This window comes from Gallibacterium genomosp. 2, from assembly GCF_000771895.1.
GTDB lineage: Bacteria > Pseudomonadota > Gammaproteobacteria > Enterobacterales > Pasteurellaceae > Gallibacterium.
Window position 1 is genome coordinate 1 of record NZ_JPXY01000031.1, and the last position, 42,714, is coordinate 42,714.

At 37.8% G+C, this 42,714-nt stretch carries 33 protein-coding genes, 4 tRNA genes and 1 pseudogene; 19 read left to right on the forward strand and 19 right to left on the reverse strand.

Translation table 11 applies throughout. The features are described 5' to 3' along the window. Window positions 1-10: 10 nt before the first annotated feature. From P375_RS06825 to wecA, 4 genes are all read right to left on the reverse strand, one after another. Window positions 11-87 (reverse strand) — tRNA-Pro (locus P375_RS06825). A gap of 11 nt (window positions 88-98) precedes the next feature. After that, window positions 99-174: transfer RNA gene (locus P375_RS06830), tRNA-His, on the reverse strand. A gap of 40 nt (window positions 175-214) precedes the next feature. Further along, window positions 215-291 (reverse strand) — tRNA-Arg (locus P375_RS06835). Between the two features lie 290 nt (window positions 292-581). After that, window positions 582-1,661 carry a UDP-N-acetylglucosamine--undecaprenyl-phosphate N-acetylglucosaminephosphotransferase gene (wecA, locus tag P375_RS06840; RefSeq protein WP_039135719.1) on the reverse strand — a complete coding sequence of 360 codons (1,080 nt, stop codon included), beginning with the start codon at window positions 1,659-1,661 and terminating at the stop codon, window positions 582-584. Between the two features lie 159 nt (window positions 1,662-1,820). Between wecA and hemL the strand changes: the two genes are divergently transcribed. Further along, the gene (hemL, locus tag P375_RS06845; RefSeq protein ID WP_039135720.1) at window positions 1,821-3,107 is read left to right on the forward strand and encodes a glutamate-1-semialdehyde 2,1-aminomutase; all 1,287 of its coding nucleotides are present in this window, start codon (window positions 1,821-1,823) and stop codon (window positions 3,105-3,107) included. A 183-nt stretch (window positions 3,108-3,290) separates the two neighbouring features. Further along, window positions 3,291-4,673 (forward strand): Do family serine endopeptidase, encoded by a 1,383-nt coding sequence (locus P375_RS06850; protein ID WP_197494798.1) that lies wholly within the window; start codon window positions 3,291-3,293, stop codon window positions 4,671-4,673. A gap of 56 nt (window positions 4,674-4,729) precedes the next feature. Here the strand turns inward: P375_RS06850 and cpdB are convergent. After that, window positions 4,730-6,652: pseudogene (gene cpdB / locus P375_RS06855) on the reverse strand (2',3'-cyclic-nucleotide 2'-phosphodiesterase). Window positions 6,653-6,794: 142 nt separating this feature from the next. On the opposite strand from cpdB, the gene P375_RS06860 reads away from it, so the two are divergent. The 3 genes from P375_RS06860 (at window position 6,795) to P375_RS06870 (ending at window position 8,761) form a co-directional block, all read left to right on the forward strand. Further along, window positions 6,795-7,616 (forward strand): Cof-type HAD-IIB family hydrolase, encoded by an 822-nt coding sequence (locus P375_RS06860; protein WP_039135722.1) that lies wholly within the window; start codon window positions 6,795-6,797, stop codon window positions 7,614-7,616. Window position 7,617: 1 nt separating this feature from the next. Then, a complete protein-coding gene (locus P375_RS06865) occupies window positions 7,618-8,310 on the forward strand; it encodes a Sir2 family NAD-dependent protein deacetylase (protein WP_039135723.1) in 693 nt (230 codons plus the stop codon). Window positions 8,311-8,575: 265 nt separating this feature from the next. Then, the gene (locus tag P375_RS06870) at window positions 8,576-8,761 is read left to right on the forward strand and encodes a hypothetical protein (RefSeq protein WP_039135724.1); all 186 of its coding nucleotides are present in this window, start codon (window positions 8,576-8,578) and stop codon (window positions 8,759-8,761) included. Window positions 8,762-8,842: 81 nt separating this feature from the next. Here P375_RS06870 and P375_RS06875 read toward each other — a convergent pair whose 3' ends face one another. Then, window positions 8,843-11,113, reverse strand: a complete 2,271-nt coding sequence (locus P375_RS06875) for an NADP-dependent malic enzyme (protein ID WP_039135725.1) — start codon at window positions 11,111-11,113, stop codon at window positions 8,843-8,845. A gap of 463 nt (window positions 11,114-11,576) precedes the next feature. On the opposite strand from P375_RS06875, the gene rsuA reads away from it, so the two are divergent. The 3 genes from rsuA to treR are packed head-to-tail and all read left to right on the forward strand — an operon-like array spanning window position 11,577 to window position 14,453. Continuing rightward, window positions 11,577-12,281 carry a 16S rRNA pseudouridine(516) synthase RsuA gene (gene rsuA / locus P375_RS06880; protein ID WP_039135726.1) on the forward strand — a complete coding sequence of 235 codons (705 nt, stop codon included), beginning with the start codon at window positions 11,577-11,579 and terminating at the stop codon, window positions 12,279-12,281. A 28-nt stretch (window positions 12,282-12,309) separates the two neighbouring features. Beyond that, window positions 12,310-13,506 (forward strand): Bcr/CflA family multidrug efflux MFS transporter, encoded by a 1,197-nt coding sequence (locus P375_RS06885; RefSeq protein WP_039135727.1) that lies wholly within the window; start codon window positions 12,310-12,312, stop codon window positions 13,504-13,506. Beyond that, window positions 13,503-14,453 carry a trehalose operon repressor TreR gene (treR, locus tag P375_RS06890; RefSeq protein ID WP_039135728.1) on the forward strand — a complete coding sequence of 317 codons (951 nt, stop codon included), beginning with the start codon at window positions 13,503-13,505 and terminating at the stop codon, window positions 14,451-14,453. Before P375_RS06885 ends, treR begins: the two co-directional genes overlap by 4 nt. Before the next feature lie 328 nt (window positions 14,454-14,781). Here treR and P375_RS06895 read toward each other — a convergent pair whose 3' ends face one another. After that, a complete protein-coding gene (locus tag P375_RS06895; RefSeq protein ID WP_039135729.1) occupies window positions 14,782-15,795 on the reverse strand; it encodes a YeiH family protein in 1,014 nt (337 codons plus the stop codon). Between the two features lie 171 nt (window positions 15,796-15,966). Between P375_RS06895 and uvrB the strand changes: the two genes are divergently transcribed. Then, entirely contained in the window at window positions 15,967-18,006 is a 2,040-nt protein-coding gene (uvrB, locus tag P375_RS06900) for an excinuclease ABC subunit UvrB (protein WP_156962335.1), read from the forward strand. A 56-nt stretch (window positions 18,007-18,062) separates the two neighbouring features. On the opposite strand, the gene dnaJ is transcribed toward uvrB, so the two are convergent. Together dnaJ and dnaK are read right to left on the reverse strand one after the other, a co-directional pair. Beyond that, window positions 18,063-19,184, reverse strand: coding sequence for a molecular chaperone DnaJ (dnaJ, locus tag P375_RS06905; protein ID WP_039135731.1), 1,122 nt, complete (start codon window positions 19,182-19,184; stop codon window positions 18,063-18,065). A gap of 126 nt (window positions 19,185-19,310) precedes the next feature. Beyond that, window positions 19,311-21,230 carry a molecular chaperone DnaK gene (gene dnaK, locus P375_RS06910; protein WP_039081447.1) on the reverse strand — a complete coding sequence of 640 codons (1,920 nt, stop codon included), beginning with the start codon at window positions 21,228-21,230 and terminating at the stop codon, window positions 19,311-19,313. A 312-nt stretch (window positions 21,231-21,542) separates the two neighbouring features. On the opposite strand from dnaK, the gene P375_RS06915 reads away from it, so the two are divergent. Beyond that, window positions 21,543-22,856 carry a serine dehydratase subunit alpha family protein gene (locus P375_RS06915; RefSeq protein ID WP_039135732.1) on the forward strand — a complete coding sequence of 438 codons (1,314 nt, stop codon included), beginning with the start codon at window positions 21,543-21,545 and terminating at the stop codon, window positions 22,854-22,856. 24 nt (window positions 22,857-22,880) lie between these two features. After that, window positions 22,881-24,290, forward strand: coding sequence for a YdgA family protein (locus tag P375_RS06920; protein WP_039135733.1), 1,410 nt, complete (start codon window positions 22,881-22,883; stop codon window positions 24,288-24,290). 56 nt (window positions 24,291-24,346) lie between these two features. Here P375_RS06920 and P375_RS06925 read toward each other — a convergent pair whose 3' ends face one another. Genes P375_RS06925 through speD form a run of 4 tightly spaced genes read right to left on the reverse strand, consistent with a single transcriptional unit; the run spans window position 24,347 to window position 28,418 of the window. After that, the gene (locus tag P375_RS06925; protein ID WP_039135734.1) at window positions 24,347-25,573 is read right to left on the reverse strand and encodes an MFS transporter; all 1,227 of its coding nucleotides are present in this window, start codon (window positions 25,571-25,573) and stop codon (window positions 24,347-24,349) included. Next, window positions 25,573-26,637, reverse strand: a complete 1,065-nt coding sequence (locus tag P375_RS12180) for a cytochrome P450 (protein WP_209434490.1) — start codon at window positions 26,635-26,637, stop codon at window positions 25,573-25,575. Before P375_RS12180 ends, P375_RS06925 begins: the two co-directional genes overlap by 1 nt. Continuing rightward, window positions 26,630-28,021, reverse strand: a complete 1,392-nt coding sequence (locus tag P375_RS06935; protein WP_039135735.1) for a coproporphyrinogen-III oxidase family protein — start codon at window positions 28,019-28,021, stop codon at window positions 26,630-26,632. Before P375_RS06935 ends, P375_RS12180 begins: the two co-directional genes overlap by 8 nt. Before the next feature lie 16 nt (window positions 28,022-28,037). Next, window positions 28,038-28,418, reverse strand: coding sequence for an adenosylmethionine decarboxylase (gene speD, locus P375_RS06940; protein ID WP_039135736.1), 381 nt, complete (start codon window positions 28,416-28,418; stop codon window positions 28,038-28,040). 496 nt (window positions 28,419-28,914) lie between these two features. Here speD and P375_RS06945 point away from each other — a divergent pair, with 496 nt between their 5' ends. Further along, on the forward strand, window positions 28,915-29,361 hold the full coding sequence (locus tag P375_RS06945; protein WP_039081450.1) for an RrF2 family transcriptional regulator: 447 nt from the start codon (window positions 28,915-28,917) through the stop codon (window positions 29,359-29,361). A gap of 24 nt (window positions 29,362-29,385) precedes the next feature. Here P375_RS06945 and treC read toward each other — a convergent pair whose 3' ends face one another. After that, window positions 29,386-31,050 (reverse strand): alpha,alpha-phosphotrehalase, encoded by a 1,665-nt coding sequence (gene treC, locus P375_RS06950; RefSeq protein WP_039135737.1) that lies wholly within the window; start codon window positions 31,048-31,050, stop codon window positions 29,386-29,388. A 10-nt stretch (window positions 31,051-31,060) separates the two neighbouring features. After that, entirely contained in the window at window positions 31,061-32,461 is a 1,401-nt protein-coding gene (gene treB / locus P375_RS06955) for a PTS trehalose transporter subunit IIBC (protein WP_039135738.1), read from the reverse strand. Window positions 32,462-32,760: 299 nt separating this feature from the next. Here treB and P375_RS06965 point away from each other — a divergent pair. Next, window positions 32,761-32,836: transfer RNA gene (locus P375_RS06965), tRNA-Asn, on the forward strand. Window positions 32,837-32,937: 101 nt separating this feature from the next. Here P375_RS06965 and lpxH read toward each other — a convergent pair. After that, window positions 32,938-33,690 (reverse strand): UDP-2,3-diacylglucosamine diphosphatase, encoded by a 753-nt coding sequence (gene lpxH, locus P375_RS06970; RefSeq protein ID WP_039135740.1) that lies wholly within the window; start codon window positions 33,688-33,690, stop codon window positions 32,938-32,940. A gap of 124 nt (window positions 33,691-33,814) precedes the next feature. Here lpxH and P375_RS06975 point away from each other — a divergent pair, with 124 nt between their 5' ends. Together P375_RS06975 and P375_RS06980 are read left to right on the forward strand one after the other, a co-directional pair. Further along, a complete protein-coding gene (locus P375_RS06975; protein WP_039135741.1) occupies window positions 33,815-34,546 on the forward strand; it encodes a 1-acylglycerol-3-phosphate O-acyltransferase in 732 nt (243 codons plus the stop codon). Between the two features lie 19 nt (window positions 34,547-34,565). Beyond that, complete coding sequence (locus tag P375_RS06980) at window positions 34,566-35,966, forward strand: multicopper oxidase domain-containing protein (protein ID WP_039135742.1); 1,401 nt, start codon at window positions 34,566-34,568, stop codon at window positions 35,964-35,966. Here P375_RS06980 and cueR read toward each other — a convergent pair whose 3' ends face one another. Beyond that, window positions 35,967-36,374, reverse strand: a complete 408-nt coding sequence (gene cueR, locus P375_RS06985; protein ID WP_039135743.1) for a Cu(I)-responsive transcriptional regulator — start codon at window positions 36,372-36,374, stop codon at window positions 35,967-35,969. A gap of 116 nt (window positions 36,375-36,490) precedes the next feature. On the opposite strand from cueR, the gene P375_RS06990 reads away from it, so the two are divergent. Both P375_RS06990 and P375_RS06995 read left to right on the forward strand, forming a co-directional pair. Further along, window positions 36,491-36,874, forward strand: a complete 384-nt coding sequence (locus tag P375_RS06990) for a copper ion binding protein (protein WP_039135744.1) — start codon at window positions 36,491-36,493, stop codon at window positions 36,872-36,874. Beyond that, complete coding sequence (locus P375_RS06995) at window positions 36,841-39,141, forward strand: heavy metal translocating P-type ATPase (RefSeq protein WP_039135745.1); 2,301 nt, start codon at window positions 36,841-36,843, stop codon at window positions 39,139-39,141. The genes P375_RS06990 and P375_RS06995 overlap by 34 nt, the downstream gene beginning before the upstream one ends. A gap of 77 nt (window positions 39,142-39,218) precedes the next feature. Here the strand turns inward: P375_RS06995 and pdxT are convergent, their stop codons facing one another. Both pdxT and pdxS read right to left on the reverse strand, forming a co-directional pair. Continuing rightward, on the reverse strand, window positions 39,219-39,809 hold the full coding sequence (gene pdxT / locus P375_RS07000) for a pyridoxal 5'-phosphate synthase glutaminase subunit PdxT (RefSeq protein WP_039135746.1): 591 nt from the start codon (window positions 39,807-39,809) through the stop codon (window positions 39,219-39,221). 1 nt (window position 39,810) lies between these two features. Continuing rightward, window positions 39,811-40,698: a pyridoxal 5'-phosphate synthase lyase subunit PdxS gene (pdxS, locus tag P375_RS07005; RefSeq protein ID WP_018346654.1), complete on the reverse strand. Its 888-nt coding sequence runs from the start codon at window positions 40,696-40,698 to the stop codon at window positions 39,811-39,813. Window positions 40,699-40,813: 115 nt separating this feature from the next. Here pdxS and P375_RS07010 point away from each other — a divergent pair, with 115 nt between their 5' ends. Then, window positions 40,814-42,238, forward strand: coding sequence for a PLP-dependent aminotransferase family protein (locus tag P375_RS07010; protein ID WP_039135747.1), 1,425 nt, complete (start codon window positions 40,814-40,816; stop codon window positions 42,236-42,238). A gap of 77 nt (window positions 42,239-42,315) precedes the next feature. Further along, window positions 42,316-42,714 (forward strand): metal ABC transporter solute-binding protein, Zn/Mn family (locus P375_RS07015; protein ID WP_039135748.1); only part of this gene is annotated, 399 nt, incomplete at its 3' end.

The window sequence follows — 42,714 nt, forward strand, 5'->3', positions numbered from 1 at the left end:
AACAAAAAAATGGTCGGCGAGATAGGATTTGAACCTACGACCCACTGGTCCCAAACCAGTTGCGCTACCAAACTGCGCTACTCGCCGATTTATATTAATGGGGTGGCTAATGAGACTCGAACTCACGACAACCGGAATCACAATCCGGGGCTCTACCAACTGAGCTATAGCCACCATAGATTTTAGATATTGCGCTTACCTAATCCAACCGAGCTGGCGCGCTCGACAGGATTCGAACCTGAGACCTTTGGCTCCGGAGGCCAACGCTCTATCCAACTGAGCTACGAGCGCTCATCGCGTCGTTGCGGGGCGTATATTAATGACTTTCAGATAGCCTGTCTAGCTTTTTTTTTAATTTTTTTTTGTTTGATGATATTTTACTCTTTATTGATATTTTTTAGTCATTTCCTTAATAATAAATGCTCAGAACATTCTTATTTTTATCATTTTAATGAATTAAATCGAACATAACGGCACAAACAGAAAAGAAAGTTTTCTATTTTTCTAGATGAATAAGGGAAATATTAGATAAGAAAAAGGTGATATTTTCTGTTTTTCATACTCACATCACCTTAGCTCTTCTATTTTTTACTTACTAAACCTTTCGCTTTTCTCCATCTACGCTGTATTCTTCTGATAAAACGTGTAACTCGCCAAGCTCGAGTAATTGAATAGCCGTATAAAAATATTAATACAATAAATCCGAAAAACATTAGCCATTCATTAATATAATAAATTTCCCCTAAAATACCAAATCCTGCACACACTGCCGCCATCAATGTAATAACGGCAAATGCTTGTCGAGAAGTTAAACCCGCTCTTACCATTAAATGGTGTACATGCAAACGATCAGGACGGAAAGGGCTTTTCTTTTTCTTTAATCTTCTGATGACCACACAGATCATATCAATCAGAGGAATTGCAATCAGCCAAAGTGCAGTAATTGGTTTAATTGGATGTCCATGTCCTTGTGTACTCAATAACAAAATCCAAATCATAGTAAAACCGATTAGAGTACTTCCCGAGTCTCCCATAAACACTTTATTTTTGATACCAAACACTGACATATTAAATAAAATATAAGGGATTAAGCATAAAATAAGTGCAAAACACCACGCTGCCAAATCCATCTGTCCATCCAATACCAATAAAATACCAATTGCTGCAAATGAAACACTGGATAAGCCACCAAGCAGACCATCTATGCCATCAATCATATTAAAGGCATTCACAATGGCAATAGTTGCAAACACGGTAATTACAACCCCAGCAGTTCCTAACGTGATCTGAAACGGGCCGATAATTTCTCCAAGGTTATTTAACGACAGATCTCCGATATAGATCATCGACAAAGCTAATATTGCTTGCACAATAGCTCGCAAAAAAGGACTTAAATCAAAACGATCATCAAGTACGCCAACAATTAATAACACAGTGACACAACTCAAATAGAGATAAGGCAAACGCATTTCGTTCCATTCGAGGAGATAGTAGCAAGTGTTACTGATGAATAAGGCTATTCCTCCGATAAGAGGAATTAATCCTTGATGACGTTTTCGATAATTCGGTTTATCCACTAACCCAATTTTCACTGCTAATGGACGCATAATAATTAATGCTAGAAATGAGCTTAAGAACGTTAACACAAAACTCAGCCACATATTTTAAAGACCCCTTAACATACGAGTTGTAATGCTGAATGATGGTTGAAAATGGTTGATGAGAATAGCATAAAGTCACTTTTTAATACATTTGTTTTTTTCATTATCTTTTGATTTCAAGTACAATATTGCTCACATTTAACTACAATGAGAAAAACAATGACATCTTCAGTAACTTTATTTGAAAAAGCACAACAATTTATTCCTGGTGGAGTCAATTCGCCTGTTCGTGCATTCAATGGTGTATCAGGTACACCTGTCTTTATCCAACGCGCTCAAGGCGCTTATCTTTATGATAGTGAAGGTAAACAGTATATTGATTATGTTGGTTCTTGGGGACCAATGGTTTTGGGGCATAATCATCCTTCAATCCTTAATGCAGTCATTGAAACAGCTAAAAACGGTTTAAGTTTCGGTGCGCCAACCGAATTAGAAATTGAATTGGCTGAATTAGTGTGCCGCTTAGTACCCTCACTCGAAATGGTTCGTATGGTAAACTCTGGTACTGAAGCAACAATGTCCGCTATTCGCCTAGCCAGAGGCTACACTAAACGGGATAAAATTATCAAATTTGAAGGATGCTATCACGGACACGCAGATTCTTTATTAGTTAAAGCTGGTTCTGGTGCGTTAACCCTAGGTCAACCAAGCTCGCCGGGTGTACCCTCTGATTTTGCGAAACATACTTTAACTTGCACATATAATGATCTTAGCTCCGTCGAGGAAATGTTTAAACAATATCCAAATGAAATCGCCTGTATTATTGTTGAGCCAGTAGCTGGAAATATGAATTGTGTTCCTCCGAAACCAGGTTTTTTGCAAGGATTACGCCAACTTTGCGATCAATACGGCGCATTATTAATTATTGATGAAGTAATGACAGGATTCCGAGTTTCGCTTGCCGGCGCACAATCTTACTATGATGTAAAACCTGATTTAACAACACTTGGTAAGATCATCGGTGGAGGAATGCCGGTGGGTGCATTCGGTGGTAAAAAAGAAATTATGCAGTATATCGCTCCAACCGGACCTGTTTACCAAGCTGGCACATTATCAGGGAATCCAATCGCGATGGCAGCAGGTATTGCCTGTTTAACAGAATTAGCAAAACCAGAAAATGAGAAATTGCTTGCAGAAAAAACAAAAACATTAGCCGAAGGTTTAAGAACACTCGCCAAAAAACATCAAATTCCTTTCGTTGTCAATTATATTGGTGGAATGTTTGGGCTATTTTTTACTGATCGCGGCAAAGTGGAATGCTATCAAGAAGTAATGAAATGTGATGTGGAACGTTTCAAAAAGTTCTTCCATTCAATGTTGGAACAAGGTGTTTATTTGGCACCATCTGCTTTTGAAGCCGGATTTATGTCGCTTGCACACAGCTCACAAGATATTCAAACAACGCTAGCTGCTGCAGATAAAGCATTCACCGCATTAAAGGCTTAATGCACTTTTCTTCACGGCATAATGGTCAACTATTATGCCGTTTCTTTACCTCTAAACAGTTATTTTATTTATTTTTGATTAATTTTCCGGCTTTTGGGGAACATTTCCTTTTAATGATTGTCTTAATGGCGCGAATAACAATTCGTATAAAGTTATTTTTTAAGGAGATATTTTTAAATGAAAATTAATAAGAAAAAATTCGTTTTAACCAGTATTGCATTAGGATTAAGCATCTTCTGTGCTTCATTGCCAACACAGGCTAATATTCCAACTTCTGTGTTAGAAAATACCTCAACACCAAGTTTAGCTCCGGTATTGGAGCAGGTTCTTCCGGCTGTTGTCACTATTTCGGTGGAAGGAACAGCTGGAAACAGTCCAAGTAATAATCTCTTACCTGAATTGCCACCAGAATTTCAATTTTTCTTTGGAGATCAATTCAAGAATCGCTCACCTCGTCAATTTAAAGGGCTTGGATCAGGTGTGATTATTAATGCCGATAAAGGCTATGTTTTGACTAACAATCACGTTGTTGATGGTGCTGATAAAATTACTGTTACGCTCAGCGACGGTAGAGAATATAAAGCAAAATTACTTGGTAATGACTCTATGTCAGATGTAGCTTTAATTCAATTAGAAAATGCCAAAGATCTCACACAAATAAAAATGGCTGATTCAGATAAAGCAAAAGTCGGCGACTTTGTAATTGCCGTTGGTAATCCTTTCGGTTTAGGTCAAACCGTCACTTCAGGTATTATTTCTGCTTTAGGGCGTGCAGCCGATGATGATACCAACAGCTATCAGAATTACATTCAAACCGATGCGGCTGTCAATCGTGGTAATTCCGGCGGACCATTACTTAACTTAAAAGGTGAACTAGTTGGTATTAATACTGCTATTATCGCCCCAAGTGGTGGTAATGTTGGTATTGCATTTGCGATTCCAAGCAATATGGCAAACAGTTTGGCTCAACAGATTATCGAATTCGGTCAAGTCAAACGCGGTGTTTTAGGCATTAAAGGTGGTGAATTGAATGCAGATCTTGCCAAAGCATTCGATGTTAAAGCACAAAAAGGTGCTTTTATTAGTGAAGTGCTTCCGGATTCTGCTGCTGCAAAAGCTGGATTAAAAGCAGGTGATATTATCACCGGATTAAATGGACAAAATATCAATAGTTTCTCTGAATTACGCGCTAAAATTGCAACGACCGGCGCTGGCAAAGAGATGGAAATTACCTATCTCCGTGATGGTAAATCAAATACTGTCAAAGTGAAATTGCAAGCGGATAACGAATCTTTAGCCAGTGGTAACAGTGTCATTTCTAATTTAGATGGTGCTGACCTAAAGAATTACCACGAGAAAGATCAAAAAGGTGTGGTAATTGCGGAAGTGAAACCTAATTCAAAAGCGGATCAATTAGGATTGAAGAAAGGAGATATTATTATTGGTATAAACCGTCATCAAATTAATAATATTGGAGAATTACGCAAAATTTTAGATGGCAAACCAGCCGCTATTGCTCTCAATATTATTCGTGGCAACAATAATTTCTACCTCTTTATTCGCTAAATTCTCCTTAATCCAAGCTCACCGTTACGGTGAGCTTTTTTATTAAAAATGTCAATTTATGGCTTTAAATCAATCTGATAAAGTGCAAAACCATTTTCATCCTGACCAACATTTTTCATCGGATATTGCGCTTGTTTTTGAATAAATTCCGCTGCTTTTTCTGATGGAGATGTTTCAAATACAATTTCCGCTTTATTATTTGGAATAGATTTTAATCGCCAATTATTGTCTGCTGTTGATTTAACTTCTCCCTGTTCTTTGCTGACACGACGAATATAATCCGCCAAAATTGAACGGTTTTCATCAGAAGATGCGAACGCTGTTTGGCTGCCGTCAGTACCAGGGAATTTATTACCAAACGCACGATAATTATTGGTCGCTAACAAGAATTGCTGTTGCGGATCAATCGGTTTGCCATTAAAAGTAAGATCAGTAATACGATGTGCTTGTGGATTAATCAATTTACAATCGCCATCATAACGAGCCGGTTGGGTTACATCAATTTGATAATTAACACCATCAATTACATCAAAATTATATGTACGGAAACCATCCCAATTTAATAATGGCTGTTTTTCTGCTTTATTCGGATCGATTTGATTAAACTGACCAGCAGAACACTCCAACCATTCACGCACCTGCTCACCATTCACTTTTACGGCTACCAAAGTATTCGGATACAAATAAAGATCCGCCGCATTGCGGAAACTTAACTGTCCTGCTTCCACTTCAGTAAAGTTTGTCGGATCGTTTTTACGTCCACCCACTTTAAACGGTGCTGCAGCAGATAAAACCGGTAATTTTGCTAAATCCGGATCACCCTGTACAAACCGTTTGACATAATCCTGTTGCGCCTGATTAACAATTTGAATTGTCGGATCATCCTGTACTAACGCGAGATAACTGTACATTTTACCATCCGCCTTACCAATCGGTTGGTTCACATAATCACGCGTATTTTTATGATCTGTTGCCAACGCTTTTACAATCGGTTGATACTCTTCAGCCAACGCTTTCTTATTTTTTCCATCATAAATCGGTCTTACTTCCGCTTTTGCTTGTTTCACAACCCATTTACCACTATTGTTACTTAACGTTAAATCAATCACACCAACGTGGCTGCCCCAACGACCCGGCATTACTGCCGGAATGCCATTGATAGTTCCGGTAACAATATCCGCACCCGGAATACCAGCAAATTCTTTACTTGGGAAGACTGCGTGAGAATGACCAAAAGCAATCGCATCAATACTTTCACTTGAGATAAATAATAAACAGAGTTTTCTGCTAACGCTTGATAAGGTTCACTAGAAACACCAGAATGTGCTACTGCAACAATAACATCTGCCCCCTTCTCTTTCATTTCCGGAACAAGAACTTTAGCTGTTTCGGTAATATCCTTGACAATAACTTTACCATCAAGATTCTTTTTATCCCAAGTCATAATTTGCGGCGGTACAAATCCAATATAACCGATTTTAATTTTTTGTTGCTTACCATCCGAATCAGTGAATTGATAATCCTTAATCACATACTGCTTAAAATATGGTTTGCCGGTTTTCGCATCAAATACATTTGCATTAACATAAGGATATTTAGCACCTGATAATGCTTTTTTCAAAAAATCCAAACCATAGTTAAACTCGTGATTTCCAATGTTACCGACATCATATTTCAATAAATTCATTGCTTTAAAAACTGGATGAGTATCACCTTTTTTTTAAGCCTTCTGCCGCAGCATAATCCCCCATCGGACTACCTTGAATAAGATCTCCGTTATCCACCAATACACTATTTTTCACCTGTTGGCGAGCTTTCATCACTAAATCGGCAGCTCTCACCAATCCTAATGCACTGGAAGGCGCATCTTTATAATAATCATAGTCCATCATATTGGCGTGCAAATCTGTGGTTTCAATCACACGTAAATTTAATTCCGCAGCTGTTGCATAAGCACTCATCAATGCGCTGCCAAACATTGCCCAAAAAACGGGTTTCAATGAAAATTTCATCCTTTTCCTCTCTAAAAAAACAAATTAAAAAGCGTGTTGATTTTATGCCAAAGGCAACGCAGAATAAACAAAGTTCAATAATTAAAATGACTTACCACAAGGAAACTGTATGACAAAATATAAATTACTGGCAACAGATATGGATGGCACACTGCTCGATAAACAAAAGAAAATCAGTGAGCGTAACCAACAAGCTATTCAATCCGCAAAAAAAGTGGGCATAAAAATTGTGTTGGCTTCCGGTCGTCCTTTAGAAGGCTTACAACCTTATCTGCAACAACTTAGCTTATTAGATGAAGAAGATTATGTTCTCTGTTTCAATGGAGCTTTAGTGCAACGTAGCGATGGCAAAATTATTACCCGTCAGGAAATGAGCGGAAAAGATTGCAAAATGCTAACCAATTATGCACAAAAATTTGGTGTTTTCTGTCACACCTTTTCTGAATCACGTGGTCTTATCGCACCTCAAGAAAATCAATACAGCCGACATGATGCGGAAATTAATCATATCCCCTTACATATTATTGATTTTTCAAAAATTCCTGATGAAGAACCGGTCATTAAAACGATGTGGGTAGATACACCGGAAAAGTTAGACGCTGCATTAGCCAAACTGCCTGAAAATATTGCCAGACAATATACCATTGTTCGCAGTACGCCATTTTTCTTAGAGTTCCTACCTTTAGCTGCCAATAAAGGAAGTGGCATTGAAAAATTAGCGCAACATCTTGGATTTACTGCCGATGAAATTATTTGTATCGGTGATGCCGGCAATGATTTTCATATGATCGAATATGCAGGTTTAGGGGTAGCAATGGGCAACGCAACCGATGAAATAAAAGCAATTGCCGATTATATTACTGCCGATAATATCAATTCCGGCGTTGCTGAAGTTATTGAAAAATTTATTTTAAATCAAGAAGGTAAATAAAATGAAACCAATTTGTGCCGTATTAAGCGGTGCCGGGATCAGTGCTGAAAGTGGGTTGCCAACTTTCCGAGCTGAAGACGGTTTATGGGCTGGTCACCGCGTAGAAGAGGTTTGTACTCCCGAAGCGCTGGAACGAAACCCACAAAAAGTACTCGACTTTTACAACGAACGCCGCCGCAATGCAGCGGCAGCACAACCCAATGCTGCACATCTCGCCTTGGTGGAATTAGAGCAGAAGTATGATGTCAGAATTATTACGCAAAACGTTGACGATCTGCACGAACGCGCCGGCAGCAAAAATGTGCTTCATCTACACGGTGAATTAAATAAAGCACAAAGTAGTTTTGATCCGGACTACATTGTTCCGTGTTATAAGGATCAGTTAATTACCGACAAAGATCCTAATGGTCACTTAATGCGTCCATTCATCGTCTTTTTTGGCGAAAGTGTCCCAATGTTGGAACCGGCAATAGATATCGTCGCCAATGCAGATATTCTGTTGGTGATCGGCACCTCATTGCAAGTTTATCCCGCCAATGGCTTAGTGCACGAAGCGAAACGAAGTGCAAAGATCTATCTTATCGACCCAAATCCAAACATCGGCTTTCTCCAACGTCCAGTAAATATCATTACCCAAAAAGCAACCGAAGGTGTCGCTCAGGTTGTAAGAGAATTGTTAATGACTAAATTATAATCCATTTTCTGTAAACAAATCCGCTGATTGTCTACAACACTGAATGAGTGAGTCCAATAATAAATCCGGCTGGACTTGCTCATTTTAATAATTGAGATAGTGAGGTGAAAATCAGTACTATTTCAAAAATAGATAGTTATGTTGCAATCAATCTACTGCTGTACAAATGCAAAATTCCAAAATCAATACAGCATTTCATTAAAAATAGAAGTACAAATCTAACTAGTAGCAGGATCAGTTAATGCAAACGCCACTGATACTATAAATGGAACTCAACTACACGCTACTGACATATGTATGGCAGAAAACAGCAATCACATTCAGAATATCCAATAATAAATTTGATAATGTAGATAAAGGTTCTCATCGTTATATCGCAGTTGCAAGAGCAATAGAAATATATCTTAGGAAAAAAGATATAATGGTTGGTGCTGCCTACGGCTTTGAATAGTAATTATTTCTTTAATTAGGGAAAGTTCACAAAAAGCGGAACTCTTTAGAAATTCCACTTTTTGTTATTTAACTGATGCGTTTATTTCTTCTGCGCTTGGACTGCTGCAACTGCCACCATATTGATAATACGGCGTACTGAAGACACCGGAGTAAGGATATGAGCAGATTTCTTCAATCCCATCAACATTGGCCCAACAGTGATTGCAGTAGTAGTAGCACGAAGCAGATTATAACTAATACGTGCTGATTCCATACTTGGCATAATTAACAAGTTGGCTGCACCTTTTAGAGGGCTGTCCGGCATAATATCTTTGCGAAGCTGCTCTGATAAAGCAATATCGCCGTGCATTTCACCATCAATAATAATATCCGGGCGGCGTTGTTGAACCAATTCAAGCACTTTACGCATTTTAATAGCATTCGGGCTACTAGATGAACCGTAATTTGAATTAGATAATAGCGCCACTTGTGGTTCAATACCGAAAGATTTCACTTCTTCCGCCGCCATAATAGTGATTTCTGCCAATTCTTCCGCAGTAGGATTTTCGTTTACAAAAGTATCTGCAATAAACACGTTACCTGTCGGCAATACTAAACTGCTTACCGCTCCAAGGGTATGCACGCCATCCGCCACGCCAAGCACATCACGTAACGTATGAAGATGTTCACGATAAGAGCCAACTAGCCCACAAATCATCGCATCTGCTTCACCAAGTTGCAATAAGGTTGCTGCAATCGCAGTACGGTCAGAAATCAAACGTTGACGAGCCAAGGCAGGTGTAACGCCTTTGCGTTTCATAATGTCATAATAGGTTTGCCAACCTTGTGTATAGCGGTGATCCTGATCATTATTGACAATATCAAAGTCTCTACCGGCAACAATTTTCAAGCCTAAACGCTTAATTCTTTGCTCAATCACCGCCGGTCTACCAATTAGGATTGGATAAGCAATTTCTGAACTACTTATTTCTTGCACAGCATGCAACACTCTAGGCTCTTCACCATCAGCTAAAATAACACGTTTTTTATTGTTTTTAGCCTGAGCAAATACCGGCTTCATAAATAAATTGGTTTTGTAAACAAATTGAGTAAGCTCATCAACATAAGCATCAAAATCAGTAATCGGTTTTTGTGCTACGCCACTATCCATTGCTGCTTTTGCAACAGCCGGAGCTATCTTAACAATCAAACGTGGATCGAATGGTTTTGGGATTAAGTATTCAGGCCCGAATGAGACTTCATTTTCTGCATAAGCAGAAGAAACAACATCACTCTGTTCCGCCAATGCTAAGTCTGCAATTGCTCGAACCGCTGCCAACTTCATCTCTTCATTGATGGTGGTGGCGTGTACATCTAATGCGCCACGGAAAATAAATGGAAAACAGAGAACATTATTCACTTGATTAGGAAAATCAGAACGACCGGTACAGATAATCGCATCTGCACGAGCTGCTTTAGCAACTGGTGGAAGAATTTCCGGAACAGGATTTGCTAAAGCTAAAATCAATGGATTAGGCGCCATAGTTTTCAACATTTCCGGAGTCAATACACCCGCTTTTGAACAGCCTAAGAAAATATCCGCATTTGGCAACGCATCCGCCAATGTGCGCGCACCGTTATCTTCAACTGCATAAGCCTGTTTGGTTTCATCCATATGGTCTCCACGACCTTTATAAACTACACCTTTTGAATCGCAAATTGTAATATTTTTTCTCTCAATGCCTAAAGCAACCATTAAATTTAAACAAGCAATTGCCGATGCTCCAGCACCAGAAGCCACTACTTTTACCTGTTTAATATCTTTATTCACTACACGTAGCCCATTAAGCACAGCAGCTGCACAAATAATAGCTGTACCGTGCTGATCATCGTGGAAGACCGGAATTTTCATTCTTTCGCGTAATTTCTTTTCAATATAGAAACATTCCGGTGCTTTAATATCTTCAAGATTAATACCGCCAAAAGTAGGTTCTAATGCTGCAATAATGTCAATTAATTTATCTGGATCAGTTTCATTAACCTCAATATCAAACACATCAATACCAGCAAATTTTTTGAAGAGTACGCCTTTACCCTCCATTACCGGTTTACCTGCCAACGCTCCGATATTACCTAATCCTAATACTGCAGTTCCGTTGGAAATCACTGCAACTAGGTTACCCCTTGCGGTATATTTATACGCATTTGCCGGATCTTTCTCAATTTCTAAACAAGGCTCAGCAACACCAGGCGAATAAGCTAATGCAAGATCTTGCTGCGTCGCTAATGATTTAGTTGGTGTCACTTCTATTTTTCCCGGAATTGGAAATTGGTGAAAGTCTAATGCCGCTTGGCGTAGTTTTTCGTCCATAATCTATCCTTATTAATATGTTATTTTTCGCAAGAGATTTACCACTTTACTTACTGCGAATGGCAATTTGAAGTTGAGAGGCAATCCACTGTGCTGTCATAATGACAGGCTTTAATAGAACATCAAAGTCTATCGCTATACCTTTATCTATTTTGTTGATTGTTGACCGCCTTTGGAGATTACAGCGGAGATTGGATTATTATTGGTTACCCTAAAAATAGAACTCACTCACTAAAAAATCCATTTGTTATTATAAATCTATTTCTTAAGAATGCTGTGAGCTATGCCACATTTTTAACAAACAGTGTTAAAATACCGCTTTCTTTGTATGTATAAAATGAGCGATTTTGCTTTTGAAATCCATTACAACCTAAATAAGATCACAAAGTCATATTTAAAACAAACTTTTCTAACTCATTTTATTCCTATTAAAGGGGTAATACCAATCAATAAGGTTAATTAAATGAAACAACGTTTAGATAAATTTCTCTCTGAATACACAGGATTATCCCGTTCACAGGCGACAAAAGCATTACGCCAAAATTTAGTTAAAGTAAATCAACAGGTTATTAAAGACGGTGCATTAAAAATTTCACCAGAAGATCAAGTAGAATTTGATGGAACCTTACTAGAGTGGACAATTGGTAATCAATACTTTTTATTGTTTAAACCTGAAGGTTATATTTGCTCTCACGATGATGGTGAATACCCTACTGTTTATCAATTTTTTGATTATCCTCTTTCAACTCGACTACACACTGCCGGACGTCTAGATGTTGATACCACAGGATTAGTACTACTCACAGATGATGGACAGTGGTCTCATCGTATTACATCTCCTAAATATCATTGTGAAAAAACTTATTTGGTAACATTATCAGACCCTATTGAAAACTTTTATGTTGAACAATGTATGCAAGGCATTCTTTTAAAAGGAGAAAAACAACCAACTAAACCGGCACAAATTGAAATAATTGATGATTACAATTTGAATTTAACTATTATTGAAGGTAAATACCACCAAGTAAAACGAATGTTCGCTGCTCTTGGAAATAAAGTAATCAAATTACATCGTTGGAAAATTGGTCAAATCATCTTGGATTCGCACTTAGAAGAAGGTCAATATCGTGCATTGACTGATGCGGAGGTTCAATTTTTCTTAAAATAAAAAACAAGATAAATAAAAGGAGGTTTATGTGAGAAATAAAAAAGTAAAAATTAATTTTGCATTTGTTTTAATTTTGGGGCTATTATCAATGATGCCTCCGCTGGGGATTGATATGTATCTTCCAGCATTTCTTAATATTTCACGCGACTTAAATGTTCCCTCCAGTCAAGTACAATATACATTAACTATGTTTACCTTAGGAATGGGAATTGGACAGTTAATTTGGGGACCGATCGCAGATAGCATCGGACGTAAGCCAGTTATTTTATTTGGTTTAAGTATTACTACCATTGCTGCATTCGGGCTCACACAAATTAATAATATTCATCATTTTATTGGTTTACGCTTAATACAAGGATTTTTTGGTGCTGCACCGGTTGTTGTACTGGGAGCATTACTACGAGATCTATTCAGTAAAAATGATTTTTCCAAAATGATGTCATTAATCACTTTAGTATTAATGATAGCCCCGTTACTTGCGCCAATTCTAGGTGGTTATTTAGTGCAATATTTCCATTGGCACTCCATTTTCTATCTTTTAGTGATTGTAGGCATCATCAGTGGTTTACTGTTTTGGTGGAGAATTCCAGAAACATTGCAAGTAGAAAAACGACAACATTTCTCTTTACGCAATATCCTACGCCAATTCTGGAGTGTATTAAGACACAAAGAAGTACTAGGTTATTTGATCGTTTCCACTTTCTCATTCGGCGGTTTATTTGCCTTTTTAACATCAGGTTCTCTTGTCTATATCGATATTTATGGCGTAAAAGTCGAAAATTTCGGTTATTTCTTTATGCTAAATATTGCAATTATGGCTTGTTTCACTGTTCTTAACGGTAAAATTGTTAGCAAAGTGGGCGCAGAAAAAATGTTACAATTCGGTTTAGCAATGCAAGCTGCTGCCGGTTTGTGGTTATTTATTGTGGCAATTTTTGATCTCGGTTTTTGGTCTATGGCACTTGGTATTGCTTGGTTTATTGGAATGAACTCAACCATTGGAGCTAATGCAGCAGCTTTAATTTTAGAGCATTTCGGGCGTATTGCCGGCACAGCAAATTCTGTACTAGGCACACTCCGTTTCGGAGGTGGTGCAATAATCGGTTCTGTATTGGCTCTAGTTCCTGTAACCAGTGCCACTCCGATGTTGGCAACAATGATCGTATGTATTACTATTGCAGTTCTCGGTTATTGGCTATTAACCTATCGAAACTTACAGAAATGACAAGACTCACTATCAAAGATATTGCACGTTTGAGCGGTGTAGGAAAATCCACCGTTTCACGTGTATTGAATCAAGATCCGAAAGTCAGCGATAAAACTCGAGCTAAAGTGGAAAAGATAATTGCTGAACAAGGATTTTTGCCATCCAATTCCGCACGTGCAATGCGAGGACAAGGCAATAGGATTATTGGCATTATTGTTTCTCGCCTGACATCAAGTGCAGAAAATCAAGCTTTATCCGCAATACTACCTCTGCTTTATGCTGCACATTGTGAGCCTATTATTGTTGAGAGTCGTTTTGATGAAAAATTAGTGCTGGATCATTTAACGCTTTTTCGACAAAAAGCAGTTGACGGCGTTATCTTATTCAGCTTTTCCAGTATTGAACAACTCGATCTAAGCAGCTGGCAACAAAATTTGGTGATTATCGCTCGTAATCATCCGGGAATCACCTCCATTTATTATGATGATCACAGTGCAGTGCAACAATTAATGCAGACATTATTACAAAAAAATCATCAGGCTATCGCTTATATTGGTGTTGACGACAATGACACTACCACTGGTTTTCTGCGTCATCACGCTTATTTATCGTTTTGTCATCAACATCAATTTCCAATTCTTGATTTGCAAGGAGATCTAAGTTTTGAAAGCGGTTATCAACTTGCACAACAAATCGATTTTCACAAATATAGCGCCTTAGTCTGTGCCACTAATAACCTTGCATTAGGTGCAATCAAATATTTACAACAACAACAGCTAACACATATTTATGTTGCCAGTGTCGGCAATAATCCACTCTTGAGCTTTCTATTTCCACAAACTTTAATGATCGATTTAGGTTTTCAACAAGCAGGTGAAAAAGCAGTTTCTCAGCTTCTTTATTTGTTAGATGGCGGTAAAGAGATAAAATCCTTCTGCTTACCCTGTCGTTTACTTGAAAATTAACCTGTTCTTTCAACTTTATCGGAATCATTTTCTATCCACACAACCTGTGGATAACTTTGTGGAATACTTTTAGAAAAAAACGCTTAACCCTTAGTTTATAAGGAGTTTTATTAACTGAAACAAATTTGATTGCAAAATAACATTTATTTATAAATCAATAAGTTAATAAAAATCCAGAAAAGATTATATTTTTTAGAAAAAAAATAAAACAAAAAAAACTTGACAAAAATAAGTCTGTGCAAAACTTATTATTTTTTAGTTATATTCCTGAAAAAAAGCTAAAAAGAATGGAGCGTTTCCGCTCCATTCCTGTTCACTAAAACTTAACTTAATTAAAAATACTTTCACTGACAAGGTTAACTACAAAACCGCCGATACATAACCAGAAAAATATAATTAAACCTAAAATAAGCGGTTTTGCGCCCGCTTTTTTAATCGCATCAATATGTGTTGTTAATCCTAATGCCGACATTGCCATCATCAACAATAAAGTATCCAATTCAACCAACCAATGTGTAATCACTTCGGGAATAATTGGGAATGAATTTAAAACGGCAACTAAAACAAACCAAACCGCAAACCAAGGAATATTAATTTTTCTTGATTCACTTGATACTTGATTACGACTTAATGAAAATGATAATGCTAACAAGAATGGCGCTAACATCATTACACGAATCATTTTGGTAATCACAGCACTATCCGCCACTTGGTTACTGATATTCTGTCCTGCAGCATAAACCTGTGCTACTTCGTGTACGGTCGAACCAATATAAATCCCAAATTGATATTCACTGATATAGTGGCTTAACAACGGATATAACATTGGGTAGGCAAACATTGCCAACGTACCAAAAATCACAACTGTAGCGATAGCTACCGATACTTTATGCGATTGTGCTTTGACCACAGGTTCCGCCGCCATCACCGCAGCAGCCCCACAAATACTGGAGCCAGTCGCACATAAATAAGTGATTTCTTTATCAATTTTTAGCCACTTTCGCCCCAACCAGCAAGTAATAAAGAAAGTAGAAATCAACATAATTGCGTCTGTTACAATGGCATTAATCCCCACTGAACCAATTTGTTGAAATGTGATGCGGAAACCATACAGAATAATACCCGCTCTCAGTAAAATACCTTTAGAAAAATTAACGCCTTCGTGTGATACTTGGGCAATATTAGGGTAAATCGTATTTCCAACAAGCATCCCTATCAAAATGGCAAAAGTTAATGCACTAATACCAATTGAACTACCGATGCCGAAATAATTAAGAGTAAATGCTACTGCGGTCACTGCTCCAGAAAGCAATAAACCAGGAATTAAAGACATAATTTTCATATTATGAATCCAAAAGGAAAATGTAATAAATACACTAAATTAAGAGGGTTATTATTTTAGCAAGCTACTTCCCAAAAGGGATCTACTTTTTTGAAAAAATGTGGTGATTACGTATTAATTCAGCTCAATCGTGATATATGTTAAAATCCGCTCACAACTTTTATTGTTAAATTGATTATGAAAAAGAACAGTAAGCCTTTTATTTTACATTCAGACTTCAAACCTTCCGGCGATCAACCCACAGCCATCGCTAAACTGGTGGAAAATTTAAATGACGGTCTAGCACACCAAACACTGCTTGGTGTAACTGGTTCTGGTAAAACCTTTACTATTGCTAATGTCATTGCACAATTAAATCGTCCAGCAATGATTTTTGCTCCAAATAAAACATTAGCCGCCCAGCTCTATGCTGAAATGAAAGCTTTCTTCCCAGAAAATGCAGTTGAATATTTCGTTTCCTACTATGATTACTATCAACCGGAAGCCTATGTACCTGCAAGCGACACTTTTATTGAAAAAGATGCCTCGATTAATGATCAAATTGAACAAATGCGACTTTCTGCAACAAAATCTTTTTTGGAAAGACGGGATACCATCGTGGTAACCTCTGTTTCTGCTATTTACGGTTTGGGTGATCCAGACTCTTATCTAAAAATGATGTTACATCTACAAACTGGCGCAATTATTGATCAACGAGAAATCCTCTCTCATCTTGCCTCCTTACAATATACCCGCAATGATCACGCCTTTCAGCGCGGTACATTCCGCGTTCACGGTGAAGTGATTGATATATTCCCAGCAGAATCGGATGATGTAGCCTTACGCGTAGAGCTTTTTGATGAAGAGGTCGAACGATTAAGTCTATTCGATCCACTGACCAATCGCTCTTTCGGAGCTGTGCCACGTTATACCGTTTATCCAAAAACACACTATGTTACACCTAGAGAACGCATTTTAGAGGCTATTGAACAAATCAAACAGGAATTGGTTCAACGCAGAGAATATTTCATCAAAGAGAATAAATTGCTTGAAGAACAACGCATTACTCAACGAACACAATTCGATATTGAAATGATGAACGAATTAGGTTACTGCTCCGGAATAGAAAACTACTCACGTTACCTTTCTGGGCGTAAAGAGGGTGAGCCACCACCGACACTGTTCGATTACATTCCGAATGATGGCTTATTAATTATCGATGAATCACACGTTACTGTTCCACAAATCGGTGGTATGTATAGAGGTGATCGCTCAAGAAAAGAAACTTTAGTTGAATACGGTTTTCGTCTGCCTTCAGCATTAGACAACCGCCCATTACGTTTTGAAGAGTTTGAACGCCTCGCCCCACAAACCATCTATGTTTCAGCAACCCCCGGACCTTATGAGCTAGAAAAATCCGGTGATGAAATTATTGATCAGGTTGTTAGACCGACCGGCTTATTAGATCCTGAAATTGAAGTTCGTCCGGTAGGAACTCAAGTTGACGATTTACTTTCTGAAATTCGCTTACGCGTTGAAAAAAATGAACGTGTATTAGTCACTACTTTAACGAAAAAAATGGCGGAAGACTTAACCGATTATCTGGCAGAACACGGCGTATTGGTTCGCTATTTGCATTCAGATATTGATACGGTTGAACGGGTTGAAATTATCCGCGATCTTCGTGCCGGTGAATTTGATGTTTTAGTCGGAATTAACTTGTTACGAGAAGGTTTAGATATGCCGGAAGTTTCTTTGGTTGCGATTTTGGATGCAGATAAAGAAGGCTTTTTACGTTCTGAACGCTCGTTGATTCAGACAATCGGTCGTGCAGCGCGTAACTTAAACGGTAAAGCCATTCTGTATGCCGATCGCATCACGCCATCAATGCAAAAAGCCATTGATGAAACCGAGCGCCGCCGTCAAAAACAGCAGGCTTATAATGAACAACACGGTATCGTGCCGAAAGCACTGAATAAAAAAATCGGTGAAATTTTGGATATTGGTCAAAGTGCCAATCAAAAAGCGAAAAAACAACGTTTACCGAAAGCCGCTGAACCGGCAGCAAGTTATGAAATGCTTGATAATGCTAAAGATCTACAAAAACAGATTAAACACCTTGAACAACAGATGTATAAATTTGCTCAGGATTTAGAATTTGAAAAAGCTGCTCAAACAAGAGATCAACTTCACGCTCTGCGTGATCGTTTTATAACGCTACAAGGCGATTAATTAATAAAAAACCCGTAAGTTTTCCAACCTACGGGTTTCAATTTCTAATAATAAAATTATTTACCTAAATTATCGAAGAAACGTTTTACACCATCTAAAAAGCCTTTTTCCTTGGGGCGATGCTGATTGCGTCCTTCTAAACTCTTCTCAAATTTTTGTAGCAATTCCTTCTGTTCTTTATTTAACTTAACCGGTGTTTCTACAATCACACGACAAATTAAATCACCTTGATAGTGAGAACGTGTCGAAGTGACACCTTTACCACGTAAACGGAATAATTTACCTGTTTGTGTTTCTTCCGGAATTTTTAATTTTACTTTGCCATCTAATGTCGGAACTTCAATTTCACCGCCTAATGCAGCTAAAGTAAAACTGATCGGCACTTCACAATAAAGATTATTACCGTCACGTTGAAAAATATCGTGTTCTTTTACGTGAATTACCACATAAAGATCACCTGCCGGTGCGCCATTCTCACCTGCTGCACCTTCACCGCTTAAGCGAAGCTGACTTCCAGTATCCACTCCTGCCGGCACTTTAACAGAAAGATTTTTATATTTATGCACTCGTCCGTCACCATGACAAGTATCACAAGGTTGTTCAATTATTTTACCTGTACCGTGACAATGAGGGCAGGTCTGTTCCTGCACGAAGAAACCACTTTGACGGCGAATACGACCGGAACCGTGACAATAACTACAGGTTTCCACTTTTGAACCGGCTTTAGCACCAGAACCGTGACAACTATCACAAGTTGCCAAAGTTGCAATTCTAATATCTTTAGTAACACCTTTTACAGCTTCTTCAAGCGTAAGTTCCAAGTCGTAACGTAAATCCTCACCTCTCACGACTCGTTGACGGCTTCTACCACCACCGAACATATCACTGAAAATATCACCAAAAATATCCCCGAAATCCGCACCTCCAAATCCGCCAGCACCAGCACCACCTTGTTCAAAAGCGGCATGTCCATATTGATCATAGGCAGCACGTTTTTCTTTGTCGCCTAATACTTCATAAGCTTCTTGAACTTCTTTAAATTTCGCTTCTGCTTCTTTATCGCCGGGATTACGGTCTGGGTGAAATTTCATTGCCAAGCGTTTATAAGCTTTCTTAATTGCTTTTTCATCATCCGATTTTGAAACGCCTAACACTTCATAATAATCACGCTTTGCCATTCGTTATCCTACTTTTAGTTGATTATTAACCTTTGAATACAGTAAAAGGGCGAGGTGTTTAGCCGTCGCCCATGGGGTAAATTGTAGCAGCTCGAAAAACTCAAGCCACTACATCAGGAGGATAGATTATTTATTATCCTTAACCTCTTCAAACTCAGCATCTACGACATCATCGCCGTTATTTTTCGCACCGCTTTGTGCTTGTTGTTGCTGAGCCTGACCGGCTTGTGCTTGCTGTTGAGCAGCTTGCATTAATTTTTCTGCTGCTTGAATCAAAGCTTGAGTTTTTGCTTCAATTTCTGCTTTATCTTCGCCTTTCGCCGCAGTTTCAAGTTCATTTACTGCTTTTTCAATCGCTGCTTTATCGTCTGCTGCAAGATTTGCACCTACTTCACCCAACTGTTTACGAGTAGTGTGAACCAAGTGATCTGCTTGGTTACGAGCTTGAACTAACTCTTCAAATTTACGGTCAGCTTCAGCATTTGCTTCTGCATCACGCACCATTTGTTGAATTTCTTCATCACTTAAACCGGAAGAGGCTTTAATAGTGATTTGTTGTTCTTTACCTGTACCTTTATCTTTCGCAGAAACGTGGATAATACCGTCCGCATCAATGTCAAAAGTCACTTCGATCTGTGGCATACCACGAGGTGCCGGGTTAATACCTTCCAAATTAAACTGACCAAGTGATTTGTTGTCTGCCGCACGTTTACGTTCACCTTGCAACACGTGAATAGTTACTGCACTTTGGTTATCTTCAGCGGTTGAGAACACTTGTGACTTCTTAGTCGGAATAGTTGTGTTCTTTTCAATCAAGGTAGTCATTACGCCACCCATTGTTTCGATACCGAGTGATAACGGAGTCACATCAAGTAACAATACGTCTTTTACATCACCAGCCAACACACCGCCTTGAACAGCCGCACCAATCGCTACTGCTTCATCCGGGTTCACATCTTTACGAGGTTCTTTTCCGAAGAATTCAGCCACTTTCTGTTGTACCAACGGCATACGGGTTTGACCACCGACCAAAATCACATCATCAATTTCAGAGACGCTTAAATCCGCATCTTTCAATGCAACACGGATCGGATCCATTGATTTTGCAACCAAATCTTCAACTAAAGATTCTAATTTTGCACGAGTCAATTTAATATTTAAGTGTTTTGGTCCGGTCGCATCAGCAGTGATGTAAGGCAAGTTCACATCTGTTTGTTGTGCGGAAGAAAGTTCAATCTTCGCTTTTTCACCTGCTTCTTTCAAACGTTGCATTGCTAACGGATCATTACGTAAATCAATACCCTGTTCTTTTTTGAACTCATCAACTAAGTAATTAATTACTCGGTTATCAAAGTCTTCACCACCCAAGTGAGTATCACCATTGGTTGCTAATACTTCAAACGTTTTTTCACCATCTACTTCATCAATTTCGATAATAGATAAGTCAAATGTACCGCCACCTAAGTCATATACTGCAATAGTATGGTTACCTTTACCTTTATCTAAGCCATAAGCTAATGCTGCTGCTGTTGGTTCGTTAATAATACGTTTAACATCTAAGCCTGCAATTCGACCTGCATCTTTAGTTGCTTGACGTTGAGCATCGTTAAAGTAAGCAGGTACAGTAATTACTGCTTCAGTAACCGGTTCGCCTAAGAAATCTTCTGCTGTTTTCTTCATTTTTTTCAATACTTCAGCAGAAATTTGAGGAGGCGCCATTTTTTCACCTTTCACTTCTACCCACGCATCACCATTATCTGCTTTAACAATATCAAACGGCATAATGCTGACATCACGTTGAACTTCATCATCAGTAAAACGACGACCAATCAAACGTTTAATTGCGAATAGTGTATTTTTCGGATTAGTTACCGCTTGGCGTTTAGCTGGTTGACCAACTAATGTTTCGCCATCTTGAGTATAAGCAATGATAGAAGGCGTTGTACGATCTCCTTCCGCATTTTCAATAACACGCGGTTTATCGCCATCCATCACTGCCACACATGAATTTGTTGTACCTAAGTCAATACCAATAATTTTTCCCATAATCTTTATTCTCCTGATTTTAAATTCGTTTTTAACATCGACTAAATAGGGTTCATTCTAAAATTTACAAGGGATAATTTTTTATTAATCCTCAGTCTTTCATAGAACCCACATCGTTCGTGCCACAATAAATTGAACTTAAAATCCAATTTTCAAGGGCAACTTTAAAAATTTTTTTAATTTTTTTTCATCAATACCATTTTTCTTGATGTTAAATTGTAGTTAGGGCTTAGCAGCTGCTTGATTAACGTGTATATTTATCAACGAAATTATCTGATCGACAATAACACCATCACATTTAATGAGGATTTTATGGATTCACACTTACAACCGTTTGAACACACTCTTATTCAAATCGTTAAGCAAGATGTTGTACCAGCACTTGGTTGTACCGAACCCATCTCTTTGGCGTTAGCCTCTGCCACGGCGGCAAAATATCTCGGTCATTCCAACATTGAAAAAATTGACGCAAAAGTATCGCCGAACCTAATGAAAAACGGATTAGGAGTTTCTGTTCCCGGTACCGGAATGGTGGGCTTACCAATTGCTGCCGCTATTGGTGCCATTGGAGGCAATGCTGATAGCGGTTTAGAAGTGTTAAAAAATATTACGCCTCAACAGGTTGAAAAGGCAAAACAGTTGCTACAAACAGGTGCCGTTAACGTCAGCATTAAGCAGACTGATCATATTTTATATGCAGAATCAACACTTTATAGCGGAAACGACTGGGTTCGCGTCATCATTGAAGAACAACACACTCGCATTACTTCTATTGAGAAAAATGGTCAGATATTGTATCAAAACCCAATTCAAACAATAGATGACGCTTCGCAACATCACATTTTTAATCAACTTAATGCAAAAGATATTTTCGACTTCTCAATGCAGGTCGATGTAGAAAAGATCACTTTTATCAATCAGGCAGAAACACTTAATGCCGCCTTATCACAAGAGGGATTACGCCAAGATTACGGTTTACATATCGGACGTACCTTACAAAAACATATCGGCGATGGTTTGCTTTCTGATGATCTGCTCTCTCGTATAATGATCCAAACAACCGCCGCCTCTGATGCGCGTATGGGTGGAGCAACGTTACCGGCAATGAGCAACTCAGGTTCCGGAAATCAAGGAATAACCGCCACTATGCCGGTTGTTGTTGTCGCCAATCATCTCAATATTGACGGTGAACAGCGTACGCGCGCCCTGTTTTTATCACATTTAATCGCGATTTTTATTCACAGCAAATTACCTAAGCTATCCGCACTTTGTGCAGTCACTACTGCGGCAATGGGAAGCTGTGCCGGTATTTCCTACCTGCTCACCAATAAATTTGACACGGCAGCAATGGCAATCAGCAGTATGATTGGTGATATCAGCGGAATGTTGTGTGACGGTGCCGCCAACAGCTGTGCAATGAAAGTGTCAACCAGCGTAACCTCCGCCTATAAATCGGTGCTAATGGCAATTAATCAGACCGGCGTAACCGGTGATGAAGGGATTGTTGAACATACTATTGATCGCAGCATTGATAATTTATGCGCTATTGCTTGTAAAAGTATGCAGCATACTGATTTTCAAATTATTGAAATTATGGCAAATAAACCGCAAAATCAATGCAAATAAACCACTCGTTTACAAGGAAAAATTATGCAAAAAAAATCACTCACTATTACTGTTGTCGCCTTAGCTGCGATAAGTGCCGTCTGGCTTGGCGGCACTTGGTATACTGGCTCAAAAATTGAAGAACAATATCTCAAACAAATTGACGACATCAACCAACAAGGTTGGATCAAAATTGATGATGTACAGCTAGAACGCCACTTTTTTTTCAGTGATCTTCAATATCAACTTAATATTGATGAATATAGTTATCCGATTCAAACTAAAATTTATCACGGCCCATTGCCGCTTAATAAATTAAGTCAGTTCAAACTGCTGCCAGTGATGGCTTCCAGTGAATCAACGTTGCAAACCGATAATCAAAACAAAAACTTGCCTTTCTACTTGAAAAACGGCGAAAAAAATTACGTCGCTGCCAACCCTTTTACATTAAAAATTGATATAGATTATCAACAAGCTATGGATCTGAATTTTCATTTTTCACCGGGTGAATACCAATCCGATGAAAATAAAATTGTTTGGTCCGGCGGTGAATACAAACTTAAAGTAGATCAGGAGAAAAATATTCACTATTCAATTAACTTAGATGATTTCCGTTTTATTTTACAATCGGAACAAAAAAATATTGATAGCAACATTTTAGTACAAGGTTTAACTTCCGAAGGAAAATTAAAATTAACCAATTTACGCTATTTGCCGATCGGTGACATCAAAACCACAATAAAACGTGCCGAGTTCAACTTTAGATCTCAGGCAAACTCCGCCTATGTCAGCAATATCTCAAAAGATCAAAGCAGCACTGTGAAATTGACACAAGATGGAAACTTTTATGCTATTGATATAGACGGTGATATTGCAGATGTATTAATGAATGAACAATCACTTTATTCACAAACCCTAAAATTACAATTCAAACATTTAAGCGGTGCCGATTTAGATAATTTGTTCGGTGCCAGTTTAAAGGATGATCAAACTCGACTTCATAATTCACTCACTAATTTATTTAATCAACAACCACAATTAGTGATTGCACCATTATCATTGAAAAATAGTGATGGAGAAGCAACATTGAAGGCTAATATTCAGACAGCACCACAAGCCGTAACCAATCTAACACAAAGCTTACCGGATCAATTTTTTGATTCATTGAATATTCATTTAAATCTCGAAAAACCGTTCTTAAATGGGGTTATTAATAATTATGCGACCGCAATGAACAAAATATTTGAGAACAATAAACAAGTTGAACCAATTAATCCGGAAAGACTGCAACAGATCCTGCAAACAAAACTGCAACAACAGGTGACACAAGGCATTTTGCTTGAAACAAAAAATGCATATCAGCTCAATTTAGAACAAAAAGAAGGAGAACTTTATCTTAACCAACAGCAAATACCAAAAGAAGCTTTAGCATTTTTATTAATCTCATTATTTTGATATAACGCTGTCTTCCTTTTAAAAGGAAGACAGTTATTACCTGTATTTAAGCTAAACTATAATGTAGTTTCATCAACAGATTTTTCCTTTGCAAGCAACGCTAAACAAGTTGAGCCAGTTAATACTATCAAGAATGTCAATGTGACAAATGAAAAAACAATACTGAATATAGAAATTACACCTGACAATAAGGAGGATAATGCCTCCGAAGTATTAGCTAATGTTGAGAAAATACCAAAATTTTTTCCTATATTATTTTTTTCAGAATAGGTTTGTATTACGGTAACCAATGTTATATCCACAAAAGCTCCACATACCCCCAATATAAAAGAAAAAGGTAAAAAGATATCAAATGAAAAGAATGAAAAAACAGCTAAACAAAAAAGAATAACACCATAAACAACCCAGAAAAACATTAATTTATTAGGCGTTACTATATTTACACACTTATTATAAATTAATCCTCCAATAATAGTTCCAAATGCCATTAAAGAAAAAATATAGCTAGTAAAAATCTCACCTTTACCCAAAAAAACCGTCACCGCTGGAATAATAAAACGTAATACTGAACCAGTAAACAGGATACAAATTCCAGATCCTATAATCACAATGAATAATTTATTATTAACACGATATAAATAATCAAGACTTAAACACGTATCTTTGTATATTTTTGAAACATTAAACACTTCTTTTTTTCGCGCATCTAACTTACTTAAATTAAAAATAATAAGAATAGATAAAAAGTAAGTTATTGCATTAAACATCAACACCCACGATTTATTTACAGCTATTGATAAAATAAAAGAACAAATTAATGGACCAAGTACCATTGCCATTTCCTCAGCAATTTGAGAAATACTATTTGCATACCCTAGATTTTTATTAGAAACAATTTTTGGAATTGCAGTTCTAAAACTTGGCTGAAAAATACTTCTTCCGATAGTAGTCAGAACAGAAGATAGTATTAATATATAAATATTAATATTCTCATAAAAATATGAAATAAAAAGCAAACAGGTCACTATCAATCTAACTATTTCACTAAATAGTAAAGTATTCTTAATATCTTTATTATCAGCCAACCATCCACCTATAGGACCAAAAAATAAGAATGGAATGAACCTAAAAAAATACACAACTCCAGTAAGAATATAGTTACTACCTGTAATTTCTAGAACAATAAAAACAAATACAACCTCATAAGAGTAATCTCCTAGCTTTGAAATAAATAAAGACGATAATAGTGATGGGAAATTTCTAATTGTTAATAATGCCCGCATTATCCCACCTCAATACTAAATCGAAAAGCACCTAAAGAAGAAACACCTTTTATCAACTCAAATACACTTACATTTTTTATTGAATAATTAGAACATATAAAATCAACACACTTACTAGAAAAACTAAGAGATATTCCCATACCAATACACATATGTACCCCTGAACCAAATGATAATGGCTTTTCATATCTATTTAAAGAAAATTCAAATGGATTTTTAAAAACATTAGGATCAAAATTAGCCATTCCAGTATAAAACATAATCCTATCCCCTTTTTTAAAAATAAAATCTTTATAATTAATATTTTGAGTAACTATTCTTCCCATACATAAAATAGGACTACACAATCGAGATGACTCAGTGATAATATCCCTAACATTTTCTCTTGTCACTGATAAATTAAATTTATAAATATTATAAAGAGAAGCAACAATAAGTTGCATAGTAGTTTGATGAGCTGCAATATATGTAACAACTATATCAGAGGTATTTATATCAGTAGTATTATAGAACCTTTTAAATACATCAAAAATTATTAAAAAAGATTTTACTATAGAAATAAAATGTTCCTTATCCCTTACTCTTCCATCGAAAAGCATTCCAACATTCTCTGCATGTTTAGTTAAGGATATGTCACTTTCAAATCCTACTAACAAACTTGCAAGGTAATTATTTAATTTAGATAGATTTTGTTCATCAATTATTTTTTCTTTCCCTAAAAGTCTTTCTATAATATATAAAATATCTATTTTTTTATAATTATCATGAATCAACCTTACAACACCACTTTTCTTATCATCTCTAAATATAATAGATTTATTAATTAGATGTAAGAACCTTTCCACTAAATCCCTTTCCTTATCAAATAATTCTAGTGGAATTAACATTCTTTTCTTAGAAACATAAGCATTACTCAATAAGTTTGAACAATCTTCATATCCATACACAACCCAATATTTTCTATCTTTATTAAAATAAAATCCTTTTGCTTTGGTATCATAAGAAATAAGTTTCTCATAAAATTCTTTATAAGAGCTAATCAAATCAATATATGTATTACACATAAATTAACTCCTTCTTAGCTATAAATTTTCCCTCAGTATTAAGATGTTTTGCAACAAAATGTTTCATCGCTATTTGTTCAGACTCTGGCATAAGCCAAAACATAATATTTGTATACCAATACCACCCCAATTTTGTTAGATAAAATCGTTCTTTATCCTCAGTAATCAACTTATGACTTTTAAGCTGTGATATTTTTTCTTGTAATGATAATGGGATATTTATCATGTCTATTTTAGATTTTTCCACTTCACCATGATAGGGAAGCCGCATAATCAAAGCTTTCATTTCATCTAAAATCTTTGAATGTTTATTAATAGTCATAGGAATTTTTCCATTCATCATAGAATTTATATAGTTTTGTCTACTAGATGTATTAGTAATAGTATGCTCTCGTATTGATGATACTGCATTCACACCAAACCCATGTAAATCATGATCTGAATATCCATAAACATGTTCATGATAAATAAAACTATATTTATTTGTTACTACAGATTGATCTACTTCATCCACCCTAACATATCCATGCCCATTATGAGGCATAAATCCTTTACTTCTCATATATGAATCAATCAACATACTCATAGAAAATTTTCTAGTAGCTGTTGTTAAAGGTAATCCTCTATCTCGAATAGCTTTATGAAGTTTTGCTTGAGTCATAACATTATCAATTGGATAAATATCAATATTAGATGTTCCTAGTGCAATAGCTTTTTCTAAATCCCTTATTAATTCCTCCTCATCTTGACCATTCATTCCATACAATATATCAAATAATACTGTTTTAAAATTTTTATTTAATAAATCAGCAGCAAAATTAATTTGTTCATATGTCGATGTAAGATTAAATAATTTTCTCCAATTAGGATCAAATGTTTGCAGCCCAAACCTAGGATGAGTAACCCCCATTTCTTTCATGGCAAAAACTTTATCAGACGAAAGGCTTTTTATTTCTATCTCAAATGAAAACTCACAATCTTTAGATAATAGAAAATATTTTTTTATCGCTTCTCCAATTTTAATCATATTATCTGGAGATAGAAGTGATGGTGTCCCTCCACCAAAAAATATAGCTTTTACCGGTATACTAAAATAATCATTTATTTTTGATTTAATCTCTATTTCTTTTATAAGAGCATTAACATATTTATCAACAATATCATGATCTCTATATGCACCTCTAGTAAAAGGACAAAAACTACAAATAGTTTCACAGAATGGAATATGAAAATATAAAGCTCTAGAATTTATGCGAAAGTTACTTCTACCAAGAATGTCGTTTATATTTTCATCAAAAACTCTTTTTCCTTGTGTTGGAAAGAAAAAATTATATACAGGAAATTGGTAATCAAACTTAAATAAACCGTTATCTCGTAAATTCATACTACTCTCCTTATAGTCATGATTTTTTTGTTTTCTCTATTTCTGGAATATGACACCCTCGTTCAATATAGCGATGAGATATTTTTTGTACCTTTGGTAATTTAGCTTCTATCTCTTCTACAGCAGAAAAGCATTTATCTCCACAAGTATAAATATCTATGCTCAAATAGTTTTTTTCCGGATAAGTATGATAAGAAAGATGTGATTCACTAAGCAAAAAGATACCTGTTACACCTTCTCCTTTTGTAGTAAATTTATGCGATAAAAAACCAATAGTATTAAATTTCGTTTTACTTAACACTTTCAAAAAAAATGTTTCTAATAGCTTATCATTTTTGAGAAAATTTATATCACTAAGAATTACATCTAAAATATAATGGTAACCTTTATCTTCCATAAAACCTCTCCTATATATACAAAAAAGGACAGCATACTCTGTCCTTTAATCTTAAATTACCAAGCTACATCATTGAAATCATAATGTTCAGTAGGTAATTCTGTAGCAAAAAGATCGATTGCACTCTCCATAAAAATCTCCTTAATAGATTACTTAACAATGATAATGACACTTACAACTTAAAAGTGTCGAATATGATTTATAAATATAAAAGAACTTTTTGTAAACAAAAATTTAACAAAAAGTTATTTTTTTAACAATTAGTATTTCATATCAAAATAGGATTTGCTGATATGTTTCTTCATGCAGTTTTAGGTAGAGGTATAGAGAATGAAATAACACGTTTTGTCATAGCTTGCTTTGCTATAACCCAAGTTATCTAATACCAAAACTTGATACAAAATAAATAAACGTGTTTTAAAAAAAAGCGGAACATTGCCTATAAGATCAAGAAAGAGTAAGATTTTATATTGTTATTAATTAATTAAGAATATTTATGAAATTAAGTACTTTTACTGATTACAATTTGCGTGTTCTGCTTTATCTCGCAGCACACCAAGATAGGCTTTCCACCATTCAGGAAATTGCGCTCGCTTACAATATTTCTGAAAATCATCTAATGAAAGTAATTCATCATCTTGCGAAAAATGATCTCATTTTATCCATTCGTGGTAAGGGTGGTGGTATTCGTTTACATCGAGCGCCGAGCGAATTGAATTTAGGGAAAATTGTTCGTTTAGCGGAGCAAAAAGGGCCTATCGTTGAATGCTTGGGAGATAAAAATAAGTGTTGTATCGCACCGAGCTGTCGTCTGCCATTGGCATTAAATGATGCATTCAACTCTTTTTATGAAACGTTATCTAAATATACGTTAGCCGATGTGATGATAGATGGCGCGACAATGCAGCCTTTGTTGGCTAACAATGAGAAAGGTGCTGCCTAAAAGCAACACCTTTCTATGTGCTGTCTATCTTAATAAATAGATAGCCTGATAAGGTTTTAACTTGATCGTTTCCGTCTGACAGCAAATTTCATCATAATTATTCAGCAAGATTTGGTACTGTGTAATATCCATTTCTCTATCTAAATTGAACAGCAGTTCTTTGTCAGTTAAATTTGCCAACACAAATAAACAGCTATCCTCACTTTCCCGTCGATAACACCACAAAGAATCAGATTCCGGCAATAAATCCTGATAATTACCTTCCGTAAAAATCGGGTACTGTTTTCGTAATGCAATTAAGCGTTGATAACAATAAAATACAGAGTTTCTGTCTGCCAAGGCTTGTTGTACGTTCAGCTGTTGATAATTTCCGGCAACTTCAATCCAGCTTTCTCCCTCACTAAAACCGGCGTTTTTATCTTGATTCCATTGCATTGGAGTGCGACTGTTGTCACGCGATTTCTGCGCTAAAATTTTCAGCAACAATGCTTCAGGTACACCTTTGTTCTGTAATTCCTGATACATATTTAGGCTTTCCACATCACGATACTGATTTAGTGAAGTAAAATTCGGATTGGTCATCCCGATTTCCTCACCTTGATAAATATAAGGCGTACCTTGAAGACCGTGTAAAATCATTGCCCATAATTTTGCAGAAACTATTCGTAATGTCCCCTCATCTCCAAAACGTGAAACAATGCGAGGTTGATCGTGATTACACCAAAACAATGCATTCCACGCTTTACCATTCATTCCGCACTGCCAATAATGGAAAATCCTTTTTAATTCAACAAAATCCGGTTTCGCATAACTCCATTTTTCACCGTTTGGATAATCCACTTTCAAATGATGGAAATTAAACGTCATTGAAAGTTCCGTTTCTTGCAAATTGGCATATTGCTGACAATGTTGCAAACTAGTTGAAGACATTTCTCCAACCGTCATTAAGCCTCTTGGTTGAAAAACATCTCGACTTAGTTCCTGCATAAATTCGTGAATACGCGGTCCATCGGTATAAAAACGGCGACCATCGCCTTGATCATCATTCGGAAAACGCTGATCTTTAGAGACCAGATTAATCACATCCAATCTTAAACCGTCAACCCCTTTATCTGCCCAAAAGTGGCAAATCTTTTTCAATTCGGCACGCACTTTCGGATTTTCCCAATTTAAATCGGCCTGTTCTGTTGCAAAAAGATGCAAATAATGCTTGCCTACTTTTTCGCTCCATTGCCACACATTACCGCCGAATTTGGAACGCCAATTATTCGGCAATTTATCTTTATGCTCGCCTCGCCAAATATAAAAATCGTGATATTTACTATTAATATCTTGTGCCTGTTTAAACCATTGATGTTCAGTTGAAGTATGATTGAACACCATATCCATAATCACTCTGATATTTCGCTGATGTGCCTGTTCAACTAAATTTTCAAAGTCCACCATTGAACCGTAACTCGGATCAATCGCACAGTAATCAGCAACGTCATAACCATTATCGACCTGTGGCGAAACATAAATTGGTGTAATCCAAATGGCATCCACACCCAAATTTTTTAAATAATCCAAGTGCTGCGTAATACCATTAATATCACCGGTGCCCGAGCCGGTCGTATCCTGAAAACTTTTTGGGTAAATTTGGTAAATAACGCCTGTTTTCCACCATTGTTGTTGAGAAGCCTGCTGCATAATTATCTCCTTATAAAGTGCCATTTGCGGCTTTACGTTTATAAACAATAGCGGTTAAAACCAATGGGACAATAATGGCAATCAGCATTGCTAATGCATAAATCAACCAGAATTGCAGTTTGATCGATAAAATTCCCGGCAAACCGCCTACTCCGATACCATTTGCCAACACGCCACTGAAACCACAAAGCAATGCCGCAAACGCAGAGCCAATCATTGCGCATAGCATAGGGAAACGATATTTTAAATTGATACCGTACATTGCCGGTTCTGTTACTCCTAAATAAGCGGAGATTGCTGCCGGCACTGAAATTTCGCGTTCATTGGCTTTCTTGCTGACCAACACGGCTGAAGCTTGAGCAATATTCGATAATGCAATCAGTGGCCACACCGGTGTTCCGCCCATACTTTGAATCATCTGCATATCAATCGCTAATGTGGTTTGATGCACTCCGGTAATAACCAATGGCGCATAAAGGAAACCAAATAATGCTGCGCCGATTGGTGCAAAACTGCCAGTCATTGCGGCACGAACCACATAAGCCACGCCGTTGCCAATTTCGCGTCCGATAGGTCCAATAATGGAATGTGCTAAAAAGACAGCGATAATCAATGAAACAACAGGCACAATCACAAGATTCAATGAATCCGGCACAATCTTTCTTAAACGTGTTTCCAACCAACCTAAGGTTAAACCAGCCATAATGGAAGGAATCACTTGCGCTTGATAACCGACTTTATCAATCGTAAATAAACCAAAATCCCAAACATCCGGTATTTGTGTTCCTAAACCATAGGAATTCATTAATTGCGGAGAAACCAAGGTAACACCTAATACAATACCTAATATCGGTGAACCTCCCATTTTTTTCACTGTAGACCAACAGATACCGACCGGTAAATAGAAGAAAATTGCTTCACCAATTAACCATAAGAAATCATAAATGGTTTGCCACATTGGGCTTGTCTGTACCAACGTCTTGCCATCCGATAAAGGAATATCGCCGATAACATTACGGAAACCCAGAATCAAACCTCCACTAATCAATGCCGGCAATAGCGGAATAAAAATTTCCGCAAAATGGGAAATTAAGCGTTCGTGCCATTTCATATTTTGCCTAGCAGCTGTTTTAACATCATCTTTACTCACTTCACTAATTGAAGTCTGTTTCACTAATTCTTTGTAATACAAATCTACTTCGGGTCCAATTACCACCTGAAATTGTCCAGCATTAGTAAAACAACCTTTTACCATTGGTAAATCTTCTATTGCTTTAACATCTGCTTTCGCCGTATCGTTCAGTACAAAACGTAACCTTGTAATACAATGTGTCGCCGACGCAATGTTATCTTTACCGCCTATTAATGTAATCAACTTGGTGATATTTTGCGGATCAATTTTTTTTGCCATAGTGTCCTCAAGATCTAATCTAATCAACTAAATTAACCAGTAACAGCATAACCAATGATGAAGTTTTACACAATGGGAACGTTCCCAAATTGAGATCAAGATCACAAAATACACCTATCTTTAATGATCTTCGTGCTAAAAATAAGAAAAGGAATAACATAATTAAACTGATTTTGTTGATAATCAGTATAAGTGAGGCAAAATAATTTTGTGCTATCGCAAAAATTAGATAATGGCAAACTGTTGACAAAGACGAGCAAAATCAATAAAATCTCGCCCGCATTGCCCAATGGGGCTATTCCTCCTTAGTTCAGTCGGTAGAACGGTGGACTGTTAATCCATATGTCGCTGGTTCAAGTCCAGCAGGAGGAGCCAAATTTTTTCTTTTGGTACTATGTTTTATTTGTCTCCTTTTATGAAATTTAGTCTTTATGCCAAAAGAATTTCGCCCATAGTAAAACTATGGGCTTTCTTTTTTATGTTTCTTTTATACTTCCATACTCTTCCGGCAATCCTAAATTCAAAAAATAGCCTGCTTTATCTTTTTCAACCACAAAAACTGATAATTTATCACGCCAATCACCCAAAACAATCCGTTTCCTGCCATTTTCTAAATAATGAATTGCTTGACGATGCGTGTGTCCGTGAATAATTTGTTCTACTTGAAACTTATCAAATATTTCCGTTACAGTTTGCGCATTTACATCCATAATCTGCAATGATTTTTCCTTTTTATCATACTGACTCTGACGGCGAATTCGTTGTGCTAAATCAATCCGCCATTGCAATGGCAAACAGAGAAACAATTTTTGTAACCAACGCTGATGAACTCTCTTGCGGAATTTTTGATAGGCTATATCATCGGAACAAAGCGTATCACCGTGACAGACCAATGTTGCCACACCAAACAACGCCAATTTTTGATATTCCGGCAGTAACTGTACGCCGGTTTCTTGTGCGAATTTCTTTCCAATCAGAAAATCACGATTACCGTGACAAAAATAACAAGCAATCCCCTTTGATGTCAGATCGAGCAATAATTGTTTAATTTCATCAATCTGCTTCGAATGCTCATCATCTCCTACCCAAAAATCGAACAAATCACCTAAAATATATAACGCTTGCGCCTCCGGAGCTTTTTCCGTCATAAAATAACGAAACAATGCAAGTAAATGCGGCGATTGCATACTCAAATGTAAATCAGCAATAAAATAAATCGGTTTATCCATCTTCTATTTATCATTAATCAAGAAAGGAAATACTATAAAGCATTTTCCGCATAAACGCTTTGTTCTTTTGTACTTGTTCCCCTAATTTCGCTATACTTGCGCTAATTTATGTGAGGGATAAGCTATGCTTAAAGTAATTCGTATTATTGTAGTCGCTATTTGTTGTATTTTAATCTGTATCATTGGTTCTCTTTATTCATTAATTAATTTTAAAAATCCGAACAATGTGGCGGTATTTGCACACTGGTTTGCTCGTCTCCACCCACTTTTCGGGCTGAAAGTCGAATATCGTTATCCTCAAGGTGCAGACAAATTTGAACGTTGTATTTATGTCGGTAACCACCAAAATAATTATGATATGGTTACTATTTCTCATATGGTAATGCCTCGTACTGTCAGTGTTGGGAAAAAAAGCCTAATTTGGATCCCATTTTTCGGCGTACTTTACTGGATTACCGGTAATATTTTTATTGATCGAGAAAATCGCAGTAAAGCCCACAACACAATGACAACCCTGGCTAAACGCATTCATAAAGATAATCTTTCAATCTGGATGTTCCCCGAAGGTACACGCAGCCGCGGTCGCGGTTTATTGCCATTTAAAACCGGCGCATTTTATGCTGCTGTTGAAGCCGGTGTTCCGGTTGTTCCGGTTGTTTGTTCATCAACACATAATAAAATTGATCTTAATCGTTGGCATAACGGCACCGTAATTTGCGAAATGTTACCGCCAATCGACAGCAAAGCGTACAATAGAGAAACCGTACGCAATTTTGCGCAAAATTGTCACGATCTAATGGCTAAGCGTATTGCTGAACTTGATGCCGAAATCGCACAAAAACAACAAAAATCCTAGTCAAAAAGAGGAGGAAATTATGGGAAATTATTCACGTCGCCGCTTTTTACAAGGTTCTTTAGCAATTGTTGCCGGCAATGTTTTGCCTTGTACCGTTAGGGCTGATAGCAATCCTCCTCTCTGGATTCCTCCTTTAACTTCTGTCGGTCGTGGTTCGCCGATTTTACTGAATGCTCGTAATGTCAAAAAAGCCTTTAATAACAATAAAGTTGATGCTTGGGGATTTAACGGTTTTTACTTAGGTCCGACCATCAAAATGAAACAGAATGATTTTTTGCGTCTTACTTATCGAAATAATTTAAGCGAAGCTATTGCGATCAATATTCAAGGTTTACAAGCTAACGGCGAGGTTTCAGGCAGCATTAATCGTAATTTGGCACCCAACAGCTCTTGGTCGCCGATCATTCAGATCAAACAATCCGCATCAACCTGTTGGTATCACAGTGATACCATTGGTCGTTCCGCTTATCAAAGCTATCGAGGCTTAATCGGAATGTGGATTATTGAAGATGAAGAAAGCAAAAAAGGTTTATTACCGAATAAATATGGTGAAAATGATATTCCATTGATATTACAGGATATTTCTTTAAATTATGATGGTCAGCAAGTCTTTAATCTAGAGAAAAATTCGTTTTTAGGTAAACAACTGTTTGTTAATGGACAACGTAATCCGTTTATCAATGTTGCACGCGGTTTTATTCGTCTTCGTTTGTTAAATGCTTCGGTTTCACGCCCATATTATCTGCACTTAGATAACCAGCAACCTTTCTTCAAAATTGCTTCCGGATTAGGATTTCTTCCGCAGCCACTCGAACAAAAAGTATTGTTATTGGCACCGGGCGAACGTGCTGAAATTTTGGTCAATACCAATCAAAACAAACCGTTACGTCTGCTTGCCGGCGATTCGGCAAATATTATTGATAAAGTAAGGGGTTGGCTGGGAATGTCCGATCATCTGGAAAATAATCTTGTTGTCGAGTTGCGTCCGCAAGGTTTAGCTTCCGCTTTTGCTCAACAAAAACCGACTTTGCCGGATGCCAAACTGGGGTTGCCGCTTTCACCGCAAAAAGAGCGACACATCCATTTAAGTACCCAAGATGCAATGATCAATCAACGCCGTTTTGATCCTCGCCGTATTGATATTTTTGCGCAATTAAACAGCGTTGAACGTTGGGTACTCACTGCCGATCAAGCCACCGGCTTCCAATTACAAGGGGCGAAATTCCTGATCGAACAGCAAAACGGCGAACGCAACAAAAAAGAGATGTTGGCTTGGACAGATACCGTTTGGGTAGAAGGCGAAACCCGCATTTTAGTGCAATTTGATAATCCTTCTTCCAACTCCTATCCATTTATTTTTGGGGCATCCAATCTATTACTCTCAGATAAAGGCTGTATGGGATTACTGGTTGTTCAATAATCAAGTTTTGTGGCAACAATATTGTCCGCTTAAGGAATTGATAATCGGGCAATTTTCACTATCATCTCCCGGACATTGCGCCGCTAATGCACTCAATTTAGTCCGCATTTGTTGCAATTTGGCAATCTGAGCATCAATTTCGTCAATCTTCGCTAAAGTTTGCGCCTTAACATCTGCACTTCGTCGGTGAGGATTGCGATACAACGCCAATAATTGTTCACATTCCAGCAGAGAAAACCCTATTTCTCTCGCTTCACGAATCAAATTTAATGCTTCAATATGCTGCATATTATATTGGCGATAACCATTAACACTCCGATCTGGCGGCGCAATCAAACCTTTCTGTTCATAAAATCGGATTGCTTTCGCACTCAGATTAGTCAATTTAGCTACTTCATTAATATACATCTTTTCTCCTTGACTTTAACCTTACAGGAAGGTTTATTGTAGCACCGTTTGATGAGTTCGCTACACAGCCTGAACTCAATACCAACAAAAAAATACAAAATATATGGAGAATAAAAATGACACTATTAAAACTTTCTGATCTCTCTTGCCAACATTGTGTAAAAAGTGTAACTAATGCGCTTTCCGCCGTAGCCGGTGTCGAAAACGTAAAAGTTTCTCTGCATTATGCCTATGTCGAAGGAAATGCCGACAGTGAAGCCTTAATCAAAGCCGTGGTTGACGCCGGTTATCAAGCCGAAGTTGCTAGCGAGCCGGCTCAAACCTTATCTTTATCGGGTCTTAATTGCCAACATTGCGTTAACAGCGTAAAAAATGCGCTTGAAAAATTGCCTGATGTGGTGTTTGTCGATGTAGAAAAAACTTCAGCGAAAATTTATGGCGATGCCGCTTTAGAAACCTTAATCCATTGCGTGGAGCAAGCCGGTTATTCGGCAAAGTAGCCTCTCAACGTGTTGAATCCTGTCAGCCACAACACGTTGAAACTGAAACAATAACGGCTGACGCACTATCACCTAGCACTCCACAAGAAAATGAACAGCTATTTCTGATTAGTGGTATGTCCTGTGCTGCCTGTGTTGCTAAAGTTGAAAAAGCAATCCGAAAAGTCTCTCAAGTTGAACAGGTTAGGGTAAATTTGGCTGACAACACTGCTGCCGTGGTTGGTGGAGATAGCGATCAAATCTCGCAAGCGGTTACCGCTGCCGGTTATCAAGCGGAGCTGCTGGAAGATGAAATCACTCGTGCGCAAAAAATTGAGCAAAAATATCAACAAGATATTCAGCATAAAATCAGACAAACCACAGTGGCATTGGTTGTCGGTTTCGGCTTAATGATTGCTATGTGGTTAAAGCTACTGCCATCATATGAACGGTTTGGTCAAGCGCATCCTGTTGGTTATCAAGCTTTCTATTTGCTGCTAAGTTTATTGGTAATTGCTGCTATTTATTATTCAGGCAAACACTTTTTTGTGCGCGCTTGGACGAATTTATTGCACAAGACAACATCAATGGATACCTTGGTGACACTGGGCGCATTAACCAGCTTACTGCTTTCACTGCTGATTATTCTCTTTCCGCATCAATTTACGCAACATCATCTTTATCTGGATTCCGGTTTAATGGTGATTGGTTTCGTCAATATCGGCAAAATTTTAGAAAGTCGTGGTAAAAAATCCGCAAGTACAGCCTTATCTGCTTTAATGGATCTTTTGCCGCAACAAAGCACGGTGATTGAAAACGGACAGACCAAAACGATTCCGACCAAACAAGTACAGCCGCAGATGCTATTGCAATTACAAACCGGCGATAAAATTCCGGTTGATGGCAAGCTCAATTCGGGCGAACTTTGGGTAAATGAAGCAATTCTGACCGGTGAATCTCAACCGATAAAGAAAAATATCGGTGATATCGTTACCGCCGGAACCTTGGTCAGCAATGGCGGTGGGCAGATGTTGGCAACGCAAACCGGTCGCAACACCACATTGGCACAAATGATTCGGACAATCGATCAGGCGCAAACCTCTAAGCCGCAGTTAGCGACACTGGTTGATAAAATTGCTGCCATTTTTGTGCCAACCGTTTTACTTATCGCCACCTTGACTTTCTGTTTGTGGTTGTTCAATGGTGCAGATATTAGTGCCGCTACCTTGGCTGCAATTTCAGTATTGGTAATCTCTTGCCCTTGTGCATTAGGATTGGCAATCCCAATGTCTATTATTGTCGGAACAGGACAAGCGGCTAAATTGGGCATTTTGGTAAAAGAGGCAAACGGATTACAGCACCTTAGCCAAGTCAAACATATTTTCTTTGACAAAACCGGCACGCTCACCAGCGGAAATACACAAGTAACCGCTGTTTGGCAACAGAATCGTGAAAGTTTCGCCATTGCCGCCGCAATTGAACAAAATATGGCACATCCTTTGGCCCAAGCAATTATCCAATTTGCACAACAGCAATCTGCCGTTTTGCCGACAATTAAACAAGTCAATGTGATTGCCGGAAAAGGATTGCAAGCGACCATTGAACAACAGCAATGGCTTTTGGGCAGTTTAAGTTTTATGCAGGAACAACAGGTAGATCTGCAACCTTGCCAAACTTTTATTCAGCAACAATTACAACTTGCCGCTAGCTTAGTCTTTTTAGCCAACGGCAAAAAGGTAATTAATGTGTTTGCGATCAGCGATCAGATCAAACAGGATGCCTCAATCGCATTGCAACAACTTAAACAACAGCAGATTGATTGCACAATGTTGACCGGTGACAATCACCAAACTGCAGAGGCTTTTGCCAAACAGCTCGGCATTACACGGGTGATTGCGCAAGCCTCGCCGCAACAGAAAGCAGAACAAATCAGCCAAAGTCGTCAAAACGGCATTACCGCAATGGTCGGCGATGGCGTGAATGATGCACAGGCATTTGTGATGGCGGATGTTTCGATTGCAATGGGCAACGGTGCCAAAGTTTCAATGGAAACAGCGGATTTAACTTTGCTCAATACTAATTTGATGACATTAGTCAATGCGATTCGTATCGCCAAAGCTATCTTTAACAATATTAAATTAAGTCTATTTTTTGCCTTTATTTATAACATTATTTTAATTCCGGTTGCGGCATTCGGTTTATTAAACCCAATGTGGGCAGCATTGGCGATGGCGTGCAGTTCAATTACGGTTGTAATTAATGCCAATCGACTTCGTTATTGGAAATAGTAGAAAATCAAGGAACAATAGAAATATCGAGGAACAGTAGGTTCGCCCCAATCGGCGAACCTACTTTTTTAAACATTTTATTTCTGTGCTACCAGCTGTAAAAACAGCTGCATAACACGTTCATCTGCGCTTAATTCCGGATGAAAAGAGCAAGCCAATAAATTGCCCTGCTTTACTAAAATGGGACGTTTACCAATTTCAGCCAAGACTTCCACCTCTGGCGATAACAATGTTTCCACATAAGGCGCGCGGATAAAAATTGCCGGAAAAGGTGATGATAAACCGTTAACATCTAAATAGGTTTGAAAACTGTCCACTTGTCTGCCAAATGCATTACGACGCACCGAAATATCCAACAATGATAAATAGGGCTTTTCACCGCCGACAATCTCTTTCGCCAATAAAATCATTCCGGCGCAAGTGGCAAAAACCGCTTTCCCCTGTTTCACAAATTTCTTGATCGCCTTAATAAAGCCATAATCACGCATCAATTTGCCGATTACCGTGCTTTCACCGCCAGGCAACACTAATCCGTCTAAACCGTCCAATTCTGCCGGCTGTTTAATCGCTATCGCATCCACGCCCAACTTTTGCAACTGCGCAATATGTTCACTTACCGCGCCTTGCAAGGCTAATACGCCGATCCGATAACCTTGATTGCCACTCATATTACCAACCTCGTTCCTGCATCCGTTCTTCTAAACTTAATTTAGCAATATCAATGCCCTTCATTGCTTCGCCTAAATCTTCTGATAAACGCGCAATCAAATCATAATCTTGGTAATAGGTGGTCGCTTGCACAATCGCTTTAGCAAATTTTTCCGGATTTTCCGATTTAAAAATACCTGAACCAACAAACACACCGTCTGCGCCCAACGCCATCATTAGCGCTGCATCCGCCGGCGTTGCCACACCACCCGCCGCAAAATTCACTACCGGCAAACGTCCTTGTTGTTTAATTTGTAATAACAACTGATAAGGCGCACCTAAATTTTTAGCTTCTGTCATCAACTCATCTTCACTCATTGCCACCACTTTACGCACTTGAGCATTCACTTTGCGCATATGACGCACCGCTTCCACGATATTGCCGGTTCCCGGTTCACCTTTGGTACGCAACATTGCCGCACCCTCGCCGATACGGCGCAATGCTTCGCCAAGGTCACGGCAACCGCAAACAAACGGCACGGTATACTCACTTTTTAATAAATGAAACTCCTCATCCGCCGGCGTTAACACTTCACTTTCATCAATATAATCAACGCCCATTGCTTCCAGTACTCTTGCTTCAGTGATATGACCGATTCTGACTTTTGCCATTACCGGAATGGAAACCGCATTCATTACCTCTTTGACAATTCTAGGATTCGCCATTCGTGCAACACCGCCGGCAGCACGAATATCTGACGGCACACGCTCCAACGCCATTACCGCAACCGCACCCGCTGCTTCTGCGATTCTTGCTTGCTCTGCATTGACGACATCCATAATCACACCGCCTTTTTGCATCTGCGCCATACCGCGTTTTACCACATCACTTCCAACAATCTTATTCATTTTTTTCTCCTTGCTTCGATAATTGAATTGTTATGCGGTTGTTATTTTTCGCTATTCAGATATGATTAAAAGTATCAGTTTTAATAAATTTAACCAGATCAGATTTAAAAATTAAATGAACGAAATCCATTTAAAACTTAATAAAAACAGTGATACGCCGCTCTATTTACAACTTTATCAACAACTTAAAAAAGATATTAGTGCCGGCATCTTGGCATTGGGCGAAAAGCTACCGTCAAAACGCCACTTAGCAAAATCCTTATTGGTTAGCCTTAGCACGATTGAAGCAGCTTATGCACAATTACAGGCTGAAGGCTATATTGAAGCGCAACCACGTGCGAGGTTTAAAGTCTGTTTTGATCATCAACAACTATTTCATAACGATCTGCCGCTTAAAACCGATCAAGCATCAAAAACAGACAAAATGTATCGCTTTGATTTCAATCCCAACGCTATCGATACCCAAACCTTTCCGCTTAATCTCTGGAAAAAACAGCTACGCCGCTTAAGCAATCACCAGTTACAACAACTGCTCTGTCTTGGCGAAAAACAGGGCGACCGTTATTTACGCGAACAGCTCAAACATTATCTTTATTCCGCTAGGGGAGTACGTTGTCAAATTGAACAGATTATTATCATTGCAGGTGCGGAAACAGCAATGACTCAATTATGTTGGCTATTTGATCATTTACAAGAGAAACAACCATTTAAATACGCAATGGAGCAGTACGGTTATACCGCAGTAGAAAAGCTCTTAACCATTATTCATAAAGAGATCATTAAATTACCCATTATTAATGATTCACAAAAAATTAATCTCGAATTGCTTGAAAAACACAATATCAATATTCTGTATGCAACCCCTTCGCATCAATATCCTTATGCCAATGTGCTGTCCATTAATGAACGCCATCAGCTCCTTGAATGGGCAAAAAAACAAAAAAATCGTTACATCATAGAGGATGATTATGACAGTGAATTCCGCTATCAAGGGCGACCAATTCCAGCATTACAAAGTTTGGATCACGCCGAAAAAGTGATCTATCTTGGCTCGTTTTCCAAACTGTTAATGCCCTCATTACGCCTAAGTTTTATGGTATTGCCACCACATTTACTCAAACATTATCAACAAGTATGCGGACAATTTAATTGCACCGTTCCTCGTATTAATCAACATCTGGTGGCAAATTTAATGCAAAGCGGTGATTTTGAACGCCATATCCAACGTATGCGCACACATTACCGTAAACGTATGGAATTATTATGCCAATTACTACAACCCTATCGGCGAAACATCCATTATTACGGCACCCAATCCGGTTTTTACTTATTAATTGAGCTTTTCAATGACCACAGAACACTAGATGAACTGACAACCTTAGCGGAACAGGCACAAATCAAACTTTACCCGATTTTTAACCAACAACAAAAACGCCTGTTTTCGCTCGGTTTTGGCAATCTAAGCAGCACAGAATTAACACAAGCTATCCCATTATTAATGCAAACTTGGCATTATTCTCCTGACAATATTTCCACTTAAAATAACTAAAACAACTTGCTTTATCGGATAAAAAAGCATAGTGTATTTTCCCCATTTAATCATCAAGAGGAAATAGTATGTGTAAGTTATTAATAAATAAATTAAGTAAATTCACCATAGCTCTTTCAGCTATATCCGCTACCACATTTGCTAATGCCGATATTTTAACTTCGGTGCGGCCACTTGGTTTCATTGCCTCATCAATTGCTGATGGCGTAACAAAAACGCAAATACTTATTCCTGCCGGTGCTTCGCCACACGATTACAATATGAAACCTTCTGATGCAAAACGAGTTCGTGATGCTGAATTTGTACTTTGGATCGGCAAAGATATTGATGCTTTTTTAGAAAAATCTATTGCACAACGTGATGCAACCAGCGTATTAACTATCAGTAAATTAGCCGGTATTGAATCGTTATTAGGCGAAACTTCAGCTCACGACCACGATCACGACCATGACCACGACCACGACCAC

What these genes read in the sequence shown, in the direction of transcription:
- P375_RS06875 (WP_039135725.1), bottom strand. Translation starts at nt 11,113, where the DNA reads ATGGACGAAAAACTACGCCAAGCGGCATTAGACTTTCACCAATTTCCA.
- cueR (WP_039135743.1), bottom strand. Translation starts at nt 36,374, where the DNA reads ATGTATATTAATGAAGTAGCTAAATTGACTAATCTGAGTGCGAAAGCA.
- pdxT (WP_039135746.1), bottom strand. Translation starts at nt 39,809, where the DNA reads ATGAGTGGCAATCAAGGTTATCGGATCGGCGTATTAGCCTTGCAAGGC.
- lpxH (WP_039135740.1), bottom strand. Translation starts at nt 33,690, where the DNA reads ATGGATAAACCGATTTATTTTATTGCTGATTTACATTTGAGTATGCAA.
- treB (WP_039135738.1), bottom strand. Translation starts at nt 32,461, where the DNA reads ATGGCAAAAAAAATTGATCCGCAAAATATCACCAAGTTGATTACATTA.
- P375_RS06980 (WP_039135742.1), top strand. Translation starts at nt 34,566, where the DNA reads ATGGGAAATTATTCACGTCGCCGCTTTTTACAAGGTTCTTTAGCAATT.
- P375_RS06945 (WP_039081450.1), top strand. Translation starts at nt 28,915, where the DNA reads ATGAAATTAAGTACTTTTACTGATTACAATTTGCGTGTTCTGCTTTAT.
- P375_RS06975 (WP_039135741.1), top strand. Translation starts at nt 33,815, where the DNA reads ATGCTTAAAGTAATTCGTATTATTGTAGTCGCTATTTGTTGTATTTTA.
- P375_RS12180 (WP_209434490.1), bottom strand. Translation starts at nt 26,637, where the DNA reads ATGTGTAATACATATATTGATTTGATTAGCTCTTATAAAGAATTTTAT.
- dnaK (WP_039081447.1), bottom strand. Translation starts at nt 21,230, where the DNA reads ATGGGAAAAATTATTGGTATTGACTTAGGTACAACAAATTCATGTGTG.
- P375_RS06915 (WP_039135732.1), top strand. Translation starts at nt 21,543, where the DNA reads ATGGATTCACACTTACAACCGTTTGAACACACTCTTATTCAAATCGTT.
- speD (WP_039135736.1), bottom strand. Translation starts at nt 28,418, where the DNA reads ATGGAAGATAAAGGTTACCATTATATTTTAGATGTAATTCTTAGTGAT.
- pdxS (WP_018346654.1), bottom strand. Translation starts at nt 40,698, where the DNA reads ATGAATAAGATTGTTGGAAGTGATGTGGTAAAACGCGGTATGGCGCAG.
- wecA (WP_039135719.1), bottom strand. Translation starts at nt 1,661, where the DNA reads ATGTGGCTGAGTTTTGTGTTAACGTTCTTAAGCTCATTTCTAGCATTA.
- rsuA (WP_039135726.1), top strand. Translation starts at nt 11,577, where the DNA reads ATGAAACAACGTTTAGATAAATTTCTCTCTGAATACACAGGATTATCC.
- P375_RS06990 (WP_039135744.1), top strand. Translation starts at nt 36,491, where the DNA reads ATGACACTATTAAAACTTTCTGATCTCTCTTGCCAACATTGTGTAAAA.
- treC (WP_039135737.1), bottom strand. Translation starts at nt 31,050, where the DNA reads ATGCAGCAGGCTTCTCAACAACAATGGTGGAAAACAGGCGTTATTTAC.
- treR (WP_039135728.1), top strand. Translation starts at nt 13,503, where the DNA reads ATGACAAGACTCACTATCAAAGATATTGCACGTTTGAGCGGTGTAGGA.
- P375_RS07010 (WP_039135747.1), top strand. Translation starts at nt 40,814, where the DNA reads ATGAACGAAATCCATTTAAAACTTAATAAAAACAGTGATACGCCGCTC.
- P375_RS06895 (WP_039135729.1), bottom strand. Translation starts at nt 15,795, where the DNA reads ATGAAAATTATGTCTTTAATTCCTGGTTTATTGCTTTCTGGAGCAGTG.
- P375_RS06925 (WP_039135734.1), bottom strand. Translation starts at nt 25,573, where the DNA reads ATGCGGGCATTATTAACAATTAGAAATTTCCCATCACTATTATCGTCT.
- P375_RS06870 (WP_039135724.1), top strand. Translation starts at nt 8,576, where the DNA reads ATGGAACTCAACTACACGCTACTGACATATGTATGGCAGAAAACAGCA.
- P375_RS06860 (WP_039135722.1), top strand. Translation starts at nt 6,795, where the DNA reads ATGACAAAATATAAATTACTGGCAACAGATATGGATGGCACACTGCTC.
- dnaJ (WP_039135731.1), bottom strand. Translation starts at nt 19,184, where the DNA reads ATGGCAAAGCGTGATTATTATGAAGTGTTAGGCGTTTCAAAATCGGAT.
- P375_RS06935 (WP_039135735.1), bottom strand. Translation starts at nt 28,021, where the DNA reads ATGAATTTACGAGATAACGGTTTATTTAAGTTTGATTACCAATTTCCT.
- P375_RS06865 (WP_039135723.1), top strand. Translation starts at nt 7,618, where the DNA reads ATGAAACCAATTTGTGCCGTATTAAGCGGTGCCGGGATCAGTGCTGAA.
- P375_RS06920 (WP_039135733.1), top strand. Translation starts at nt 22,881, where the DNA reads ATGCAAAAAAAATCACTCACTATTACTGTTGTCGCCTTAGCTGCGATA.
- hemL (WP_039135720.1), top strand. Translation starts at nt 1,821, where the DNA reads ATGACATCTTCAGTAACTTTATTTGAAAAAGCACAACAATTTATTCCT.